We start from the raw sequence: 54,378 nt of genomic DNA, 5'->3' as shown, positions 1-54,378 counted from the left end.
CTCCGGGCGCAGTAGGGTGGTCCCGCGGCGCGGCCGCGCCGCGGCAGCCGCGACCGGGCGGCCGTGACGCCCGGCAGCCCCGCCGGAACCACCAGCCCCACCAGCCAACCAGCCGACCAGTCGACGCAAATGGAGCAGGACGTTGTCCCGTCAGGTGTTCCTCTATGACCCGCCGGACCGATTCGTCGCCGGTACGGTCGGGCTGCCGGGCCGCCGTACCTTCTTCCTCCAGGCGTCCGCGGGTGGCCGGACCACCAGCGTGGCACTGGAGAAGACCCAGGTCGCGGCGCTCGCCGAGCGGATAGACGAGCTGCTCGACGAGGTGGTGCGCCGCACCGGCGGCAACGCCCCGGTACCGGCCGTCGCACCCTCCGAACTCAGCGACACCGCGCCCCTCGACGCCCCCGTGGAAGAGGAATTCCGCGTCGGCACCATGGCCCTCGCCTGGGACGGTGAGGAACAGCGCATGATCGTGGAGGCGCAGGCGCTCGTCGAGCTGGAAGCCGAGTCCGAGGAAGACCTCGCCGAAGCCGAGGAACGGCTCCTCCAGGACGACGTGAACGGGCCGCCCATGCTGCGCGTCCGGCTCACCGGCACCCAGGCGCGGGCCTTCGCCAAGCGGGCGCTGGACGTCGTCAACGCCGGTAGGCCGCCCTGCCCGCTGTGCAGCCTGCCGCTCGACCCGGAAGGACACGTATGTCCGCGCCAGAACGGATACCGCCGCGAAGCCTGACGCCCCCGGAGCCGTCCGAGCTGCTGGCCCTGGGCGAGCTGACGGTGCGCGGCCAGGTCCGGGAGGCGTCCAACGCGGTGCTCTACTGCACGGTCGAGTACGAGGGCCACAGCGCCCCGTGCGTCTACAAGCCGGTGGCCGGGGAACGGCCGCTGTGGGACTTCCCCGACGGCACCCTCGCCCAGCGCGAGGTCGCGGCGTACGAGATCTCCGAGGCCACCGGGTGGGGCCTGGTCCCGCCCACCGTGCTGCGCGACGGGCCGTACGGGCAGGGCATGTGCCAGCTCTGGGTCGAGGTGGCCACCGGCGACGGTGAGGCCGCGGACGACGACTCCGACGGGACCGACGACTCCGACGAGACGGACGGGGCCGAGCTGCTCGCGCTCGTCGAGGGCGACGAGCCGGGCCCGGGCTGGAAGGCGGTCGGCTTCGCGGAGGTGGGGGAGGGCCGCACCGCGCTGCTGGTGCACGCCGACGACGTACGGCTGCGGCGGCTGGCCGTACTCGACGCGGTGATCAACAACGGCGACCGCAAGGGCGGCCATCTGCTGCCCGCCGCGGGTGGCCGGCTCTATGCGATTGATCACGGTGTGACCTTCAACGCCGAGGACAAGCTGCGCACCCTGCTGTGGGGATGGGCCGGGGAGCCGCTGCCGGACGACGTGCTGGAGGTGCTGCGCCGACTGGCGGAGCAGCTCGCCGACGACGGCCCGCTCTGCGCCCGGCTGGCGAAGCTGATCACCGGCGCCGAGATCGAGGCGCTGCGGGACCGGGTGGCGGCGCTGGTGCGGACCGGGGTGCACCCCGCGCCCAGCGGCCAGTGGCCCGCCATTCCGTGGCCGCCGGTCTGAGCCGACGAGGACGGAGCAGGTCACGGGCGGATCCGCAAGAGCGCCTATCCGGCCAACAAACGCGCGGCAGGGGCCATCCGGTTCGTATCCGGAACTGGCATCCGGTTACGCTCATTGCATGTATGCCTGGCCCGCTTCCGAGGTTCCCGCCCTGCCTGGCAGTGGCCGCGACCTGAGGATTCACGACACCGCGACCGGGGGACCGATCACCCTCACCCCCGGCCCCGTCGCCCGCATCTACGTCTGCGGCATCACGCCGTACGACGCGACCCACATGGGTCACGCGGCGACCTACAACGCGTTCGACCTCGTTCAGCGCGTGTGGCTCGACACCAAGCGCCAGGTCCACTACGTGCAGAACGTCACCGACATCGACGATCCGCTCCTGGAGCGGGCCGTGGCGAACGGCGACGACTGGACGGCCCTCGCCGAGCGTGAGACCGCCCTCTTCCGCGAGGACATGACGGCCCTGCGGATGCTGCCCCCGCGCCACTACATCGGTGCCGTGGAGTCGATACCGGGGATCGTGCCGCTCGTGGAGCGGCTGCGGGACGCGGGCGCGGCGTACGAGGTCGAGGGCGACATCTACTTCTCCGTGGAGTCGGACCCCGCCTTCGGCTCGGTCAGCCGCCTCGACGCCGAGGCCATGCGGCTGCTGTCCGCCGAGCGCGGCGGCGACCCGGAGCGCCCGGGCAAGAAGAACCCGCTGGACCCGATGCTGTGGGTGGCCGCCCGTGAGGGCGAGCCGAGTTGGGACGGCGGCTCGCTCGGCCCCGGCCGCCCCGGCTGGCACATCGAGTGCGTGGCCATCGCCCTCGACCACCTCGGCATGGGCTTCGACGTCCAGGGCGGCGGCTCCGACCTCGCCTTCCCCCACCACGAGATGGGCGCCTCGCACGCCCAGGTCCTCACCGGCGAGCGGCCGTTCGCGCAGTCGTACGTGCACGCCGGGATGGTCGGGCTGGACGGCGAGAAGATGTCCAAGTCCAAGGGCAACCTGGTCTTCGTCTCCGCGCTGCGGCGCGACGGCGTCGACCCGGCCGCCATCCGGCTCGCCCTGCTGGCCCACCACTACCGCTCCGACTGGGAGTGGACCGACGGCGTCCTGCGGGACGCCGAGGCCCGGCTCGCCCGCTGGCGCGCCGCCGTCTCCCGGCCGGACGGCCCGTCGGCGGACGCGCTGGTGGAGGAGATGCGCGAGGCGCTGGCGAACGACCTCGACTCCCCGGCGGCCCTCGCAGCCGTCGACCGCTGGGCCGCCGCCCAGTCCGCGACCGGCGGCGAGGACGAGGGCGCCCCGGGCCTGGTCTCGCGAGCGGTAGACGCCCTCCTGGGCGTAGCCCTGTAGGAAGTCCCCACCCCGCCCCTCCCCGAACCCGGGGGCGGCCCCGGCCGGGTGTTGGCCATGTTGTGGGCAATCGTTCCGCAGAGGGGGCACCTCCCAGCGGTAGCTGGGGGAGGAACGGGTGGGCACAACGCGGCCACCGGCCCGCACCCGGCAATGAAACCCCAGGGGCACCGCCCGCTCCGCACACCGCCGGGCGGACCGAAGGAATCGGTCCGCCCGGCGGTGCGGGTCACCGGGGCTCAGCCCTGGTCGTCCGGGCGCTCCTCCGCGTCGCTGCTCCCGGTCTCCTCCGCGGCCCCACCGGACTCGCCGCTCCCGGAACCGGATCCGGAGCCCTCGCCGCCGCCCTCGTCATCCTTCGCGGACGGCTTCCGCGGCCGTGCGTGCCCGCTTCCGGGGTCCCGCAGATACGGCGCGTCGGCGATCCCCCCGGTGCCCGTCTCCGTCGCATGGCTGCCCGGCGCGCCCGGCGCCCCCGGTGAGCCGTCCCGCCGCCGCAGATAGCGCTCGAATTCCCGCGCGATCGCCTCGCCGGACGCCTCCGGCAGCTCCGCCGTGTCCCGGGCCTCCTCCAGCGACTGGACGTACTCGGCGACCTCGCTGTCCTCCGAGGCGAGTTGGTCCACGCCCAGCTGCCAGGCGCGCGCGTCCTCGGTCAGCTCGCCGAGCGGGATGCGGACGCCGATCAGGTCCTCGAGGCGGTTCAGCAGGGCCAATGTCGCCTTCGGGTTCGGCGGCTGGGAGACGTAATGCGGGACGGCCGCCCACAGGCTCACCGCGGGGACACCGGCGTGGGTGCAGGCCTCCTGGAGGATGCCGACGATGCCGGTCGGTCCCTCGTAGCGGGTCTCCTCGAGGTCGAGGCTGCGGGCCAGGTCCGGGTCGGAGGTGACTCCGCTCACCGGCACGGGCCGGGTGTGCGGGGTATCGCCGAGCAGTGCCCCGAGGACGACGACCATCTCGACGCCCAACTCATGGGCGTAGCCGAGGATCTCGTTGCAGAACGACCGCCACCGCATGCTCGGCTCGATCCCGCGCACCAGCACCAGGTCGCGGGTCTTCTCGCCGCCCTCCGCGCGGACCACGGAGAGGCGGGTGGTCGGCCAGGTGATCTTGCGGACCCCGTTGTCCAGCGCGACGGTGGGCCGGTTCACCTGGAAGTCGTAGTAGTCCTCGGCGTCGAGAGAGGCGAAGACCTCGCCCTTCCACTCCCGGTCCAGGTGCCCGACCGCGGTGGAGGCGGCGTCTCCGGCGTCGTTCCAGCCCTCGAAGGCACAGATCATGACCGGGTCGATCAGCTCGGGAACCCCCTCAAGCTCGATCACCCAGCGCCTCCTTCCGACCGGGGCGGACGGGTTGGTACCGCCTCCGGCGACAGTTCTTTTGCGTGCGCCCCAAGCCTACGGCTTCAAGGGGCCCCCGCCGCAGCCCCCGTAGGGAAACCCATACTCATTCATCCGACCTGTTTCCCGAAAGTTGCGGCACACCTCTGGACGAGACCCCCATGTCAGCGCTATACATCGGATCACCGCTAAAGGTCCGATGTTCTATCGCGCGTCGTTCAGGGAGCTCCCATTGAGTTTGCGCCCGACCGTCACCGAGCTCGAGGTCCATGACATCCGGTTTCCCACCTCGGAGCAGCTCGACGGCTCGGACGCGATGAATCCGGACCCCGACTACTCCGCTGCCTATGTGGTGCTCCGTACGGACGCCGATCACACCCCCCATCACATCAGCGGGTCCGAAGGGCACGGCTTCGTCTTCACCATCGGCCGCGGCAACGACGTGACCGCCGCGGCCATCCGCTCCCTGCGCCCCCAGGTCGTCGGCCGTCCCGCCCCGCTCACCGCGGCCGGACTGGCCGAGCTCTACCGCGACCTCACCCACGATTCCCAGCTGCGCTGGCTCGGCCCGGAGAAGGGCGTCATGCATATGGCGGCAGGTGCGGTGGTGAACGCCGCCTGGGACCTCGCCGCCCGGCAGGCCGGAAAGCCGCTGTGGCAGTTCCTGGCCGACATGTCGCCCGAGGAGCTGGCCGATCTCGTCGACTACCGCTACCTCAGCGACGCCCTCACCCGCGACGAGGCCCTGGCCATCCTGCGCGCCGCCGAGCCCGGCCGCGCCGAGCGCGCCGCGCTGCTGCGCGAGCGCGGCTACCCCGCCTACACCACCTCGGCGGGCTGGCTCGGCTACTCCGACGAGAAAATGATCAAGCTGGCGCAGGAGGCGGTCGCCGAGGGCTTCGAGCAGATCAAACTCAAGGTCGGCGGTGACCTCGACGAGGACCTCAGACGGATGCGGCTGGCCCGCGAGGCGGTCGGCCCGGACATCCGGATAGCCGTCGACGCCAACCAGCGCTGGGACGTCGCGGAGGCGCTGCGCTGGATGCGCGCCCTGGCGCCGTACGACCCGCACTGGATCGAGGAGCCGACCAGCCCGGACGACGTCCTCGGCCACGCCGCCATCCGCGCCGGACAGCCGGTCAAGGTCGCCACCGGTGAACACGTCGCCAACCGCGTCGTCTTCAAACAGCTCCTTCAGGCCGAAGCCGTCGACTTCGTGCAGATCGACGCCGCACGCGTCGCCGGGGTCAACGAGAACCTGGCGATCCTGCTGCTCGCCGCCAAGCACGGGGTGCCGGTGTGCCCGCACGCGGGCGGCGTGGGCCTGTGCGAACTGGTGCAGCACCTGGCCATGTTCGACTTCGTGGCCGTCTCGGGCAGCTGGGACGACCGGGTCATCGAGTACGTCGACCACCTCCACGAACACTTCGCCGATCCGGCCGTCGTCGAGGCGGGCCGGTACCGCGCACCGGCCGCCCCGGGCTTCTCCGCCCAGATGCTCCCCGAGTCGATCGCCGCCTACCGCTATCCGGACGGGCCCGAATGGCAAGCCCGGAATTCGCAGAACGCGGCACCGCAGAACGCATCACCGCGCAACGCCGCACCACAGAACGCAGCACAGCAGTCCGCACGACAGGAGGAGACCTCTTGAGCCCCACCGGCGACTTCGAAGGGCTGGCCGCGCTCGTCACCGGCGGCGCCTCGGGCATCGGCGCCGCCATCGCCACCACGCTGCGCGACCGGGGCGCACGGGTCGCCGTGCTCGACCGGGACCCGACGGGCGCCCCGTCCGGGACCCTGCCGGTCAAGACCGACGTCACCTCCGACGAGGGCGTACGGACCGCGGTGGAGGCCGTGGTGGCCGAATTCGGCGCCCTGCACACCGTCGTCGGCAATGCGGGCATCGGCGCGATCGGCACCGTCGAGGACAACTCCGACGACGAGTGGCACCGGCTGCTGGACGTCAACGTGCTGGGCCTGGTGCGCACCGCGCGGGCCGCGCTGCCGCATCTGCGCGCCGCCGCGGCGAAGCGGCCCGGAGCGGTGTCCATCACCCACACCTGCTCGATCGCCGCCACCGCCGGACTGCCGCAGCGCGCCGCGTACAGCGCGAGCAAGGGCGCGGTGCTGTCGCTGACCCTCGCCATGGCCGCCGACCACGTACGCGAGGGCATCCGCGTCAACTGCGTCAACCCCGGCACCGTCGACACCCCGTGGGTGGGGCGGCTGCTCGGCCAGGCCGCCGATCCGGCGGCCGAGCGCGCCGCCCTGGAGGCCCGGCAACCGACCGGGCGGCTGGTGTCCGCCGAGGAGGTCGCCGCGGCCGTCGCGTATCTGGCGAGTCCCGCCGCCGCGGCCGTCACCGGCACCGCGCTGGCCGTGGACGGCGGGATGCAGGGGCTGCGCCTGCGCCCGGCGACCTGAGCACGGCCGCGTACCGCCACACCTTCACGCTCACCCGCACCCCATACCGACATACCGCGCGCCCCGCACCATCGCACCCCGCACCACGCACGTCGCACAACTCGACCTAGGACGGGACTCGATGACGAGACTCCGCACCACCGGAGCCGCGGCCTGCGCCGTGCTGCTCGCCGTCGCCGGGCTGGCCGGCTGCAACCGTGAGAGCAACGGCGCCGGCGGCGGCAAGGTGGGCATCGACATGCCGCGCACCGACACCGACTTCTGGAACTCCTACCAGCAGTATCTGGAGAAGGGGATCGACAAGGGCACGGTTTCCGCGCTCCCGCTGTCCAACTCGCAGAACGACATCTCCAAGCTCGTCTCCAACGTCCAGGCGTTCACCGACCAGGGCGCCAAGGCGATCGTCATGGCCCCCCAGGACACCGGGGCCGTCTCCTCCACCCTGGAGCAGCTGGAGGAGAAGAAGATCCCCGTCGTCAGCGTGGACACCCGGCCCGACTCCGGCAAGATCTACATGGTGGTGCGCGCCGACAACCGGGCGTACGGCACCAAGGCGTGCGAGTACCTCGGCAAGCAGCTGGGCGGCAAGGGCCGGGTCGCCGAACTCCAGGGCGACCTCAGCTCCATCAACGGCCGCGACCGGTCGCAGGCGTTCGCCTCGTGCATGAAGAAGAAGTACCCCGGCATCAAGGTGCACGAGCTGCCCACCGACTGGAAGGGCGACGTCGCCTCCGCGAAGCTCCAGAGCCTGCTGGCCCAGCACCGCAAGCTCGACGGCATCTACATGCAGGCCGGTGGCGCCTTCCTCCAGTCCACCCTGGCGCTGCTGGAGCAGAAGAAGCTGCTCAAGCCCGCGGGCTCGGCGGGCCACATCACGATCATCTCCAACGACGGCATACCGGAGGAGCTGGACGCGATCCGCGCCGGGAAGATCGACGCCACCCTCTCCCAGCCCGCCGACCTCTACGCCAAGTGGGCCCTGAACTACGCCAAGGCGGCGCTGGACGGCAAGACGTTCAAGCCCGGTCCGACCGATCACGGCTCGGAGATCGTGAAGATCGAGAACGGCCTGGAGGACCAGCTTCCGGCGCCGCTGGTCACCAAGGAGAACGTCGACGACCCGAAGCTGTGGGCCAACCAGCTCGAAAAGAAGTAGCCATGGCAGAGGCAGCGGAAGAGGCAGCACAGCCCCCCGTGGTCCGGGCGGAGGGCATCGTCAAACGCTTCGGACCGACCGTCGCCCTGGACCACGCCCACCTGTCCGTGCGCCCCGGGGAGGCGCACGCCCTCGTCGGACGCAACGGGGCGGGCAAGTCCACGCTGGTGTCCGTCCTCACCGGCATGGAACGCCCGGACGAGGGCGAGGTGACCTTCTCCGGCGAACCCGCCCCCGGCTACGGCGACACCGCGGCCTGGCAGCGCCGCGTCGCCTGCGTCTACCAGAAGTCGATGGTGGTCCCGCACCTGACGGTCGCCGAGAACCTGTACCTGGGCCGCTTCCAGGGCACCGGGCGCATCCGGTGGCGGGCGCTGCGCGAGGACGCCCGGGCGCTGCTGGGGGAGTACGGGGTGGACGTGGACCCCCAGACCCGGGCCAAGGACCTCGGCGTCGAGCAGCGGCAGTTCGTGGAGATCGCCCGCGCCCTGTCCTTCGGCGCCCGGCTGATCATCCTCGACGAGCCCACCGCCCAGCTCGACGCGGGCGGCATCGACCGGCTCTTCACCAAGCTGCTCGAACTGCGCAGGCAGGGCGTCGCCTTCCTGTTCATCTCGCACCACCTCCAGGAGGTCTACGACCTCTGCGACACCGTCACCGTCTTCCGCGACGCCCGGCACGTGCTGACCGCGCCGGTCGCCGACCTGCCCAAGGAGGACCTGGTCGCGGCGATGACGGGCGACGGCGAGGGCGCCCCCGAGGGCGACTCCCGGGCCGCCGTCCGCGCCCCCGTCACCGTGCGCGAGGCCGACCCGGGCGGCGAGCCGGTGCTGCGCACCGAAGGGCTCACCCTGGAGGACGAGTTCGCGCCGCTGGACCTGGTGGTGCGGCCGGGCGAGGTGCTGGGCCTGGCCGGGGCGACCGCCAGCGGCAACACGGCGATCGGCGAGACCCTGGTCGGCCTGCGCAAGCCGGGCGGCGGCCGGGTCTCCGTACGGGGCAGGCCGGTACGCCCCGGCAGCGTGCCGCACGCCATCGACGCGGGCATCGGCTACGTCCCGGAGGACCGCCACGACCAGGGGCTCGTCCTGGGCCGCAGCGTCGCCGAGAACGCCACGCTGACCGTCACCGACCAGCTCGGGCCGTACGGCACGGTGCTGCCCTCCCGGACCCGCGCGTTCGCCCAGCGCATGATCACCTCGCTCGACATCAAGACCGCGGGACCGTCGCAGCCCGTCTCGGGCCTGTCCGGCGGCAATCAGCAGAAGGTCGTCATCGCCCGGGCGCTGGCGCGCGAACCGAGCGTGCTGGTCGCGATCCGGCCGACCGCCGGGGTGGACGTGAAGTCCAAGGACGCCCTGCTCGGCGTCGTACGGGACGTCGCGGCGGCCGGGAGCGGCGCGCTGATCGTCTCCGACGAGCTGGACGACCTCCGGGTCTGCGACCGGGTCCTGGCCTTCTTCCACGGGCGGGTCGTCGCCGAGTTCGGCAGCGGCTGGAGCGACCGCCAGCTGGTCGCCGCGATGGAAGGCATCACGGAACCGGGCACGACAGGCGCGACCAGTACGCCCGGCACGGACGGCACGGCCGGGGGAACCGCAGACCGCACGGGAGGACCACAGACATGATCGGTACCGCACGGCAGCAGCCCGCCGAGGCGGTGGCGGACGGGCCGGCGGGGGCCCGGAGCCGTCCGCGGATCGACATCGCCCGCTGGCGCGATCTGTCCCTGGTCCCGGTGATCTTCGTCCTGGGCGTGATCGGCTTCATCGTCTCGCCCGCCTTCCTCACCGAGGACAACCTGATCGGCGTCGTCCAGCAGTCCACCGAGCTGGGGCTGCTGGTGCTGGGCGAGGCGCTGATCCTGATCAGCGGCCGGATGGATCTCTCCCTGGAGTCCACCATCGCCGTGGCCCCCGTGATCGCCCTCTGGCTGGTCCTGCCCTCGCACGGCGCGCGCTTCGAAGGGCTCGGGCTGCTGCCCGTATGGACCGCCATTCCGCTGTGCCTGGCGGTCGGCGCCCTGATCGGCGCGGCCAACGGCTTCCTGATGCTCAAGCTGCGCGTCAACGGCTTCATCGCGACCCTGGGCATGCTCACCATGCTGCGCGGACTCCAGGTCGGCATCGCCGAGGGCCAGTCCATCGTCAACGTCCCCGAGTCGTTCCGCTACCTCGGCAAGGCCGACTGGCTGGGCGCGCCCGCCGCCGTGTGGCTGTGCCTGGGCCTGTACGCGCTCGGCGGCCTCGCGCTCGGCTATCTGCGGCACGGCCGCGCCCTGTACGCGATCGGCGGCAACCCCGAGGCGGCGCGCGCCGCCGGTATCCGCGTCGACCGCATCACCTGGATCGTGCTCAGCGCCGGTGGCCTGCTGGCCGCCTTCGCCGGAATCCTCTACACCGGCCACTACGGCTCGGTCGCCGCGACCCAGGGCAACGGCTGGATCTTCCAGGTGTTCGCCGCCGCGGTCATCGGCGGCATCAGCCTCAAGGGCGGCCGCGGCACGCTCTTCGGAGCGCTCACGGGTGTGCTTACGCTGCAATTGGTCGTCAATGTGATGACTCTCGGCGGCGTTCCGCCACTGTGGAACCAGTTCATCAACGGCTCCATCATCATCGTCGCGCTGATCATCTCCCGCTACGCGAGCGGCGAGAAGCAGGACTGAGGCGCGGGACCGAGACGTGGAAACCGAGACGCAGTACCGAGAGAAGCAGGAACAGAGGCGAGGAACCATGGCGCAGGTACCACAGGGGGCACGCGAACTGGGGCGCTCGGGCGTCCACGTACCGCCCCTCGGGCTCGGCTGCGCCCCGCTGGCCAATCTGTACGCCGCGGTGCCCGAGGAACGCGCCCTGGCGACCGTCCACACCGCCCTGGACCTCGGCTGCACCTACCTCGACACCGCCCCGCACTACGGTGTCGGGCTGTCCGAGGAACGGCTGGGCCGCGCCCTCGCCGGGCGCGATCGCGGCTCGTACACGCTCTCCACCAAGGTGGGGCGGCGGCTGCGGGACCGGGCGCCCGGCGAGCCCGCCCAGCCGGACGGGTTCGCGGACACCCCCGACCGCGTCCGCGAGTGGGACTTCACCCGGGACGGCATCCGCGCCTCCCTGGAGTCCTCCCTGGAACGCCTCGGGGTCGAGGCCCTCGACATCGTCTACGTCCACGATCCGGAAAACCACATCCGCGAGGTGTACGAGACGGCCTTCCCGGCGCTCGCCGAACTGCGCGACCAGAAGCTCGTCCGGGCCATCGGCTTCGGCATGAACTACAGCGACATCCTCGCCCGCTTCGTCGCCGACCTCGATGTCGACGTCGTCCTGTGCGCCGGGCGCTGGACCCTGCTGGAGCGCACCGCCTACGACGACCTGCTGCCGGTGTGCGAGCGGCGCGGCACCTCCGTGGTGGTCGGCGGCGTCTACAACTCCGGGCTGCTCGCCGACCCCCGCCCCGGCGCGCGCTACAACTACGAGGAGGCGCCGCCCGAGATCGCCGAGCGGGCCCGGCGGCTCGCCGCCGTCTGCGCCGAGTTCGGGGTGCCGCTGCGGGCCGCCGCCCTGCGCTTCCCGTTCGGCCACCCGGCCGTGGCCACGGCGGTCATCGGCGCCGCCGGGCCGGACGAAGTGCGGGACAACGCCGAGATGTTCGGCTACGACATCCCCGACGAGCTGTGGCACGCGCTGGTCGAGCGCGGCCTGCTCGACGACGACATCCCGCTGCCGGTCTGAGGAGAGTCCGTGTCCCGCCGAATCGACGCCCACCACCACCTGTGGGACCTGTCCCGCAGGCCGCAGCCGTGGATGGACGGCCCCTGGGCCGACCCCATCGCCCGCACCGTCACCACCGCGGACCTGCTGCCGCACCTGGACGCCCACGGGATCGGCGCCACCGTCGTCGTCCAGTCCAGCTCCTCGTACGACGAGACCCGCGAACTCCTCGCCCTGGCGGGCGCCTCGGACCGCATCGCGGGCGTCGTCGGCTGGGCCGACCTCACCGACCCCGAGCTGCCCGCGGTGCTCGCCGCCCTGGCCGCGGGCCCCGGCGGCGACCGGCTGGTGGGGCTGCGGCACCAGGTGCAGGACGAGCCGGACCCCGACTGGCTGGGGCGCGCCGACGTACGGCGCGGCCTCGCCGACACGGCCGACGCGGGGCTCGTCTACGACCTGCTGGTCACCCCGCGCGAGCTGCCCGCCGCGATCGCCGCGGTGCGGGAGCTGCCAGGCGTGCGCTTCGTCCTCGACCACGCGGCCAAGCCGCCGATCGCGAGCGGCGAGCGCGCCCCGTGGACCGGCCTCCTGACGGAACTGGCCGCCCTGCCGAACGTCGACTGCAAGCTCTCGGGACTGGTCACCGAGGCCGACTGGGAGACCTGGAAGCCGGAACAGGTGCTTCCGTACGCGCGTCACGTACTGGAGGCGTTCGGCCCGGAGCGCGTGCTGTTCGGCTCGGACTGGCCGGTGTGCGAACTGGCCGCGACGTACGCGGACGTGGTGACCCTGGCGGACCGTGCGACGGCCGGACTGACCGCCGACGAACGCACATCGATCTTCGGCACCAACGCGGCGCGCGCATACGCCCTGGGAACGTAACGCGCCCCCTGACGCGGGGCCCGCACCCCTCCGCGGCTGCCCTCCGGCGCCCGCGCCCTCGGACTGGGGCCCAGCGCCCCTGCCCCGTTACGCGGCTGCGCCCCCTCGAAGGCTCCGCCTCCTCCAGCCCAGCCTGGCCCAGAGCCTGCCGACCGGGTCGACCTGAGCGGGGGCGCCCCCGGCCGCGGATGCTCTCGGCCCCCCGCGGCCCGCGGGCTGGGGCCCAGCGCGGCCCCGCGCCTCTGCGCGGCTCCGCCCCCGTTGAAGGTCCCGCACTCTCCGGCCCAGCTTGGCCTGGCAGAGCCCGCCGACCCGGACCGGACTGTGCGGGCGCCCGGCCCCTGCGCCCCTCTGCGACGGCTCCGCCCCCCCGCGGCCCTCGGGTTGGGGTCCAGCGTGGCGCTTGGCTTGGGCGAGCCCGCCGACTTGGGCTGCCTTGCGCTGGGCGCCCCGGCTCCGCACCCTTCCGCGGCTGTCCTCCCCCCCCCCGCGGCCCACGGGCTGGGGCCCAAGCCGCTCCGCGGCTCCGCTCCGAGCGCGGCCTTCGGGCCGGGGGCCTGGGGCAGACGTGCCCCACCACCCAGCCCCTCCGGCGTTTGAGGAGCGGGGGCCGGGGCGGAGCCCCTCACGCGGCGGAGCCGCATATCGAATGCGACGGGAAGGGGCGGGCTGGGGAAAGAGACGCCCCCGCCCATCACAGCGTCGACCGCAACCACTGCTCCACACTCGCCACGTGCACCGTCGCCCACGACCGCGCAGCCTCCGCATCCCGATCCCGCAGCGCCCCCAGGATCGCCCGGTGCTCATGGAGCGTGCGGCTGACCGCGTCCTCCTGCGTGAGACCGCGCCAGACGCGGGCGCGGGTCGTGGGGCCGGAGAGTCCGTCCAGGAGGGAGCAGAGCACGGAGTTGCCCGACGCGTGGACAATGCCCCGGTGGAATTCGAGGTCGCAGGCGACCAGCTCCTCCACCGAGGGCGCCTCGCCGAGCGCGTCCAGCTGGGCGCCGAGCGCGTCCAGTTCGGCGTCGCTGATCCGGCTACAGGCCTGCGCCGTGGCCGCGGGCTCCAGGATGCGGCGCACCGCCAGGAACTCCAGCACGGTGTCGTCTCGGTGGAAGTCCACGACGAAGCTCAGCGCCTCCAGCAGCAGCTGGGGGTCGAGGCTGGTGACGTATGTACCGTCGCCCTGCCGCACGTCGAGGATGCGGATCAGGGACAGCGCGCGGACGGCCTCGCGCAGCGAATTGCGGGACAGGCCCAGATCCGCGGCCAGCTCGCTCTCCTTGGGAAGCCGGTCACCCGGGCGCAGCGCACCCGAGACGATCATGCCCTTGATTTTTTCGATCGCCTCGTCGGTGACCGCCATGATGGACCTCCGGGTCAAACATCCGATGTATGGGTCCATTATGACGCGCGCGGACCGGCGGCGTCTTCCGGGGACGCCGCCGGTCCGTTTCGGTCCGCTGTCGGCTACTGCCGAGGTGGCTCAGAAGGTGAAGGGGCCCGGGGACTGGGCCGTGGTGGCGGTGCAGTTGACCGTGATCAGGCCGAAGACCACCAGCTTGAGCGACTTGGCCTCCAGCACGTCGCCCGCGGCCACGGTGCCCTTGAGCGGGCCGGTGGTCACGTCGGCGCCGGTCTTGATGGCCGGGTTGGCGTTGCCGGTGAACGTCGTGGTGCCGGAGCCGTTCTTCGACAGCGTCAGGGTCGAGCTGACCGCGCCCGCCGGAATGTCGATCGGCGCCTTGACGGCCGCCGAGGACAGGGTGATGGTCGCGGCGGTGCCGCTCTGTGTGGCGGTCAGCGTCGCCAGGCCGGAACCGTACGTTCCACAGTCGGCCGTCAGGGTCGCGGTGGTCGGGGTGACCGCGACCGCGCTCGGCGCCAGCGCGAGCGCGCCGGCGGCCAGTGCTGCTGTTCCCATTGCCGTGCCGATCCCGAGCTTGATGCGTCTCATGGGACTGCCTTCCGGAGTGGGGGAAGTGAGCGGTGGGCTTGTGGGGGGTGCGTCCGCGCTTCCTGACTGCCCGTCATGCGTGGACGGAGCTATTGATACCCGTGGCGTCGAAGAAGGCAAGAGTGAGTCCGCAACTTTTTAACTCACGAGTAAGGTCGCGCCCCGCGCACGGCCCCACGGCCCCGCGCACGGCCCCGCCCACAGCCCCCGCACACACCGACGGCCGGGCGAGAAGAAGCGTCTTCTCACCCGGCCGTCAACCGAGCCGTCGACAGAGCCGTCGACAGAAGCGTCAGCCGCGCTTGGCCAGCAGCTCCTCGACCCGACCGCGGATGGCGTCGTCGTCCAGGCCGCGGATCGTCAGCGTGGTGCGGCGGCGCAGCACGTCGTCCGCGGTCTGCGCCCACTCGTGGTCACGGGCGTAGACGACCTGGGCCCAGATCTCCGGGGCGTCCGGGTGGATCCGCTCGGCGAGCGCCGCGTCGCCGCTCGCCAGCCGCGCGATGTCGAAGGAGAGCGAACCGTAGTGGGTCGCCAGGTGGCGCGCGGTGTCCGCGGCCATGCGCGGGCCGGGCGTACCGCCGTCCACCAGCAGCCGGTGGGCGACCGCGTGCGGATTGGCGAGCCCGGGCAGCGGCATGTGCTTGGGCAGCTGCTTGACCGGCTCCATGTCGTCCGCGAGCGGACGGCCCGGCAGCTGGGCGAGCTTGCTCATCACGGTGCGGCCGATGTGGCGGAAGGTGGTCCACTTGCCGCCCGCTATGGAGAGCATGCCGCCCTTGCCCTCGGTGACGACCGTCTCCCGCTTGGCCTTGGCGGTGTCGCCGGGGCCGCCGGGCAGCACCCGCAGCCCCGCGAACGCGTAGGTGATCAGGTCGCGGGAGAGCTGCTGGTCGCGGATGGAGAACGCGGCCTCGTCCAGGATCTGGGTGATGTCCGCGTCGTTGACCGCGACATCGGCCGGGTCGCCCTCGTACGGCTCGTCGGTGGTGCCGAGCAGCAGCATGTCCTCCCAGGGGAGGGCGAAGGTGATGCGGTACTTGTCGATGGGCGTCGCGAGCGCCGCCCGCCAGGGGGAGGTGCGCTTGAGGACCAGGTGGGCGCCCTTGGAGAGCCGGATGGACGGCGCCGCGTTCGGGTCCTCCATCCGCCGCAGGTGGTCCACCCAGGGGCCGGTGGCGTTGAGCACCAGCCGGGCGTTGACGCCGAACTCGGTGCCGTCGGTGCGGTCCCTCAGCTCCGCGCCGGTGACCCGGCCGTCCGTCTTGCGCAGCCCGGTGACCTCGGCGTGGTTGAGCACGGTGGCGCCCGCGTCGACCGCCGCCCGGACCGTCATCAGGGCCATGCGGCTGTCGTTCATCTGCCCGTCGCCGTACACGGCGACCGCCCGCAGCCCCTCGGTGCGCAGCTCCGGCACGTCCCGCGCGGCCTTCTCGGCGTTGATCACATGGCCGACGCCGTCGCGGAACGCGGAGAGCGCCGAGTACGCGAAGACGCCCGCGCCCAGCTTGGCCGCGCCGTGCGGGCCGCCCTTGTAGACCGGCAGGTAGAAGGTGAGCGGGTTGGACAGGTGCGGCGCGACGCTGCGCGAGACGGCGCGCCGCTCGAAGTGGTTCTCGGCGACGAGCTTGACCGCACCGGTCTGGAGGTAGCGCAGGCCGCCGTGGAGCAGCTTGGAGGAGGCGGAGGAGGTGGCGCCGGCGAAGTCGCCGGCGTCCACCATGGCCACCCGCAGTCCGGACTGCGCGGCGTGCCAGGCAGTGGTGATGCCCAGGATGCCGCCGCCGATCACCAGGAGGTCGTACGAAGCCTTGGACAGCTGTTCCCGGGTTTCGGCGCGGGTCGGGTGCGAACCGGCAGCCGGGTGCGTCCCGAGGGAAGGAACGCTCTGCAGGGGGGTCATTGAGATTACTCCTCGTCCTCGATCCAGCCCATGGTCCGCTGCACGGCCTTGAGCCAGTTCTTGTACTCGCGGTCCCGTACGTCCGCGTCCATACGGGGGGTCCACTCGGCGGCCCGGCGCCAGTTGGCGCGCAGCGCGTCGGTGTCCGGCCAGAAGCCGACGGCCAGGCCGGCGGCGTAGGCGGCGCCGAGGCAGGTGGTCTCGGCCACCATCGGGCGCACCACGGGTGCGTCGAGGGCGTCCGAGAGGGTCTGCATCAGCAGGTTGTTGGAGGTCATTCCGCCGTCGACCTTGAGCGCGGTCAGCTCGACGCCGGAGTCCTTGGTCATCGCGTCGACGATCTCGCGGGTCTGCCAGGCGGTGGCCTCCAGCACGGCCCGCGCGATGTGCGCCTTGGTGACGTAGCGGGTCAGGCCCGCGATCACGCCGCGCGCGTCGTCGCGCCAGTACGGGGCGAACAGCCCGGAGAACGCGGGCACGAAGTACGCGCCGCCGTTGTCGTCCACCGAGCTGGCCAGGGTCTCGATCTCGGCGGCGCTGTTGATCAGCCCCATCTGGTCGCGCATCCACTGCACCAGCGAACCGGTGACCGCGATGGAGCCCTCCAGGGCGTACACCGGCTTCTGGTCGCCGATCCGGTAACCGACGGTGGTCAGCAGGCCGTTGTAGGAGTTGACCGGCTTGTCGGCGGTGTTCATCAGCAGGAAGGTGCCGGTGCCGTACGTGGACTTGGCCTCGCCCTCGGCGAAACAGGTCTGGCCGAACAGGGCCGCCTGCTGGTCGCCGAGCGCGGAGGCGACGGGCACGCCCTGGAGGACGCCCTCGGCGGTGCGCCCGTACACCTCGGCGGAGGAGCGGATCTTCGGCAGCACGGCGGCCGGGATCTCCATCGACGTCAGGATCTTCTGGTCCCAGTCGAGGGTGTGCAGGTTCATCAGCATGGTGCGGGAGGCGTTGGTGACGTCGGTGACGTGCACGCCGCCGTTGACCCCGCCGGTCAGGTTCCAGATGACCCAGGAGTCCATGGTGCCGAAGAGGATGTCGCCCGACTCGGCGCGCTCGCGCAGCCCGTCGACGTTGTCGAGCAGCCAGCGGATCTTGGGTCCGGCGAAGTAGGACGCCAGGGGGAGGCCCGTCTCGCGGCGGAAGCGGTCCTGGCCGACGTTGCGGCCCAGCTCCCGGCAGAGCGCGTCGGTGCGGGTGTCCTGCCAGACCAGCGCGTTGTGCACCGGCTCGCCGGTGTTCTTGTCCCACAGCAGGGTGGTCTCGCGCTGGTTGGTGATGCCGATCGCCTTGACGTCGGCGGAGGTGATCCCGGCCTTGGTGATCGCGCCGGTCACGACCTCCTGCACGTTCTGCCAGATCTCGGTCGCATTGTGTTCGACCCAGCCCGGCTTGGGGAAAATCTGTTCGTGCTCCTTCTGGTCGACCGAGACGATGCGCCCGTCCCGGTCGAAGACGATGCAGCGGCTGGACGTGGTGCCCTGGTCGATGGCGGCGATGAACGGACCGTGTCCGTGGGAGGAGGCGCTCGTGGTGTGGGTGTCGGTCATGGTGGGTTGCTCTCCTGCGAGTCCGATGGGGTGGGGGCTAGGCGAAGGCGATCTCGTAGATGCCGCCGGCGATGGCTCCACCGAGGAGCGGGCCGACGACGGGGATCCAGGCGTAGCCCCAGTCCGACCCGCCCTTGTTGGGCAGCGGCAGGAGGGCGTGCACGATGCGCGGGCCCAGGTCACGTACCGGGTTGATGGCGTAGCCGGTCGGGCCGCCGAGCGAGAGGCCGATGCCGACCACGACCAGGGCGGTGATCAGGACGCCGATCACGCCCAGGCCCTTGCCCTCGCCGTTCAGGCCCTGGGTGAGGATGGCGAGGACCAGCACGACGGTGGCGATGATCTCGGTGACCAGGTTCTGGGCGGTGTTCCGGATCTCCGGGCCGGTGGAGAAGATCCCCAGCACCGGGCCCGCGGCGCCCGCCTGGGCGGCGTCGGCCTTCTTCGTGTCCTGGGCGCCCGGACCGCCGACCACCGCGCGGTCGGTGAGGTGCGCCTGGAAGTGGCCCACGTAGGCGAACCACACCAGGACCGCGCCGATCATGGCGCCGAGGATCTGCCCGAGGAAGTAGATCGGTACGTCGCCCCACTCGGTGCCGCCCGAGATCGCGAGACCGAGCGTCACCGCCGGGTTGAGGTGCGCCCCGGAGAGCGGCGCCGAGATGTACGCGCCCGTGAGGACGGCGAAGCCCCACCCGAAGGTGATCGCCAGCCATCCCGCGTCGAACGCCTTGGATCGCTTCAAGAGAACGCCTGCGACGACACCACAGCCGAGCAGGGTGAGCACGGCGGTACCGATGGTCTCGCCGATGAAGATGTCGGAGCTGGACACCCGCGACTCCTTTGTCCTTCGTCCAGGGGAAGGCGAACCCCCGGTCCCGCCGGAGATCCGCGCCCTCATGGGAGGGCGTTGGTCGGCCCGCGGCGAGTCCACCATAGCGAATATTGTCGTCAGGTGTTCGACAATGCCGACCGATGAACGGCAGTTTTCTTCACGGCGAAGACCCCGTCAAGGGTCGTGTGGAGGAAAACTCGGGAGGATGTGAAACCGTGATGAGGGACCATAGACCTGGCCAAAGGTCCTGGTCAGGACGGGCGATCAGGCTCCCGGTCCAGGTGGGACGCGCTCCGGTCCGGGGTCGGGGCGGGGTCTTCCGGGAGGGGTCGGGGTCAGAACCGTCCCGCGCCCAGATCGCGGGAGACCGCCCGCGCGCAGTCCCGTACGGCGGCGATCAGCTCCGAGCGCAGCTCCCCGTCCTCGCACACCCGCTCCACCGCGCCCGTGATCCCCACCGCCCCCACCGGCAGCCGCCGCCGGTCGTGCACCGGGGCCGCGACCGACGCGACGCCCTCCCAGGTCTCCTCCACGTCCGAGCCCCAGCCGCGCGCCCGCGTGAGCGCGAGGACGCCCTCGAACGCGTCCGTCTCGGTCACCGTGCGCTTGGTGAACGGCTTCCGGTCGCCCTCGGCCGCCTCGCTGTGCGCCACCGGGTCGTACGCGGACAGCACCTTGCCCAGCGCGGTGGAGTGCAGCGGCTGCATGGCGCCGACCTCCAGCACCTGACGGCTGTCGTCCGGCCGGAAGACATGGTGGACGATGAGGACGCCCTGCTGGTGCAGCACGCCGAGGTAGACGCTCTCGCCGCTGGAGCGCGCCAGGTCGTCCGTCCACACCAGGGCGCGGGCGCGCAGCTCGTGGACGTCCAGATAACTGTTGCCCAGCCGCAGGAGCTCGGCGCCCAGCTGGTAGCGGCCCGAGTTCTCGTCCTGCTCGACGAACCCCTCCTGCTGGAGGGTGCGCAGGATGCCGTGGGCGGTCCCCTTGGCGAGCCCGAGGGTGGAGGCGATGTCGGACAGTCCCAGCCGGCGCTCGCCGCCGGCGAGCAGGCGTAGCATCGCGGCAGCGCGCTCCAACGACTGGATGTTCCGTGCCATCGCCAACCTCCTGACTGCGGTTCGACAATGCTGAACACTATCGGTCCATGCCGACTCCGCGGTACACACAGCCAAACGTAAACGATCACCAGTCCGCGGCGGCCGACCGGAGGATGTGAGTCCGGGTGCTGGGACGGCCCCCTGCGCTCTTGCCCCCGGCAGCTAGGCTGGCCTGGTGCGCCCTTGCCAAGTGAGGGCGCAAAGCCGACAGCCGTCGCACTCCAGGGAGCACATCCATGGCCTCGCACACGTCATCGTCCGCATCCGCCGCCCGAATCGACGCCCTCCGCGAGGCACTCGCCTCCCGCGTGGTGGTCGCCGACGGTGCGATGGGCACGATGCTCCAGGCGCAGGACCCCAGTCTCGACGACTTCCAGCAGCTCGAGGGCTGCAACGAGATCCTCAACATCACCCGCCCCGACATCGTCCGCTCGGTCCACGAGGCGTACTTCGCGGTGGGCGTGGACTGTGTCGAGACGAACACCTTCGGCGCCAACCACGCGGCGCTGGGCGAGTACGACATCCCCGAGCGGGTCTACGAGCTGTCCGAGGCGGGCGTCCGGATCGCCCGCGAGGTGGCCGACGAGTTCGCCGCCGACGGGCGCCACCGCTGGGTGCTCGGCTCGATGGGCCCCGGAACCAAGCTCCCCACCCTCGGCCACGCCCCGTACACCACGCTGCGCGACGCCTACCAGCAGAACGCCGAAGGCATGATCGCCGGTGGTGCGGACGCCCTCCTGGTCGAGACCACCCAGGACCTGCTCCAGACCAAGGCCGCGATCCTCGGCGCCCGCCGCGCCCTGGACGCCACCGGCGCGGGCCTCCCCATCATCTGCTCGGTCACCGTCGAGACCACCGGCACCATGCTGCTGGGCTCCGAGATCGGCGCGGCGCTGACCGCCCTGGAACCGCTCGGCATCGACATGATCGGCCTCAACTGCGCCACCGGCCCGGCCGAGATGAGCGAGCACCTCCGCTACCTCGCCCGCCACTCGCGCGTGCCGCTGTCCTGCATGCCGAACGCGGGCCTGCCGGTGCTCGGCAAGGACGGCGCCCACTACCCGCTCACCCCGTCCGAGCTGGCCGATGCCCAGGAGACCTTCGTCCGCGAGTACGGCATGTCGCTGGTCGGCGGCTGCTGCGGCACCACGCCCGAGCACCTGCGCCAGGTCGTCGAGCGGGTCCGCGACCTGACCCCGGCCACGCGCGAGCCGCGCCCCGAGCCGGGCGCGGCCTCGCTGTACCAGACGGTCCCGTTCCGTCAGGACACCTCGTACCTGGCCATCGGCGAGCGGACGAACGCCAACGGGTCGAAGAAGTTCCGCGAGGCCATGCTGGACGGCCGCTGGGACGACTGCGTGGAGATGGCCCGCGAGCAGATCCGCGAGGGCGCCCACCTGCTCGACCTGTGCGTCGACTACGTCGGCCGCGACGGCGTCGCCGACATGCAGGAGCTGGCCGGCCGCTTCGCCACCGCCTCCACCCTGCCGATCGTGCTGGACTCCACCGAGGTGGACGTCATCGAGGCGGGCCTCGAGAAGCTGGGCGGCCGCGCGGTCATCAACTCGGTCAACTACGAGGACGGCGACGGCCCCGAGTCCCGCTTCGCCAAGGTCACCCGGCTCGCCCGCGAGCACGGCGCCGCGCTGATCGCGCTGACCATCGACGAGGAGGGCCAGGCGCGCACGCCGGAGAAGAAGGTCGAGATCGCCCAGCGGATCATCGCCGACCTCACCGGCAACTGGGGCATCCACGAGTCCGACATCCTCATCGACACCCTGACCTTCACCATCTGCACCGGGCAGGAGGAGTCCCGCAAGGACGGCATCGCCACCATCGAGGCGATCCGCGAGCTCAAGCGCCGCCACCCGGACGTGCAGACCACGCTGGGCCTGTCGAACATCTCCTTCGGCCTCAACCCGGCCGCCCGCATCCTGCTCAACTCCGTCTTCCTGGACGAGTGCGTCAAGGCCGGGCTGGACTCGGCGATCGTCCACGCGAGCAAGATCCTGCCGATCGCGCGGTTCGACGACGAGCAGGTCACCACGGCCCTCGACCTGATCTACGACCGCCGCGCCGAGGGCTACGACCCGCTCCAGAAGCTGATGGCGCTCTTCGAGGGCGCCACCGCCAAGTCCCTCAAGGCGGGCAAGGCCGAGGAACTGGCCGCCCTGCCGCTGGACGAGCGCCTCCAGCGGCGCATCATCGACGGCGAGCGCAACGGCCTGGAGGCCGACCTCGACGAGGCGCTCCAGGAGCGCCCGGCGCTGGAGATCGTCAACGAGACGCTGCTGGCGGGCATGAAGGTCGTCGGCGACCTGTTCGGCTCCGGCCAGATGCAGCTGCCGTTCGTCCTCCAGTCCGCCGAGGTGATGAAGACCGCGGTGGCCCACCTGGAGCCGCACATGGAGAAGTCCGACGACGAGGGCAAGGGCACCATCGTGCTCGCCACCGTCCGCGGCGACGTCCATGACATCGGCAAGAACCTCGTGGACATCATCCTGTCCAACAACGGCTACAACGTGGTCAACCTCGGCATCAAGCAGCCGGTCTCCGCGATCCTGGACGCCGCCCAGGAGCACCGCGCCGACGTCATCGGCATGTCCGGCCTGCTGGTGAAGTCCACGGTGATCATGAAGGAGAACCTGGAGGAGCTGAACCAGCGCAGCCTGGCCGCCGACTACCCCGTCATCCTCGGCGGCGCCGCCCTCACCCGCGCCTACGTCGAACAGGACCTCCACGAGATCTACGAGGGCGAGGTCCGCTACGCCCGCGACGCCTTCGAGGGCCTGCGCCTCATGGACGCCCTCATCGCCGTCAAGCGCGGCGTCCCCGGCGCGGAGCTGCCCGCCCTCAAGCAGCGCCGGGTGCCCAAGCGGGACGCGGCCCTGAGCGACCCGGAGCCGGAGGGCCCGTCGCGCTCGGACGTCGCCACCGACAACCCGGTGCCCACCCCGCCCTTCTGGGGCACCCGCGTCGTCAAGGGCATCCAGCAGGTCGACTACGCCTCCTGGCTGGACGAGGGCGCGCTGTTCAAGGGCCAGTGGGGGCTCAAGGAGGCCCGCACCGGCGACGGGCCGAGCTACGCGGAGCTGGTGGAGTCCGAGGGCCGCCCGCGGCTGCGCGGCTGGCTGGACAAGCTGCGTACGGAGAACCTGCTGGAAGCCGCCGTGGTCTACGGCTACTTCCCCTGCGTCTCCAAGGGCGACGACCTCGTCCTGCTCAACGAGGACGGCAGCGAGCGCACCCGCTTCACCTTCCCGCGCCAGCGCCGGGGCCGCCGGCTGTGCCTGGCGGACTTCTTCCGGCCCGAGGAGTCCGGCGAGACCGATGTGGTCGGCCTCCAGGTCGTCACCGTCGGCTCGAAGATCGGCGAGGCGACCGCGGACCTGTTCGCCGCCGACTCCTACCGCGACTACCTGGAGCTGCACGGGCTGTCCGTACAGCTCGCCGAGGCGCTCGCCGAGTACTGGCACGCCCGGGTCCGGTCCGAGCTGGGCTTCGCGGGGGAGGATCCCGGCGACATCGAGGACATGTTCGCGCTGAAGTACCGCGGCGCGCGCTTCTCGCTCGGCTACGGCGCCTGCCCGGACCTGGAGGACCGGGCGAAGATCGCCGAACTGCTGGAGCCGGAGCGGATCGGGGTGAAGCTCTCCGAGGAGTTCCAGCTGCACCCCGAGCAGTCGACCGACGCGATCGTCATCCATCACCCGGAGGCGAAGTACTTCAACGCCCGGTAACCGGCGGGCGCCCGACAGGAGGCGCCGCGACGCGCCGCGTCGTAGACTGGTCGATCCGGTAGAGGCCGGTCGTCTTCCACATTGTGGAAGGGGGCCGGCCTTCGTGCCCCGTATCCGGAGGTGTTTGGATGACCAGCAGCATCCCCGCCGTCGCCACCCGTACGGCCGAAGGCTCCGCCCTCCAGGCGGTCCTGCTCGACATGGACGGCACCCTGGTGGACACCGAGGACATCTGGTGGGACGCGGAAGTGTCGATCTTCGCCGAGCTGGGCCACGCCCTCGCCGAGGAGTACCGCCAGGTGGTGGTCGGCGGCCCGATGGCCCGCAGCGCCTCGTTCCTCATCGAGGCCACCGGCGCCGACATCGCGCTCGCCGAGCTGACCGGCCTGCTGAACAGCCGCTTCACCGAGCTGCTCGACGGCACCGTGCCCATGCTGCCCGGCGCGCGCCGGCTGCTCACCGAGCTGGGCGCGCACGGGGTGCCGACCGCCCTGGTCTCCGCCTCGCACCGCCGGGTGATGGACCGGCTGCTGCGGTCGATCGGCCCGGAGAACTTCGCGCTGACGGTCGCGGGCGACGAGATCGGCCGTACCAAACCGCACCCCGACCCGTATCTGTTCGCCGCCGCGGGGCTGGCCGCCGACCCGGCGCGGTGCGTGGTCATCGAGGACACGGCGACCGGGGTACGGGCCGCCGAGGCGGCCGGGTGCCGGGTACTGGCGGTGCCCTCCCTCGTGCCGATCGAGCCCGCGGCGGGCCGCACGGTCGTCGGATCGCTGGAAGAAGTCGATCTTCCATTTCTGCGCGGCCTGGTCACAGGAATGCACTGATCGGGCACTGAGCGTATGTCTGTAAATTGCAGACTGAATAAGGCGCTCCCCGTTTTTGTGCGGCGGCAGCGGCATTCCGGGCGTGATGTTTGTCACTGCATATGCCGTCGACAGATGGGGTGGGTATCTGCTGCGCGTCCTGTTTGATGCGATGTGGGCGCGCCCTTGTGTCCGGATTGATGACATGCCGTACGAAACGCGACCGCGTTCGAATATCGGGCGGACCTTTCGCGTTATCGGTGCGTGATATCGCCTCAACTTCGTTGTGTCTGAGCATGGCTGGCGCCTCGGACTAATCTCGTCGCGAGTGGTTGATCGATCGCAGGGAGACTCCCGACAATGAAGCGCAAGTCGCTCGCGCTGCCGGCCGTGGCGGGCCTACTGACGTCAGCGCTCACCGCATGCGGTGGACCCGACGGCTCGGGCGCTGACGACGGCGCCATCGTCCTGGGGAGTACGGACCGGATCGAGGCATCCAAGGCGGCGCCCGCCCCGCTGGACCCCGCCCAGGCATACGACTTCGCCTCGTGGAGCGTGCTCCACAACACCTTCCAGACGCTGATGCGGCTGCCCCGCTCGGGAACCGAGCCGATACCCGACGCCGCGCAGAAGTGCGGCTTCCAGGACCGGCAGAGCGAGCAGTACCGCTGCACCCTGCGCAGCGGGCTGAAGTTCTCAGGCGGCCACGCGCTCACCTCCGAGGACGTCAAGTTCTCCCTCGACCGGATGCTGCGCATCAAGGACCGCAACGGCCCGGTCTCCCTGCTCTCCAACGTCGACAAGGTGGAGACCCCGACCTCCCGCGAGGTCGTCATCCACCTCCGCGCGCCCGACGCGACCTTCCCGTCCAAGCTCACCACCCCGGCCGCGGCCATCCTGGACGCCGAGGCCTACCGGGGGAACGCGCTGCGCAAGGGCTTCAGCCTCGTCGGCTCGGGCCCGTACCAGGCGAAGACCGAGGTACGCGACGACCGGCTGGTGAAGGTGCTCTTCACCAAGAACCCGAACTACCGGGGCGATGTGGAGCCGGACAGCAACAAGGTCGAGATGCGGTTCTTCGACTCCGCACCGGCCATGGAGAAGGCGCTGGCCAAGGGCGACATCGACGTGGTGCACCGCGGCTTCTCGCCCGGCCAGATCGACGAGCTCAACAAGGGCGAGGTCGAGGGCGTCCGGCTCTTCGAGTCCTCCGGCCAGGGCATCCGCTACCTCGTCTTCGACACCGAAGCCCCGGTGGTCGGCACCAAGGCCGTACGGCAGGCCATCGCCCATCTGGTGGACCGGCAGGCGCTGGTGCGCGACGTCTACAAGCGGACCGCCGAGCCCCTCTACTCGCTGATCCCGAACAACGTCACCTCGCACACCAACTCGTTCTACAACGAGTACGGCGACCCCGACCCCGGCGCGGCCCGCACCGCCCTGCGCAACGCCGGGGTCAGCACCCCGGTGAAGCTGACCCTGACGTACACGACCGACCACTACGGTCCGGAGACGGCCCAGGAGTTCAAGGAGCTCCGGAGCCAGCTCAACCGCAGCGGTCTCTTCAAGGTCAAGATCAAGGGCGTCCGCTGGACCGAGTTCCGCCCCAACCTCCCCAAGCGCGCGTACGCCGCCTACGGCATGGGGTGGCTGCCGGACTTCCCGGACCCGGACAACTACATCGCGCCCTTCCTGACCAAGGACAACTTCCTCAACTCGCCCTACCGCGACAGCGCCGTGCAGGGCGAGCTGATCCCGCGGACCCGGCAGGAGAGCCAGCGCACCCGCGCGGCCGGAGACTTCCAGACCATCCAGAACACCGTCGCCGACGATGTGCCCTATCTGCCGCTGTGGCAGGGGAACACCTATGTGGCGGCCCGAGAGAACATCACCGGGGCCGAATACGCATTCGACTCCTCGACCATGCTTCAGCTCTGGGAGCTGGGTCGGGGAGCCAACAGCTGACGCAACGCCAGACGGGGGCCGGATAACGAGACGACGAAACTGTGAGGAAACCACCCGTGAGGAAACGTGACCAGTGGCTGGCAGCTCCCCTTGGAGCGGGACTTGCCGCCGCCCTGCTCACCGGCTGTGGGAGCGAGGACGGGGACACCGCGGGCAGCGGTGAGCACGTCGTCATGGGAATGTCGGACGAGGTGCTGGCAACCGACCCGGCATCCGGCTACGACCCGGGCTCCTGGCTGTTGTTCAACAACGTGTTCCAGTCGCTGCTGAGCTTCCCCAAGGGCGGCACCACCCCGCAGCCCGAGGCGGCGGAGAAGTGCGGCTTCAAGGACAACTCCAGCCAGGTCTTCACCTGCACCCTGCGGAACGACCTGAAGTTCTCCAACGGACATCCGCTGACCTCCGAGGACGTCAAGTTCTCGTTCGAGCGCACCATGCGGATCAACGACGAGAACGGCCCGGCGGTGATGCTCGCCAGCATCGGGAACATCAAGACCCCGGACGAGCGGACCGTCGTCTTCAACCTGAAGACCCCGGACGCCACCTTCCCGCAGAAGATCGCCTCCGGCGCCGGGTCCATCGTGGACCACAGCGCATACCCGGCCGACAAGCTGCGCACCGACAACAAGGCGGTCGGCTCCGGCGTCTACAAGCTGGACTCCTTCAGCAAGAAGGAGGCGGACTTCTCCGTCAACGGCCAGTACAAGGGCCCCGCCGAGGCCCAGAACACCGGCATGACCCTGAAGTTCTTCCAGGGCCGTCAGCAGCAGCTGAAGGACGCCGTCCAGAACGGCGACGTGGACCTGGCCTACCGCGGGCTGGCCATGAAGGACCTGGCCGACCTCCAGGCCGAGTCCCTCAGCGGCGGCAAGAACCTCAACGTCGTCGAGGGCACCGGCGCCGAGGTCCAGCACCTGGTCTTCAACATGAAGGACCCGGTCGCCGGAAAGCTCGGCGTGCGCAAGGCCATGGCGTACCTCCTCGACCGCTCCACCCTGGTCCGGGACGTCTACAAGCGCACCGCCGAGCCGCTGTACTCGGTCGTCCCCGCCGGCATCACCGGCCACAACACGGCCTTCTTCGACAAGTACGGCGACCGGCCGCAGCCGGAGAAGGCCGAGCAGGCGCTGCGCGACGAGGGCATCACCGACAAGGTCAAGCTCACCCTGTGGGGCACCCCGATCCGCTACGGCCCCGGCACCGTCCCGGGCCTGCACGAGATCGCCAAGCAGCTCAACGCCAGCGGACTGTTCGACGTCGACGTGAAGAGCACCGACGTCGCCACCTACGAGAAGGGCGTGGCCCAGGGGGACTACCCCGTCTACGTCAAGGGCTGGGTGCCCGACTACCCCGACCCGGACAACTTCGTCGCCCCGTTCTTCGGCACCGACAACGTCCTGGCCAACCACTACACCCAGGCGCAGCTCACCGGGCAGCTCATCCCGGCCACCGCGGGCCAGCCCAGCCGCGCGGCCACGGTCGGCGACTTCCAGAAGATACAGAACCTGGTCGCCGACGACGTGCCGATGCTGCCGCTGTGGCAGGGCAAGCAGTACGCGGTGGCCCAGGAGTCCATCTCCGGGCTCCAGTGGACCCTGGACGCCTCGACGGTCTTCCGCTTCTGGGAGATCAAGAAGTCGCCCACGGACTGACGCCCGGTCCCTCCCCGGCGCGCGCCTGATGCCTACTGCGCGCCGGGGCGGACCAGCCCGCTCTCGTACGCGTACACCGCGGCCTGCACCCGGTCCCGCAGCCCCAGCTTGGTCAGCACATGGCCCACATGCGTCTTGACCGTCGTCTCGCTCACGAACAGATCCGCCGCGATCTCCGCGTTCGACAGCCCCCGGGCCACCAGCTTCAGCACCTCGACCTCGCGCTCGGTGAGCGTGTGCAGGGTGTCCGGAACCGGCTCCTCACCCGACGGCAGATGCCCCGCGTACTTGTCGAGCAGTCGGCGCGTGATGCTCGGCGCCAGCATCGCCTCGCCCGCCGCCACCACCCGGATGGCCTGCACCAGCTCGGTGGCCGGCGCGTCCTTCAACAGAAAGCCGCTGGCCCCGGCGCGCAGCGCCTCCACCACGTACTCGTCGAGGTCGAAGGTGGTCAGCACCAGCACCTTCGCCGGACCGTCCCGCCCGGGACCGGTGATCTGCCGGGTCGCCTCCACCCCGTCCATCCGCGGCATCCGGATGTCCATCAGCACCACGTCGGGCTGGAGCGCCCGCACCTGGTCGAGGGCCTGAAGCCCGTCCCCCGCCTCGCCGACGACCGCCAGATCCTGCTCCGCCTCCAGGATCATCCGGAATCCGGTGCGCAGCAGCGGTTGATCATCGACCAGTAGGACGCGGATCGCCACGGGATCTCCTTCGCTAGACCGCGTCCATTCTGCCGGAGCCGTCACCCCCGGAGGGAGCGGGGGACAGAGGCGGGGACTGGGCCGGGACCACGGGCAGTGGATACACCGGGGGAGTGCCACCGAATTCCGGACAGTGCGCCTGGTGGTCGCACCAGCCGCACAGCTTGGTCCGGCGCGGCAGGAAGTCCCCCGACTCCGTGGCCAGCCGGATCGCCTCCCACAGGGCCAGCACCTTGCGCTCCACCCCGAGCAGATCCCGCTCCTCCGGGTCGTACGTCAGCACATCGCCGCTGCCCAGGTAGACCAGCTGGAGCCGGCGCGGCACCGTGCCGCGCAGGCGCCACAGCACCAGCGCGTAGAACTTCATCTGGAACAGCGCCTCGCCCGCGTAACTCGGCGCGGGCGCCTTCCCCGTCTTGTAGTCGACGATCCGTACGTCCCCGGTGGGCGCGATGTCCACCCGGTCGATGATCCCGCGCAGCGTCAGCCCCGACTCCAGCGCGGTCTCCACGAACAGCTCCCGCTCGGCGGGCTCCAGCCGGGTCGGGTCCTCCAGCGAGAACCACCCCTCCACCAGCTTCTCCGCCCCCGCCAGCCACTCGGCCAGCCGCTCCGGGGACTCCGCGCCGTCCTCCTCCTGGAACAGCTCCGCCAGCTCCGGCTTGGCCGCCACCAGCCGCTCCCACTCGCCCGGCACCATCGCCCGAGCGCGCGGCGCGGTGCGCTCCGCCGCGGGCGCGTCGAACAGCCGCTCCAGCACCGCGTGCACCACCGTGCCCCGCGTCGCGGCGGCGCTCGGCTTCTCCGGCAGTTTGTCGATCACCCGGAAGCGGTACAGCAAGGGGCACCGCATGAAGTCGGCCGCACGGGACGGCGAGAGCGACGCGGCGCGGCCGGACTGCGGTGCCCCGTCCGCCTGTTCGGGCTGCCCTGAGGTGATTCCCATGGCGAAGACCCTACGACCCGCCACCGACAGCCGGACGCATACCATCGACGTCCGAGCCCCTCGCACTGCATGATCGTGGGGACCGTATCAAAACAGGGTGCGACGGACGCATCCGACGAGGGGACACCGTGGACAACAGCGGGCAGCGGCAGTCCGGCGACGGGGGAGCGGACCGCACGACCGAGCCCGAGGCGGACAAGCCGCGCCGCCCACGCGAGACGGGCGGCGGCATCCTGATGGGGCGCCCCTTCGGCGTACCCGTCTACGTCTCGCCCAGCTGGTTCCTCGTGGCCGCCCTCATCACCTGGGTCTTCGGCGGCCAGCTGGAGCGGGTGCTGCCGGAGCTGGGCGCCGCCCGCTATCTGGTGTCGCTCTTCTTCGCGGTCGCCTTCTACGCCTCCGTCCTGGTCCACGAGCTGGCCCACACCGTGGCCGCCCTGCGCTTCAAGCTGCCGGTCCGCCGGATCCAGCTCCAGTTCTTCGGCGGCGTCTCGGAGATCGAGAAGGAGTCCGAGACCCCCGGCCGGGAGTTCGTCCTCGCCTTCGTCGGCCCGCTGCTCTCCCTGGTCCTCTCCGGGGTCTTCTACCTCGGCATGCTGGTCGTGGAGCCCGACTCGGTCCCCGGGGTGCTGCTCGCCGGGCTGATGATCTCCAACCTCATCGTGGCCGCCTTCAACCTGCTGCCCGGCCTTCCGCTGGACGGCGGGCGGATGCTGCGGGCCGTCGTCTGGAAGATCAGCGGCAAGCCCATGGCCGGCACCGTCGCCGCCGCCTGGACCGGCCGGGCGCTCGCCGTCGCCGTCCTGGTGGGCCTGCCGCTGCTCACCCAGGCGGGCGGCCTCGGCGGGGAGCCGAAGGACTTCGGCAGCGTCGACTCGCTCACCGACGCGCTGCTCGCCGCCATACTGGCCGCGATCATCTGGACCGGCGCGGGCAACAGCCTGCGCATGGCCCGGCTGCGCGAGCGCCTGCCGGACCTGCGCGCCCGCAACCTCACCCGGCGCGCCGTGCCCGTCGCGGCCGACACCCCGCTGTCCGAGGCGCTGCGGCGGGCCAACGAGGCGGGGGCGCGCGCCCTGGTCGTGGTGGACGGCCACGGCGCCCCGACCGCCGTGGTGCGGGAGGCGGCCATCGTCGGGGTCCCGGAGCACCGGCGCCCCTGGGTCGCGGTCAGCGGCCTCGCCCAGGACATCAAGGACGGCATGCGGGTCTCCGCCGAGCTGACCGGCGAGGAGCTGCTGGACACCCTGCGCGCCACCCCCGCGACCGAGTACCTGGTGGTGGAGGAGACGGGCGAGATCTACGGCGTGCTCTCCACGGCCGACGTCGAGCGCGCCTTCGTCAACGCCATGGCGCGCACCCCGACTGCCTGATGTGAGGCTCGCTCGCCTCCGGGCGCTCGGGTCCCCTGCCGACGCTCCTCGACACTGCGCTCTGTCGCTCGTACCTCGCTCCGACGCTTGGTCTCGTCACTTTCGGCAGGAGCGCGCCCTTTGGCGCTCGCCTGAGGGCCTCGGGCGGCTGCCCTCGGGTGCCCGTGAGGCCCGCCGTCCCGGGCAGGCTCCCGCTGCCGGTAGGCTGTTCACATGTCCGAACCGACCGGTGCCGCCCGCCGTCGCGGGCCCTTCCAGGTCGGGGACCAGGTCCAGCTCACCGACCCCAAGGGACGCCACTACACGTTCACGCTCGAAGCCGGGAAGAACTTCCACACCCACAAGGGATCCTTCCCCCATGACGAGCTGATCGGCGCCCCCGAGGGAACTGTCGTGCGCACCACGGGAAACGTCGCGTACCTCGCGCTGCGTCCCCTGCTCCCCGACTATGTCCTGTCCATGCCACGCGGTGCCGCCGTGGTCTACCCCAAGGACGCGGGGCAGATCCTGGCGATGGCCGACATCTTCCCCGGCGCACGCGTCGTCGAGGCGGGCGTCGGCTCCGGCTCGCTCTCCACCTTCCTGCTGCGGGCCATCGGCGACCAGGGCATGCTGCACTCCTACGAGCGCCGGGCCGACTTCGCCGAGATCGCCTCCCAGAACGTCGAGCGCTACTTCGGCGCCCCGCACCCCGCCTGGCGGCTGACCGTCGGCGACCTCCAGGACAACCTGTCCGACACCGACGTCGACCGCGTCATCCTGGACATGCTCGCCCCCTGGGAATGCCTGGAAGCGGTGTCCAAGGCGCTCGTGCCCGGCGGCATCCTGTGCGCCTACGTCGCCACCACCACCCAGCTGGCCCGCACCGTGGAGTCCATCCGCGAACACGGCACGTTCAACGAACCGTCCGCCTGGGAGACCATGGTCCGCACCTGGCACGTCGAGGGCCTCGCCGTACGCCCCGACCACCGGATGATCGGCCACACCGGCTTCCTCCTCACCGCCCGCCGCCTCGCCGACGGCGTGGAGCCGCCGCTGCGCCGCCGCCGGCCCGCCAAGGGCGCGTACGGCGACGACTACCCCGGCTACGGCAGCGGGAAGGACACCGGCACCCCGGACGGCAAGCGCGGCGCCTCCGGCGGTCAGGACGCGGCCGACCGCGGCTGAACCCCGCCAACCACTCGGCGCGGCCACCGACTTCCCCCGTGCGGGGCGGTGGCCGCGCCGGTGTGAGATGTGGCACGATGCGGAGCACCCCCTCCGCCGCAGCCATCTCATGGAGTCGTCCCGCGTGCAGTCTCTGGGCCCGGATCTCGCGCACACCCGCCCCCGCCTCGGGCACTGGATCGCGACCGCGGCCGCCGTGGCCGCCGTCGTCGCCGGAGCGTCGGCCTTCCAGCCCTCCGACGCCAAGGCCACCTCGGCCCCCACCACCCTCTCCGCGCCCAGCACCGGCGGCCTGCCGGCCGCACAGGCCCCCGACCCGCGCGCCGCGCACTACCCGATGGACTGCGGCCGGGCCCGCCCCGGAGTGGTGGACCGGGCCTCGGGAGACCTCGACGGCGACGGGCGGCCGGAAACGGTCGCCGTGGTGCGCTGCGAGACTGCGGCCGGCAACCCGCCCAGCGGCCTCTACGTGCTCGCGCAGCCGACCCGCAAGGGCGCGGCCCCCCGGATCGTGGCGACCTTCGTCGATCCGAAGGAGGGGATGAGTGTCCAGGATTTCGCGGTGCGCGGAACGAAGGTTTCGGCCACTTTGCTGGGCTACTCGACCACGAAGGTGCCGCGCTGCTGTCCCGACCTCCAGCGCAAGGTCAACTGGCAGTGGAAGGACGGCGAGTTCGTCCTGAAGGCGCTGCCCGTTCCGGGGAGTGTCTGACCGGTCACGCGGCGTTCCCCTCCGCGCCCCGGCCGCGCGGCGCTTGGCGCTACTCGGCGTCCGGGCCGTACACCTCGACCTTGTCCGCGGCACGCCGCACATGGATGCAGTCGCCCGGGCACTCCTTGGCCGAATCCACGACCTCGGTGAGCAGCGGCAGCGGCACCTTGGTGGTCGCGCCCTTGTCCTGGAGAAGCTCGTCGTCGGCGCTCTTGACGTAGGCTAGACCGTCGATGTCGAGTTCGAAGACCTCGGGCGCGTACTGGGCACAGATCCCATCCCCCGTGCACAGGTCCTGGTCAATCCAGACTTCAAGATCGCCGAGCTCCTCGTTCCGCACGGTGCGTCGCCTGCCGTTCCCTCGATACGCGATTCAACATTGACTAAATATCGCCAGCCCTGGCGGGTGTTGACCGGGTCGACGATACAACCGCTCGCTTTCCGATGTTGTTGGGTGGGTATTCACCTGGCGTGAGGGAGTGCGCAAGGGTGAAGATCGGACACACGCCGACCGGGTTTGTGATCTAGGGGTTTCAACCCGCACCGGCCCAGGTAGGGTCAGGAAGCGTCCAGCTCCCCTTGGAGGAGGTGAGGACCGTGGCAGCCCACGACGACGACATCAACCGCGGCATCCGGCCGGGGCGGGGGTCTGACGACCCCGCCGGTCAGGTTGCCTATCTCGAGCAGGAAATCGCCGTCCTGCGCCGCAAGCTCGCCGACTCTCCGCGTCACACGAGGATTCTCGAAGAGCGGATCGTCGAGCTGCAGACCAATCTGGCGGGAGTCTCCGCCCAGAACGAGCGGCTCGCGAACACCCTCCGTGAGGCCCGCGACCAGATCGTGGCCCTCAAGGAGGAGGTCGACCGGCTCGCCCAGCCGCCGGCCGGTTTCGGTGCCTTTCTGCAGGCGAACGAGGACGGCACAGCCGACATCTTCACCGGAGGCCGTAAACTCCGCGTGAATGTCAGCCCAAGCGTCGAGCTCGATGACCTCCGGCGAGGCCAGGAGGTCATGCTCAACGAGGCGCTCAACGTGGTCGAGGCCATGGAGTTCGAGCGCGCCGGGGACATCGTCACCCTCAAGGAGGTCCTTGAGGACGGCGAGCGGGCCCTGGTGATCGGGCACACCGACGAGGAGCGCGTGGTGCGGCTCGCCGAGCCGCTGCTGGAAACCACCATCCGCCCCGGTGACGCCCTGCTGCTGGAGCCCCGGTCCGGCTACGTCTACGAGGTCGTGCCGAAGAGCGAGGTCGAGGAACTCGTCCTCGAAGAGGTTCCGGACATCGACTACACCAAGATCGGCGGCCTGGGAAACCAGATCGAGCTGATCCGGGACGCGGTCGAGCTCCCCTACCTCTACCCCGACCTCTTCAAGGAGCACGAACTGCGGCCGCCCAAGGGCGTGCTGCTGTACGGCCCGCCCGGCTGCGGCAAGACGCTGATCGCGAAGGCCGTCGCCAACTCCCTTGCCAAGAAGGTCGCCGAAGTCACCGGCAAGCCCGCGGGGAAGAGCTTCTTCCTCAACATCAAGGGCCCCGAGCTGCTGAACAAGTACGTCGGTGAGACGGAGCGGCACATCCGGCTGGTCTTCCAGCGCGCCCGGGAGAAGGCCAGCGAGGGCACGCCGGTCATCGTCTTCTTCGACGAGATGGACTCCCTGTTCCGCACCCGCGGCTCCGGAGTCAGCTCGGACGTGGAGAACACCATCGTCCCGCAGCTGCTCTCCGAGATCGACGGTGTCGAGGGCCTGGAGAACGTCATCGTCATCGGCGCCTCGAACCGCGAGGACATGATCGACCCGGCCATCCTGCGCCCCGGCCGTCTCGACGTGAAGATCAAGATCGAGCGTCCGGACGCGGAGGCCGCCAAGGACATCTTCTCGAAGTACCTGACCGCCACCCTGCCGGTCCACACGGACGACCTCGCCGAGCACGGCGGGTCCCCCAAGGCCGCCATCGCCGGCATGATTCAGTCGGTCGTCGAGCAGATGTACGCGGAATCCGAGGAGAATCGCTTCCTGGAGGTCACTTACGCCAATGGTGACAAGGAAGTCCTCTACTTCAAGGACTTCAACTCCGGCGCCATGATCCAGAACATTGTGGACCGGGCGAAGAAGATGGCCATCAAGGCATTCCTCGACCACAACCAGAAGGGCCTTCGGGTCTCCCATCTGCTCGCCGCCTGCGTGGACGAGTTCAAGGAGAACGAGGACCTGCCGAACACCACGAACCCGGACGACTGGGCCCGCATCTCCGGTAAGAAGGGTGAGCGGATCGTCTTCATCCGCACCCTGGTCACCGGAAAGCAGGGCGCGGACACGGGACGCTCCATCGACACGGTGGCCAACACCGGTCAGTACCTGTAACACCGCTGTCCGGCTGCGGATGTCCTGGACGGGGCATCCGCAGCCGGATGCGCTTTTCGGACGGCATTCATCGTATGAGTCCTACGAGCCCCACCGGAGCAATGACTGTCATGATCTCCGCAGCACCGCACAGCCGTATCCGGCTCGCCGGTACCGCCGCGGCCCCGCGGCGCGGCGGCTCGGAGGCCGGTTGCGGACCGGAAGCGCAGCGGTACTTGAGCGCCGGCCCCGGCCTGGGGCCGCGCCGGGCAAGGAGGGCCGCATGACCGTACGGCGCGTGATGGGAATCGAGACGGAGTACGGGATCTCCGTCCCGGGGCACCCGAACGCCAATGCCATGCTCACCTCATCCCAGGTCGTCAACGCCTACGCGGCGGCGATGCACCGGGCGCGCCGCGCCCGCTGGGACTTCGAGGAGGAGAACCCGCTGCGGGACGCCCGCGGCTTCGACCTCGCACGTGAGTCCGCGGACGCCAGCCAGCTCACGGACGAGGACATCGGCCTGGCCAACGTCATCCTCACCAACGGTGCGCGGCTCTACGTCGACCACGCGCACCCCGAGTACTCCGCGCCCGAGGTCACCAACCCGCGGGACGCGGTGCTCTGGGACAAGGCGGGCGAGCGCATCATGGCCGAGGCCGCCATGCGCGCCGCCGAGCTGCCCGGCGCCCAGCCGATCCACCTGTACAAGAACAACACCGACAACAAGGGCGCGTCCTACGGCACGCACGAGAACTACCTGATGAAGCGGGAGACCCCCTTCTCGGACATCGTGCGCCACCTGACGCCGTTCTTCGTCTCCCGCCAGGTCGTCACGGGCGCCGGACGCGTCGGCATCGGCCAGGACGGGCACGAGCACGGCTTCCAGATCAGTCAGCGGGCCGACTACTTCGAGGTCGAGGTGGGTCTGGAGACCACCCTCAAGCGGCCCATCATCAACACCCGCGACGAGCCGCACGCCGACGCCGAGAAGTACCGCCGGCTCCATGTGATCATCGGCGACGCCAACCTCTCCGAGCTGTCGACCTACCTCAAGCTCGGCACCACCGCGCTGGTGCTGTCGATGATCGAGGACGGCTTCATCGCCGTGGATCTCGCGGTGGACCAGCCGGTCCGCACGCTGCACCAGGTCTCGCACGACCCGACGCTCCAGCGTCTGATCACGCTGCGCAGCGGCCGTACGCTCACCGCCGTACAGCTCCAGATGGAGTACTTCGAGCTGGCCCGCAAGTACGTCGAGGACCGCTTCGGCGCGGACGCCGACGACCAGACCCGGGACGTGCTGACCCGCTGGGAGGACGTGCTCAACCGGCTGGAGCGCGATCCGATGTCCCTGTCCGGCGAGCTGGACTGGGTGGCCAAGCGCGAGCTGCTGGAGGGCTACCGCAGGCGCGACAACCTGGAGTGGGACGCCGCCCGGCTCCACCTGGTGGACCTCCAGTACGCGGACGTACGGCCCGAGAAGGGCCTGTACAACCGGCTGGCGGCGCGCGGCAAGATGAAGCGGCTGCTGGACGACTCCGACGTGGCACGGGCCCAGAACAAGCCCCCGGAGGACACCCGCGCCTACTTCCGCGGCCGCTGCCTGGAGCAGTACGCGGACGACGTGGCCGCGGCCTCCTGGGACTCGGTGATCTTCGACCTCCCGGGTCGTGACTCTCTGCAACGGGTCCCCACGCTGGAGCCCCTCCGGGGCACCCGCAACCACGTCAAGGAACTACTGGACCGCTGCCGCACGGCCGAGGATCTGGTGCGGGTGCTGTCCGGAGGCTGAAATGGCCTCCGACCGGGAATCATCGTGGTGGCCTCCGCGCGTTGTAGCGAGTGGGAGGCCGATGTCGGACCCTGCTTGTAGGGTCTGATCTTGAGACCGATCGAATCAGCGGGCGAACCGAGCGGGGTGAGGGACATGGCGACCAAGGACACCGGCGGCGGTCAGCAGAAGGCGTCGCGCCAGACCGAGGAGGTCGAGGAGCAGGCGCAGGACGCACAGGCCGCGGAGGATCTCAAGGAGCGGCAGGAAAAGCTCTCCGACGACGTCGATTCCGTGCTGGACGAGATCGACGACGTCCTCGAGGAGAACGCGGAGGACTTCGTGCGGTCCTTCGTGCAAAAGGGCGGAGAGTAAGGCGCGTCCCCCTCCGTCCTGTGTCCTCATCGAGAGGACGCAGGACGGATGACTTCCATGGCCAGGGGTAAGGTCCGATCAGCATTTCAAGATCTGGTGGAAGGAATCGTGTGGAAGCCAACACTCGAAGCACAGGGCGTCTGCCGGCTGCCTTCCTGACGCCCGGCTCCTCGTCGTTCATGGACTTCCTCGGGACGCATCAGCCCGAGCTGCTTCCGGGGAACCGCCCGCTTCCCCCGGTGCAGGGTGCCATCGAGGCACCGCATGGCACGACGATCGTGGCGGCGACGTTCGCAGGCGGGGTCGCGCTCGCCGGTGACCGCCGCGCGACCATGGGGAACGTCATCGCGCAGCGCGACATCGAGAAGGTCTTCCCGGCGGACGAGTACTCGGCCGTCGGCATCGCGGGCACGGCCGGGCTCGCCGTGGAGATGGTCAAGCTCTTCCAGCTGGAGTTGGAGCACTTCGAGAAGGTCGAGGGCACCGTCCTCTCGCTGGAGGGCAAGGCCAACCGGCTGTCGACCATGATCCGCGGCAATCTCGGCATGGCGATGCAGGGCCTGGCCGTCGTCCCGCTGTTCGCGGGCTATGACGTGGACCGGGAGAAGGGCCGCATCTTCTCCTACGACGTGACCGGCGGGCGCTCGGAGGAGCGCGGCTTCGCGGCCACCGGCTCCGGCTCGACGTTCGCTCGCGGTGCGCTCAAGAAGCTCTACCGCGAGGACCTGACGGAGGAGCAGGCCGCCACCGCCGTCATCCAGGCGCTGTACGACGCCGCGGACGACGACACGGCGACCGGTGGCCCCGATCTGGCCCGGCGCATTTATCCCATCGTCACGGTCATCACCGAGGACGGTTTCAGGAAGTTCACCGAGGACGAGGTGGCCGACATCGTCCGCGCCATCCACGAGCGGCGGCTCGAAGAGCCGGACGGCCCGCGCGCCGCCCTGCTCTGAGGGGACGGTTGACCCGGAATGCATTCGCCAATGACAGAGAGGGACGGATAGCCGGTGACCACCCCGTTCTATGTATCGCCCCAGCAGGCCATGGCCGACCGCGCGGAATACGCCCGCAAGGGCATCGCGCGCGGCCGCAGCGTGGTCGTGCTTCAGTTTACCGACGGCATCCTCTTCGTCGCCGAGAACCCGTCCCGTGCCCTGCACAAGGTCAGCGAGATCTATGACCGGATCGCCTTCGCGGCGGTCGGCAAGTACAACGAATTCGAGAATCTGCGCATCGGCGGCGTCCGCTACGCCGATCTGCGTGGCTATACCTATGACCGCGACGATGTCACGGCCCGGGGCCTCGCCAACGTCTACGCACAGACGCTGGGCACGATCTTCTCCAGCGCCGCCGAGAAGCCGTACGAGGTCGAGCTGATCGTCGCCGAGACCGGGGAGAGTCCCGCCGACGACCAGATCTACCGGCTGCCGCACGACGGCTCCATCGTGGACGAGCACGGCTCGGTCGCCGTCGGTGGCAACGCCGACCAGATCAGCAGCTATCTCGACCAGCGCCACCGGGACGGCATGACGCTGGCCGAGGCCCTCAAGCTGGCCGTCGACTCGCTGGCCCGGGACAACAACGGTGGCGAGCGCAGCCTCACCGCCGAGCAGCTGGAGGTCGCGGTCCTGGACCGCAAGCGGCCCCAGGCCCGGAAGTTCAAGCGCATCCTGGGCCGTCAGCTGGCCCGTCTCCTGGAGGATTCCGGCGCGGCGTCGGAGTCCGGCGAGGAGACGGAGGAGTCCGCGTCGGAGTCCGGCGAGTCCGGCGAGTCGTCGGAGAGCACCGAGTAGGCACCGTTCCGTCGTGATGAGCCCCGGCCGATCGGCGGCCGGGGCTCAGGCGTCAGTGCCTCATCCGTCCGAGGGCCGGGGGAGGGCGCTGGAGTCCCGTACGACCAGCTCCACGGGCAGCGTCGTGTCCCCGGTGGGCTTCCCGTCCAGGACCGCCATCAGCGCCCGCATGCCCTCCGCGCCGACCGCCTGCGCGGGCAGCCGCACGGTGGTCAGCTCCGGGTCGACCGCCGTGGCCAGCGCCAGGTCGTCGACGCCGGTGACCGACACGTCCTCCGGCACCCGCAGCCCCAGCCGCCGGGCGGCCTTGCACGCGCCCGCGGCGAGGATGTCGTCGTCGCACATCAGCGCCGTGGGCCGGGGACCGGGGCCGCCCAGCGCCCGTAGGGCCGCCCGCCGCCCCTCCTCGACGCTCAGCGCCGCGTGCTCGGTGCGCAGCACGGTGCCGGGCACCGCGTGCACCGCCCCGGCCAGGGCCCGGGCGCGTACCCGGAACGTCCAGGAGTCCACCGCCGCCGCCACATGGACGATCCGGCGGTGCCCCAGCCCCAGCAGATGCTCCGCCGCCTGCCGCATGCCGTCGCCGATGTCCAGGTTGACGGTGGAGGCGGCGGCCGGGTCGTCGGGGTCGCTGTCGAGCATCACCAGCGGCAGCCCGCCCCCGCGCACCGCGGCCAGCGCGTCGGCGGCCATCGAGGAGGCGATCACGCCGTCGAGCGAGGCCCGGGCCGAGTCGAAGGGGTCCCGGGCGGGGCCGACGCCCTCGGGGGAGGGGTAGAGCACCACGCCGAAGCCGTGGTCGGCGGCGACGCGGGCGGCGCCGGTGTAGACGTGGGCGAAGAACTCGTTGGTGAGGGCCGGGACGACGAGCAGCACGGTCCGGGTGCGGCCCAGCCGCAGGCTGCGCGCCGCCAGGTTCGGCCGGTAGCCCAGTTCGCGTGCCGCGGCCCGTACGGCGTCCGCGGTGCGCTCCGACACCCGTCCGCGCCACTTGTCGCCGAGCACGAGGGAGACGGTCGCCTGGGACACTCCGGCGCTCCGCGCCACGTCCCGGCTGGTGACCCGTGCCGCGGCCGCGGCCGGTCCGGTCCCGTGTGCCACTTCGCCTCCGCTGCGTCCGGCCCTGTACCTGTGCCTGTGTTCGCCCGCCACGGGTGGACCCGGGGCAGGCCGCCATGGTACGTATAACGGCGCGTCGTTATACGTAAAACTTGATCCATTGCCCATCAGCACATGACCCACGAGGAGGGGCAGCATGGCGGCCGGTTANCATGACCCACGAGGAGGGGCAGCATGGCGGCCGGTTACGGGGAACTGCTGCGCACCCGCCATGCGGCGCGGCTGCTCACCGGCACGCTGATCGGGCGGCTGCCGAACGCCACCGCCCCGCTCGCCGTGGTGCTCTTCGCCCGCGCCGAGGGCGGGAGCTACGCGCTCGCCGGGGCGCTCTCGGCCGTCTACGGGGTGGCCAACGCCGTCGGGCAGCCGCTGCTGGGCCGGGCGGTGGACCGCTGGGGACAGCCGCGGGTGATGCTCCCGGCCGCCGTGGTGTCCGCGCTCGGGATGGCACTGTTCGCCGTGGTGGGCCTCGATCCGCTGCCGGTGGCGTACGCCGCGATGCTCGTCGCGGGCCTGTTCACGCCCCCGCTGGAGGGCGGGCTGCGGGCCCTGTGGCCGGACGTCCTGCGCCGCTCCGACCAGGTGCACGCGGCGTACGCGCTGGACGCCGTGGCCCAGGAGGTGATGTTCGCCGTCGGCCCGCTGCTGGTCACCCTGCTGGTCGCCGGATGGTCCACGGCGGCCGCGCTGCTGGTCATCAACGCCGCCGGGGTCCTGGGCGCGCTGTCCGTCGTGGTGTCCCCGCCGTCCCGGCGGTGGCGCTCCGCGCCGCGCGAGGCGCACTGGCTGGGCGCGCTGCGTTCGTCCGGGATGCTGGTGCTGCTCGGCTCGTTCTTCTTCGTCGGGATCGCGCTCGGGGCGATCCAGGTGGCCGCCGTCGCGTACGCCGACGAGCACGGCGGCGGCCTGGTCTCCAGCTATCTGCTCTCCGCGCTCGGCGTGGGCGCGCTGGTCGGCGGTGTGGTCTACGGAGCCCGTCCGTGGGCCGGCCCGCCCGAGCGGCGGCTGCGGCTGCTGGTGGCCGCCCTGGCGGTCGGCTATGTGCCGCTGGTGCTGGTGCCGGGCGTTGCCGCGATGACGGCCCTGGCGGGCGTGGCGGGGGTGTTCCTGGCCCCGGCGCTCGCGTGTGCCTTCGTGGTCATCGACCGGCACGCCCCGGCCGGTACCGTCACCGAGGCGTTCTCGTGGCTCGTGACCACCTTCGTGGTGGGCAGCTCGGTCGGTGCGGCCGCGGCAGGACCGGCCGTGGAGCTGGGCGGCACGGGCCTCGGATTCGCCGTCCCGGGGGCCGCCGGAGTGGCCGCGCTGGTGGTCCTGCTGGCGGCCCGGAGGTACCTGGGGGAGGGGCCGCGGCGAACGCCGGATGGAGTCCGTCAGGAAAATGATCGCAGCCATGCCGCCGAACCCGGTTTCAGAGCAGGCCATCAGGCGTAATGTTCAGGCATGGACCGCCGCATTTTCGGGCTGGAGAACGAGTACGGCGTCACGTGCACATTCAGGGGACAGCGCCGGTTGTCTCCTGACGAAGTGGCGCGGTACCTCTTCCGCCGTGTCGTCTCGTGGGGCCGTAGCAGCAATGTCTTCCTGCGCAACGGCGCCCGCCTCTATCTCGACGTGGGCTCGCACCCGGAATATGCCACACCCGAGTGCGACAACGTGACCGAACTGGTCACCCACGACAAGTCCGGCGAGCGCATTCTCGAGGGTCTGCTCGTCGACGCCGAGCGCCGCCTGCACGAGGAGGGAATCGCGGGCGACGTCTATCTCTTCAAGAACAACACCGACTCGGCCGGCAACTCCTACGGCTGCCACGAGAACTATCTGGTGGCCCGGCACGGGGAGTTCTCCCGGCTCGCCGACATTCTCATCCCGTTCCTGGTGACGCGGCAGCTGCTGTGCGGAGCGGGCAAGGTGCTCCAGACCCCGCGTGGCGCGGTCTACTGCGTCAGCCAGCGCGCCGAGCACATCTGGGAGGGCGTCAGCTCGGCGACGACCCGCTCCCGGCCGATCATCAACACCCGCGACGAGCCGCACGCCGATGCCGAGCGCTACCGGCGGCTGCACGTCATCGTGGGCGACTCCAACATGTCCGAGACCACGATGCTGCTCAAGGTCGGCGCCACCGACCTGGTGCTCCGCATGATCGAGGCGGGCACGGTGATGCGCGACCTGACCCTGGAGAACCCGATCCGGGCGATCCGCGAGGTCAGCCACGACATCACCGGGCAGCGCAAGGTGCGGCTCGCCAGCGGGCGCGAGGCGTCCGCCCTGGAGGTGCAGCAGGAGTACTACGAGAAGGCCGTCGACTTCTGTGAGCGCCGGGGCATCCGCACCGGCACCGTCGAGCGGGTGCTGGAGCTGTGGGGCCGCACCCTGGAGGCGATCCGTACCGAGGAGCTGGACCGGATCGCCACCGAGATCGACTGGGTGATGAAGTACAAGCTCATCGAGCGGTACCGCGCGAAGAACAACATCACGATGTCCCATCCGCGGATCGCGCAGATGGACCTCGCCTACCACGACATCCACCGCCGCCGGGGCCTGTACTACCTGCTGGAGAAGCGCGGTCAGGCGGCCCGGGTGTGCAACGACCTGAAGATTTTCGAGGGCAAGTCGGTGCCCCCGCAGACGACCCGCGCCCGGCTGCGCGGGGACTTCATCCGCCGTGCCCAGGAGCAGCGCCGCGACTTCACCGTGGACTGGGTGCACCTCAAGCTCAATGACCAGGCGCAGCGCACCGTGCTGTGCAAGGACCCGTTCCGTTCGGTCGATGACCGGGTGGAGAAACTCATCGCCGGTATGTAGGCGGTCGCCTGAGTCGGCGTACGGCTTATGTATGACGCGGGCCCCGTGCGTTTCTCGGACGGGGCCCGCGTCACGCCGTAAAGTGGCGCGCATTGGCCATCGCAAGATCTACCTAAACGAGGACTCCGTGCGCCGACGCTCCGTACTCCTTGCCGTGCCCGCGGGCCTGCTCACGCTCGCGGGCTGCGGTGACGACCAGTCAGGATCCGACAAGGCCAAGCCCTCCCAGGAGCCGACCGGGCAGTCGCCCTCACCTGCTCCTACGGGGAAGATCGTGAGCGGGCCGGTGCCGGAGATCACCGGTGGCAAGAAGTTCGGTGAGAAGCCGAAGGTCGCCAAGGGCAGCGGGAAGCCGTCCTCCGACCTCGCGGTCAAGACGGTGATCAAGGGGGACGGGGCGAAGACGGCCAAGGGCGACTACGTCCAGGTGAACTACCTCGCCCAGATCTGGAACACCGGCAAGGTCGTGGACAACACCTACGACAAGAAGCAGACGGCCGCCTTCCCCGTGGGCAAGGGCCAGGTGCTGCCGGGCTGGGACCAGGGACTGGTGGGCCGCTCCGTCGGCAGCCGGCTGGAGCTGGCCGTTCCGCCGGCGTACGCGTACGGCAAGCAGGGCCAGCCGCAGGCGGGCATCAAGGGCACGGACACCCTGGTGTTCGTCATCGACATCGAGGGCGCCTTCAACGCCAAGAGCTCCGCCAAGGGCAAGAAGGTGGCGCAGAGCAACTTCGACCTGCCCAAGGTGTCGGACAACACCGATGGCAAGGCCCCCACCATCACCGTCCCCAAGAAGAAGGACGCGCCGAAGAAGCTCGCCTCCGAGTACGTCATCGAGGGCGACGGCCCCGAGGTCACGGCCAAGGACGCACTGCTGGTGCAGTACAAGGGCGTGCTGTGGGACGGCGGCAAGGAGTTCGACTCCACCTACAAGCGCGGCGAGCTGGCCCAGTTCTCCCTCCAGCAGGTCGTCAAGGGCTGGTCGCAGGGGCTGACGGGCAAGAAGGCCGGGAGCCGGGTGCTGATCGTCGTACCGCCGGACCTGGGCTACGGGAAGAAGGCCCAGAAGGGCATCCCCGCCAACTCCACCCTGGTCTTCACCGTCGACATCCTGGCCGTTCTGTAGCTCGGCCGTTCTGTAGGGTGTGCGGGTTGCCCACAACGTAACGAGGAGCAATTTCGTGAGCATCGACAAGCCCGAGGTCGACTTCCCGGGCGGCGAGCCGCCGGCGGACCTGGAGATCAAGGACATCTGGGAGGGCGACGGGCCCGCCGCCAAGGCCGGCGACAACATCGCCGTCCACTACGTCGGCGTGGCCTTCTCCACCGGCGAGGAGTTCGACGCGAGCTACAACCGCGGCACCCCGCTGCGCATCCAGCTCGGTGTCGGCCAGGTCATCTCCGGCTGGGACCAGGGCCTCCAGGGCATGAAGGTCGGCGGACGCCGCCAGCTGATCATCCCGCCGCACCTGGCCTACGGCGACCGTGGCGCCGGCGGCGGCCGGATCAAGCCGGGCGAGTCGCTGATCTTCGTGTGTGACCTGGTCTCCGTCTGAGACCTCCCGCGGAGCTGTGAAAGCCGGAGCCGAGGTCTTCCCGCCGGTGGGCGGGGGCCTCGGCTTTTGCGGTGCGTGCCCGGAGCGGTACGGTCACGGTCGTAAGGTCAAGAAGAAAGGGCGTCGATGGCGATTGCCAAGGCCGAGCGGCTGATGAATCTGGCGCTGTGCCTGCTGGGAACCCGGCGTCCGCTGACCAAACGGGAGTTGCGGGGCTCCATAGAGGCGTACCTGGAGGGGACGAGCGGGTCCACCACCGCGGGTGACGAGGCGTTCAACCGCATGTTCGAGCGCGACAAGGACGATCTGCGCGAACTCGGCCTGGTCATCGAGACGGTGGAGGGCCTCGACGGCGAAGTCGGCTACCTCGCCCGCCGGGACAGCAACCGCCTCCCCCCGATCACGCTGGACGCCGAGGAGGCCGCCGCCCTCGGCCTCGCCGCCAAGGTCTGGCAGCAGGCCCGGCTCGCGGGCGCTGCGAGCGGCGCGCTCCAGAAGCTGCGCGCCGCCGGGATGCCGGTCGCCGAGGACCCGTACGACACCCAGCCGCAGAGCGCTCTCCAGCCGCACATCCCGGTCCACGAGGCCGCGTTCGAGCCGCTGATGCTCGCCTGCCGCGACCGCCGCCCGGTCGTCTTCGACTACCGCAAGTCCAACGCCGCCCGCCCCGAGCAGCGCCAGGTCGAGCCCTGGACGCTGGAGTGCTGGCGCGGCCACTGGTACCTCGCCGGATGGGACCGCGGGCGGTCCGCCGAGCGCGTCTTCCGGCTCTCGCGGATCACCGGCCGGGTGCGGCTGCGCTCCGGCGCGTACACCGCCGAGGTGCCCGACCACTCGACCGTGCGGGAGACCGTGGAGTCCTGGGCGGGGGAGACCGCGACCGGCACCGCCCGGATCAGGGTGCGCGCCGGGCACGGCTATCCGCTGCGGGCGAGGGCGCTCACCACCCGCACCGGGGACGACGGCTGGGACGAGCTGGAGATCCCGTACGGGCACGGACTGGACGCCTGGCTCGTGGAATTCGGCCCGGAGGTGGTCGTGCTGGCGCCCGACGAGCTGCGGGCGGACGTCGTCGATCGGCTGCGCGCCGTGGCCAAGGGCTGAGGGGACGGAACGACTTCATCATGGCCGGAAATGCCATTGACCAGACCCGCCGGATGCTGTCCCTGGTGACGTATCTGCGGGAGCGCCCCGGTGCCCGCGTCGCCGAGGTCGCCCGCGCCTTCGGCATCAGCGAGGACGAGCTGATCGCCGACCTCGACGTGCTGCCGCTGTGCGGCACCAGCTTCCGCGGCGGCGACCTGCTGGACATCGACACCGACGGCGAGCGCATCTGGTGGCACAACCCCGACGATGTCGCCGAGCCGCTGCGGCTGGCCGCCGACGAGGCCACCGCGCTGCTGGTCGCCGCTCGCGCCGTCGCCACCCTGCCCGGGCTGCGCGAGAGCGACCGGGAGGCGCTGCTGCGGGCCACCGCCAAGCTGGAGGCCGCGGCGGGCGAGGTGGCGGGTGCCAGCTCCCGGCTCTCGGTCACCTTCGAGTCCGAGGGCGGCGTCTTCGCCGACGTCGACCGGGCCATCTCCGAGCGCCGCAGGCTGTGGCTGCGCTACTACTCGCCCGCGCGCGACGAGGTCACCGAGCGCGAGGTCGATCCGATCCGGCTGTTCGCCGTGGGCCATACCTATGTGGAGGCCTGGTGCCGGCTGTCGGAGGCGCGCCGCACCTTCCGGCTGGACCGGGTCGTGGAGATCAAGCTGCTGGACGAGGCGTCCGACCCGCCGCCCATCGAGCTGCGCGACCTCTCCGATCCGTCGACCGGGCTGGTGCAGACCGGCGCCGAGGACCCCGAGGTGGTCGTCGAGACCGGTCCGGGCGGGCGCTGGGTCGCCGAGTACTACCCGCACGACAGCGCGGAGGAGCTGCCCGACGGGGGCTTGCGGATCACCCTGCGCGCCCCCGACCCCGGATCGCTGCGGCGGCTGGCGCTGCGGCTCGGCAGGGACGGCCGGATCGTCGCGCCGCAGGGGCTCGCGGACAGCGCTCGGGACGCGGCGCGGCATGCGCTCGCGGCGTACGGTGAGTGACGGCTTGCGGTGAGTGAAGGGACGCACACAGTGACCGCTGGGGGGAATCCCACCTCGGTGATCTTCAAGGCAGCCTGTCCGGAGTGCCGGGGCCGGTTCGAGCTGGCCGCCGGTGCGCTGCGGCTGGCGATCGGGGCCAGTGACCGCACCACCTTCTACTCCTTCACCTGCCCCGACTGCGGCAGCGCGGTGCGCAAGCCCGCGGGTGAGCGGATCGTGGAACTGCTCACCGGCGGCGGGGTGCGCACCCTGCGGCTGCACTCGACGGTCTGACGGCCACTCCACGGTCCGACGGCCACTCCACGGTCCGACGGCCACTCGACGGTCCGACGGCCACTTCACGGTCTGACCGCCGCGGGGGCGCCGCGGCGGCCCCGATAGGCTCGCCCCATGCTCTGGCCGATGCTCGCCCTCACCCTCGCCTTCTGCGGAATCGCCGTCCTCGCCGTGCTCTCCGTACGGGTCTACACCCAGGTGCGCAGACTGGCCCGGCAGGTGTCGGACAGCTCCGCGCGGATCACCCGCGCCGCCGAGGACCTGGAGCGGGCCACCGGGCCGCTGAGTGCGCAGGTGGGGGCGGTGCGCCGGGACGAGGGCGCCGCCCAAGGCCACTGATCGGCGGCGCTCTGCTGCATCACAGGGAAGCGGGGTACGCTGGCTGGTCGTGGCCCTGGAAACGAGGCGGAGGGCCGCAACCAGGCGTCTGCATGGGGATTGCCCTGCATTTACCCCTGCGCGCTACGATCGCTGACAGCACGGCTGCCGGACTCCTGTCCGAACGGTCGGCAGCCCCACCCCCAGCCGCCCCGGTGAGAAGGTAGACGAATATGTTCGGAAAGCTCGGCGCTACCGAGATCATCCTCATCCTGATCGTCGTTCTGCTGCTGTTCGGTGCGAAGAAGCTCCCCGACATGGCGCGCTCGCTGGGTAAGTCGGCCCGCATCCTCAAGAGCGAGGCCAAGGCGATGAAGTCGGAGGGCAAGCAGGACGAGAACGCCCCGGCCGACCCGCCGAACCCCGGCCAGGACCAGGGCGCGCACCGCACCATCCAGGCCGCCCCGGGCGATGTCTCCAGCTCCCGTCCGGTGGCCGAACCGAGCGACACCACCAAGCGCTGACCCGGGGCCACTTGAAGGCGGCATCGATGGCCGCCGTCTGACGCACGAGATGAGGACGTGGGTTGCTCAAGTCTGCCCGCAAGAAGGAGAAGGACCCCGAGGGGCGGATGCCCCTCGCGGACCACCTGCGCGAGTTGCGCAACCGGCTGGTGAAATCGGTCCTGGCGATCTGTGTGATCACGATCGTCGCGATGTTCTTCTACAAGAACATCGTCGATTTCCTGATGAAGCCGGTCCTGGATTCAGTCGGCTGCCCCGGGGTCCGGCTGTCCCAGCTCAACGCCGACCACGCCAGCAAGAACAACTGCGCGTACTTCACCGTGAACGGTCTGCTGTCGCCGTTCACGATCATGCTGAAGGTCTCCTTCACCACCGGCGTGGTCCTCGCCACCCCGGTGTGGCTGTACCAGCTGTGGGCGTTCCTCGCGCCCGGTCTGCACCGCAACGAGAAGAAGTACTCGCTCTTCTTCGTCGGCCTCGGCGTGCCGCTGTTCGTCGGCGGCGCCTTCTTCGCGTACAAGATCCTGCCGACCAGCGCCAAGGTCCTCCTCGACTTCACGCCCGGCGGGGCCAGCAACCTCCTCCCGCTGGACGACTTCCTCGATCTGCTCACCCGCATGATCGTCGTCTTCGGGCTGGCGTTCGAGCTGCCGCTGCTGCTGATCCTGCTGAACTTCACCGGCATCCTCAGCGGGCGCCGGATGTTCGGCTGGTGGCGGGCCATGATCATGGGCATCACGGTCTTCGGCGCGGTGGCCACCCCCAGCACCGACCCGATCGGCATGTTCGCCCTGGCCGGGCCGGTCACCGTGCTCTACTTCGGCGCGGTCGCCGTCGCCATGGTCAACGACCGGCGCAGGGCGCGGCGCCGGGAGGCCGACCCCGACTTCGGCCTGAGCGACGACGAGGCGTCGAGCCTGGATCTGACGCCGGAGGCCATCGAGGAGACCGAGCGCGTCTCCGCGGGCGAGCTGCCCGCCGGTGACGATCCGGCCCGGCGCAACGGCTACGACGACGTCACGTAAGCGGCCCGCCGACGGATGACCGGGCCCGCCCAGGCGGGCCCCGATCCCCATCCCGCCGTAAAGATCGCGTGCGTTGTCGGAGGTGGCCGGTAGTCTCGTACATACGATGACCGACGAGCTATCTCCCGCCGAGCGCTATGCTGCGTCCCGCATCCGGGCCGCCGAGCAGGCCACCGCGCTGGCCCCCTTCCGCGAGATGTACGCCTTCGCGCTGGACCCGTTCCAGATCGAGGCGTGTCAGGCCCTCGAGGCCGGGAAGGGCGTGCTGGTCGCCGCCCCCACCGGCTCGGGCAAGACCATCGTGGGCGAGTTCGCCGTCCACCTGGCGCTCACCCAGGGCCGCAAGTGCTTCTACACCACGCCCATCAAGGCGCTGTCGAACCAGAAGTACGCCGACCTCGTCAAGCGCTACGGCGCCGACAAGGTCGGCCTGCTCACCGGGGACAACAGCGTCAATTCCGAGGCCCCGGTGGTCGTCATGACCACCGAGGTGCTGCGCAACATGCTGTATGCGGGTTCGCAGTCGCTGCTCGGCCTCGGCTATGTGGTGATGGACGAGGTGCACTACCTCTCCGACCGCTTCCGCGGCGCCGTCTGGGAAGAGGTCATCATCCACCTCCCCGAGTCGGTGACCCTCGTATCGCTGTCCGCGACGGTCTCCAACGCCGAGGAGTTCGGCGACTGGCTGGACACCGTGCGCGGTGACACCGAGGTGATCGTCTCCGAGCACCGCCCGGTGCCGCTGTGGCAGCACGTGCTGGCGGGGCGCCGGATGTACGACCTCTTCGAGGAGAAGAGCGGCCGGGACGGCGACCAGTCCGGCCGCCGCGAGGTCAATCCCGACCTCGTCCGGCTGGCCCGGATGGAGAACAGCCGCCCCGCCTTCGGCCGCGACAAGCGCCGGGGGCGGAACAACATGCGGGAGGCCGACCGGGAGCGCGAGCGGCGCCAGCGCAGCCGGATCTGGACCCCGGGCAGAGCGGAGGTCATCGATCGGCTCGACGCCGAGGGGCTGTTGCCCGCCATCACGTTCATCTTCAGCCGGGCCGGGTGCGAATCGGCCGTCCAGCAGTGCCTGTACGCGGGGCTGCGGCTCAACGACGACGCGGCGCGCGCCCAGGTGCGGGCGATAGTCGAGGAGCGCACCGCCGGCATCCCCGACGAAGACCTCCATGTGCTGGGGTATTTCGAGTGGCTGGAGGGCCTGGAGCGGGGCATCGCGGCCCACCACGCCGGGATGCTGCCCACCTTCAAGGAGGTCGTGGAGGAGCTGTTCGTCCGCGGCCTGGTCAAGGCGGTGTTCGCGACCGAGACCCTGGCGCTGGGCATCAACATGCCCGCCCGTTCGGTGGTGTTGGAGAAGCTCGTCAAGTGGAACGGGGAGCAGCACGCCGACATCACCCCCGGTGAGTACACCCAGTTGACCGGGCGGGCCGGGCGGCGCGGCATCGACGTCGAGGGCCATGCGGTGGTGCTGTGGCAGCGCGCCATGGACCCGGCCGCCCTCGCGGGCCTGGCCGGCACGCGCACGTATCCGCTGCGCTCGTCCTTCAAGCCCTCGTACAACATGGCGGTCAACCTGGTCTCCCAGTTCGGCCGGCACCGCTCGCGGGAGCTGCTGGAGACCTCGTTCGCCCAGTTCCAGGCGGACAAGGCGGTCGTCGGGATCTCCCGTCAGGTGCAGCGCAACGAGGAGGGGTTGGAGGGCTACCGCGCCTCCATGACCTGCCACCTCGGCGACTTCGACGAGTACGCGCGGCTGCGCCGCGAGCTGAAGGACCGCGAGACCGAGATCGCCCGGCAGGGCGCCGCACAGCGCCGGGCGGCCGCCGCTGTGGCGCTGGAGAAGCTCCGCCCGGGCGATGTCATCCATGTGCCCACCGGCAAGTTCGCCGGGCTCGCCCTGGTGCTGGACCCGGGACTGGCCGCCGGGCGGTCCAACGGCCACCGCGGCTTCGAGCACCACGACGGGCCGCGCCCGCTGGTGCTCACCGCCGAGCGCCAGGTCAAGCGGCTGGCGTCGATCGACTTCCCGGTGCCGGTGGAGCCGCTGGACCGGATGCGGATCCCGAAGTCGTTCAATCCGCGCAGTCCGCAGTCCCGCCGTGACCTGGCGTCCGCGCTGCGCACCAAGGCCGGTCACCACGATGTGCGGCGGCACCGCAAGGAGCGCTCCCGCGCGGCCGACGACACCGAGATCGCCCGGCTGCGCGCCGCCATCCGCGCCCACCCCTGCCACGGCTGCTCCGACCGCGAGGACCACGCCCGCTGGGGCGAGCGCTACCACCGCCTGCTGCGCGACACCCGCCAGCTGGAGCGGCGCATCGAGGGGCGGACGAACACGATCGCCCGCACCTTCGACCGGATCTGCGCGCTGCTGTCCGAGCTGGACTATCTGCGCGGTGACGAGGTCACGGACGTCGGCAAGCGGCTGGCCCGGCTCTACGGCGAGCTGGACCTGCTGGCCAGCGAATGCCTGCGGGACGGCGTGTGGGAGGGGCTGAAGCCCGCCGAGCTGGCGGCGTGCGCCTCGGCGCTGGTGTACGAGTCCCGGGCGGCGGACGACGCGCTGCCGCCCAAGCTCCCCACCGGCCCCGCCAAGGAGGCGCTGGGGGAGATGGTCCGTATCTGGGGCCGGCTGGACGCTCTGGAGGAGGAGCACAAGATCAACCAGGCCGAGGGGGTCGGCCAGCGCGAACCGGATCTGGGCTTCGCCTGGGCCGCCTACCGCTGGGCGTCCGGCCATGGGCTGGACGAGCTGCTGCGGGAAGTGGACATGCCCGCCGGTGACTTCGTGCGCTGGTGCAAGCAGCTGATCGACGTGCTGGGCCAGATCGCGGCGGCCGCCCCGGACGGCAGCGTGGCGCGCAACGCCCGCAAGGCGGTCGACGGGCTGCTGCGCGGGGTCGTGGCGTACTCCTCCGTCGGCTGACGACCTGAGGCCCTGAGGCCCTGGGGCCCTGGGGCCCTGGCACCGGCCCCGCGGGGCCGGGATCACGACGGGTCGTAGGTGAACGGCAGGGCGTTGCTGTTCCCGGCCGGGGTGTGGGCCACGACGCTCACCACCCCGGGCGGCCCGCCGGGGGTGGTGGCGACGACCTGGGTGTCCGAGATCGCGGCGAACGAGGCCGGGACGCCGCCGAAGGTCACCGCGTCGGTGTAGGTGAGGTTGCTGCCGACGAGCACGACCGACTCGCCCCCGGTGTCCAGGCCGTTCGGCGGGTTGAGGCTGGTGAGGAGCGGGGCGCCGAGATACGTGTAGTGCGGGTTCCCGCTCCCCGTCGAGCTGGTGCCGCCGGGCGTGGTGACGGTGACCTGGACGGTGCCGGACCCGGCCGGGGCGGTGACGGTCAGCTGGCTGTCGGAGATCACGTTGATGGCGGTGGCCGGGTTTCCGCCGAAGGCGACGGCGGTGGTGAGGGTCAGATTGCTGCCGAAGACGGTGACGGTGTTGCCTCCGGTGGCCGGGCCGAGGTGGGTGGAGAGATCGTTGACGATCGGCGCGGTGAGGTAGAAGTACGGCAGCGCATTACTGGTGCCGCCCGGCGTGGTGACGGTGACGTTGACCGCGGACGGCGGCCCTGCGGGCGCGGTGACGGTGATCTGGGTGGCGGTGTTGGTGAGGATGGCCGCCGCGTTGATCCCGAACATGACCGAGGTCGCCCCGGAGAGGTTGGTGCCGTTGAGGGTGACCATGTTGCCGCCCGAGGTCGGCCCCGAGGCCGGGCTGAGGCTGGTGAGGGACGGCGCGGGGGCGGCGGCGTACGTGTAGCCGAGCGCGTTGCTGGTGCCGCCGGGGGTGGTGACGACGACGGCCACGCTGCCGGTGCCCGCCGGGGCGGTGACGGTGATCTGGGTGGGGGTGTTGGTGAGGATGGTGGCGGGGTTGGGGCCGAAGAGCACCTGCGTGGCCCCGCTGAGGCTCGTGCCGTTGATCGTGACCGTGTTGCCGCCGGACGGGGGACCCGAGGCCGGGCTGAGCGAGGTGAGAACGGGGGCCGCGACGGTGGTGTAGGTGAAGAACACGTTCTGGGTGCTGGTCCCCGACGGCCCGGTGACCGTGACCTTGACCGTGCCGGTCCCCGCGGGCGTCCTGGCCGTGATCTGCGTACCGCTCACGACGGCCACGTTCGTGGCCAGGCTCGAGCCGAACCTGACCGCGGTGGCGCCGGTGAAGCCGGAGCCGGTGATGGTGACGGGGGTGCCTCCCGCCGGGGTGCCCTGGGCGGGGCTGACGCTGGTCACGATGGGGGCCATGACGCGGTTCTCCTTCTCGTACCTCGAACGGCGGCGCCCTGGCCGGCGGCTGTCGGCCAGGGCGGGCGACGTGCGGTGACGCTGTCGGCGCTCGGTCGTCCCCGGCCGTCAGGTGATGGTGAAGGCCACGGCGTTGGAGGTCCCGCCGCAGGTGTGGACCGTGATGGTCCCGGCGCCGGTGGCGAGCCCGCCGGGCACGGTGGCGACGACCTGGGTGCCGCTGATGGGTGTGAAGACCGCGGTGGCGGTGGCGGCGGCGCTGTCGGTGAAGGTGACGGTGTCGACGCCGACGAAGGAGGTTCCGGTGATGGTGACGTCGTCTCCGGCCGTGCCCGTCGCGGGAGCCACCGTGGTGATGGCGGGCGTGAGGTAGTAGTCGACCAGGGTGGTGCCCGACGCGCTGGTGCCGCCCGCCGTGGTGATGGTCACGGCCTGGGTGGACACGTCGGCGACCTGACCCGGGTTGGCCGGGGCGGTGAAGGTGACCTGGTTGGTCTGCGTCGGGTTGACCGCGACGTTGCCGACGGTGCCCACCCCGACCTGTGTGCCGGTCAGGAAGTTGGTGCCGAACAGGGTCGCCGCGCCACCGGTGGCGGCCGGTAGGCAGCTGACGCTCAGGGCCGTGGTCGTCGGCGCGGCGATGACGAAGAACGGCAGCGCGTTGCTGGTGGCGCCGGTGTTGCTGGACACGCTGACGGCGACCTGGCCGGAGCACGGCGCCGTGCTGGGCACGACGAAGGTGACCTGGGTGGCGGTGACGCCCGTCGGGGTGACCGTTGCCGCACCGAAGTTCACCCTGGTGGTGGTGCCCATCGCGGTGCCGTTGATCTGGACGGTGTCCCCGGGTTTGCCTTGGTTGGTGTTGGTCGTGGTGTCCACCAACGAGGTGATGGTTGCCATGATCCTTCTCCTTCGATGGAGCCGCTGCGCCGGGAAGCGCGGAGAGCAGGCCGATGGTTGACGCGCTACGCGACCGCGGATGACGTCCCGGTGCGCGGGAAGGGCGGGTGAAAGACCCGTGGCCTCGGGGCCGGTGCCTGGGGGCGGGTCTTCGGAATGAAGCGACTCGGCGCCGAGTGCGAGGGGCGCCGTCCATCTCGCTGCTTCCGATTTAAGCCATCGGGTGAAGGGGGCGGAAGGTGGAACTGGAGCAACCGGGAATTCATGTGTAAGTAGGGTTAAAACCTGTTAACGGATTTTCTCCGCCGTCGTACGCCCCCACCGAAGAGAAGGCGGGCGGGCGGACGGTCACATGCCGTCCGCCCG

General features: G+C 70.8%; 46 protein-coding genes. 33 read left to right on the top strand and 13 right to left on the bottom strand.

Annotated elements, in window-relative coordinates; translation table 11 throughout:
- Nucleotides 1-142: 142 nt before the first annotated feature.
- From EEJ42_RS18975 to mshC, 3 genes are all read left to right on the top strand, one after another.
- On the top strand, nucleotides 143-733 hold the full coding sequence (locus tag EEJ42_RS18975) for a DUF3090 domain-containing protein (RefSeq protein ID WP_055553352.1): 591 nt from the start codon (nucleotides 143-145) through the stop codon (nucleotides 731-733).
- On the top strand, nucleotides 697-1,584 hold the full coding sequence (locus tag EEJ42_RS18970; protein WP_123101103.1) for an SCO1664 family protein: 888 nt from the start codon (nucleotides 697-699) through the stop codon (nucleotides 1,582-1,584). The genes EEJ42_RS18975 and EEJ42_RS18970 overlap by 37 nt, the downstream gene beginning before the upstream one ends.
- A 118-nt stretch (nucleotides 1,585-1,702) precedes the next feature.
- The gene (gene mshC / locus EEJ42_RS18965; protein ID WP_123101102.1) at nucleotides 1,703-2,932 is read left to right on the top strand and encodes a cysteine--1-D-myo-inosityl 2-amino-2-deoxy-alpha-D-glucopyranoside ligase; all 1,230 of its coding nucleotides are present in this window, start codon (nucleotides 1,703-1,705) and stop codon (nucleotides 2,930-2,932) included.
- A 239-nt stretch (nucleotides 2,933-3,171) separates the two neighbouring features.
- Here mshC and EEJ42_RS18960 read toward each other — a convergent pair whose 3' ends face one another.
- Entirely contained in the window at nucleotides 3,172-4,257 is a 1,086-nt protein-coding gene (locus EEJ42_RS18960) for a PAC2 family protein (RefSeq protein WP_123101101.1), read from the bottom strand.
- A 256-nt stretch (nucleotides 4,258-4,513) separates the two neighbouring features.
- On the opposite strand from EEJ42_RS18960, the gene EEJ42_RS18955 reads away from it, so the two are divergent.
- From EEJ42_RS18955 to EEJ42_RS18925, 7 genes are all read left to right on the top strand, one after another.
- The gene (locus EEJ42_RS18955; protein ID WP_123101100.1) at nucleotides 4,514-5,926 is read left to right on the top strand and encodes an enolase C-terminal domain-like protein; all 1,413 of its coding nucleotides are present in this window, start codon (nucleotides 4,514-4,516) and stop codon (nucleotides 5,924-5,926) included.
- Entirely contained in the window at nucleotides 5,923-6,699 is a 777-nt protein-coding gene (locus tag EEJ42_RS18950; RefSeq protein WP_123101099.1) for an SDR family NAD(P)-dependent oxidoreductase, read from the top strand. Before EEJ42_RS18955 ends, EEJ42_RS18950 begins: the two co-directional genes overlap by 4 nt.
- A gap of 121 nt (nucleotides 6,700-6,820) precedes the next feature.
- The gene (locus tag EEJ42_RS18945; protein ID WP_123101098.1) at nucleotides 6,821-7,855 is read left to right on the top strand and encodes a sugar ABC transporter substrate-binding protein; all 1,035 of its coding nucleotides are present in this window, start codon (nucleotides 6,821-6,823) and stop codon (nucleotides 7,853-7,855) included.
- 2 nt (nucleotides 7,856-7,857) lie between these two features.
- On the top strand, nucleotides 7,858-9,483 hold the full coding sequence (locus tag EEJ42_RS18940; protein ID WP_123101097.1) for a sugar ABC transporter ATP-binding protein: 1,626 nt from the start codon (nucleotides 7,858-7,860) through the stop codon (nucleotides 9,481-9,483).
- Nucleotides 9,480-10,520, top strand: a complete 1,041-nt coding sequence (locus tag EEJ42_RS18935) for an ABC transporter permease (RefSeq protein WP_009719166.1) — start codon at nucleotides 9,480-9,482, stop codon at nucleotides 10,518-10,520. The genes EEJ42_RS18940 and EEJ42_RS18935 overlap by 4 nt, the downstream gene beginning before the upstream one ends.
- A gap of 67 nt (nucleotides 10,521-10,587) precedes the next feature.
- Nucleotides 10,588-11,583 carry an aldo/keto reductase gene (locus tag EEJ42_RS18930; RefSeq protein ID WP_123101096.1) on the top strand — a complete coding sequence of 332 codons (996 nt, stop codon included), beginning with the start codon at nucleotides 10,588-10,590 and terminating at the stop codon, nucleotides 11,581-11,583.
- A 9-nt stretch (nucleotides 11,584-11,592) separates the two neighbouring features.
- Complete coding sequence (locus EEJ42_RS18925) at nucleotides 11,593-12,444, top strand: amidohydrolase family protein (RefSeq protein WP_123101095.1); 852 nt, start codon at nucleotides 11,593-11,595, stop codon at nucleotides 12,442-12,444.
- A gap of 694 nt (nucleotides 12,445-13,138) precedes the next feature.
- Here the strand turns inward: EEJ42_RS18925 and EEJ42_RS18920 are convergent.
- From EEJ42_RS18920 to EEJ42_RS18895, 6 genes are all read right to left on the bottom strand, one after another.
- Complete coding sequence (locus EEJ42_RS18920; RefSeq protein ID WP_123101094.1) at nucleotides 13,139-13,810, bottom strand: FadR/GntR family transcriptional regulator; 672 nt, start codon at nucleotides 13,808-13,810, stop codon at nucleotides 13,139-13,141.
- A 120-nt stretch (nucleotides 13,811-13,930) separates the two neighbouring features.
- Nucleotides 13,931-14,401 (bottom strand): hypothetical protein, encoded by a 471-nt coding sequence (locus EEJ42_RS18915; protein WP_123101093.1) that lies wholly within the window; start codon nucleotides 14,399-14,401, stop codon nucleotides 13,931-13,933.
- A gap of 292 nt (nucleotides 14,402-14,693) precedes the next feature.
- Nucleotides 14,694-16,304, bottom strand: a complete 1,611-nt coding sequence (locus EEJ42_RS18910) for a glycerol-3-phosphate dehydrogenase/oxidase (protein WP_123101092.1) — start codon at nucleotides 16,302-16,304, stop codon at nucleotides 14,694-14,696.
- Between the two features lie 5 nt (nucleotides 16,305-16,309).
- Nucleotides 16,310-17,857 (bottom strand): glycerol kinase GlpK, encoded by a 1,548-nt coding sequence (gene glpK, locus EEJ42_RS18905; RefSeq protein ID WP_123101091.1) that lies wholly within the window; start codon nucleotides 17,855-17,857, stop codon nucleotides 16,310-16,312.
- Nucleotides 17,858-17,894: 37 nt separating this feature from the next.
- Nucleotides 17,895-18,689, bottom strand: a complete 795-nt coding sequence (locus EEJ42_RS18900; protein WP_123101090.1) for an MIP/aquaporin family protein — start codon at nucleotides 18,687-18,689, stop codon at nucleotides 17,895-17,897.
- Between the two features lie 338 nt (nucleotides 18,690-19,027).
- Entirely contained in the window at nucleotides 19,028-19,792 is a 765-nt protein-coding gene (locus tag EEJ42_RS18895; protein ID WP_123101089.1) for an IclR family transcriptional regulator, read from the bottom strand.
- A 236-nt stretch (nucleotides 19,793-20,028) separates the two neighbouring features.
- Between EEJ42_RS18895 and metH the strand changes: the two genes are divergently transcribed.
- From metH to EEJ42_RS18875, 4 genes are all read left to right on the top strand, one after another.
- A complete protein-coding gene (gene metH, locus EEJ42_RS18890) occupies nucleotides 20,029-23,532 on the top strand; it encodes a methionine synthase (protein ID WP_123101088.1) in 3,504 nt (1,167 codons plus the stop codon).
- Between the two features lie 128 nt (nucleotides 23,533-23,660).
- Nucleotides 23,661-24,362: an HAD family hydrolase gene (locus EEJ42_RS18885; protein WP_123101087.1), complete on the top strand. Its 702-nt coding sequence runs from the start codon at nucleotides 23,661-23,663 to the stop codon at nucleotides 24,360-24,362.
- A 339-nt stretch (nucleotides 24,363-24,701) separates the two neighbouring features.
- Nucleotides 24,702-26,306, top strand: a complete 1,605-nt coding sequence (locus EEJ42_RS18880; protein WP_123101086.1) for an ABC transporter substrate-binding protein — start codon at nucleotides 24,702-24,704, stop codon at nucleotides 26,304-26,306.
- A 56-nt stretch (nucleotides 26,307-26,362) separates the two neighbouring features.
- A complete protein-coding gene (locus tag EEJ42_RS18875) occupies nucleotides 26,363-27,958 on the top strand; it encodes an ABC transporter substrate-binding protein (RefSeq protein ID WP_123101085.1) in 1,596 nt (531 codons plus the stop codon).
- A 32-nt stretch (nucleotides 27,959-27,990) separates the two neighbouring features.
- On the opposite strand, the gene EEJ42_RS18870 is transcribed toward EEJ42_RS18875, so the two are convergent.
- Together EEJ42_RS18870 and EEJ42_RS18865 are read right to left on the bottom strand one after the other, a co-directional pair.
- Entirely contained in the window at nucleotides 27,991-28,662 is a 672-nt protein-coding gene (locus tag EEJ42_RS18870; RefSeq protein WP_009719179.1) for a response regulator, read from the bottom strand.
- 13 nt (nucleotides 28,663-28,675) lie between these two features.
- Complete coding sequence (locus EEJ42_RS18865) at nucleotides 28,676-29,608, bottom strand: RecB family exonuclease (RefSeq protein ID WP_246096919.1); 933 nt, start codon at nucleotides 29,606-29,608, stop codon at nucleotides 28,676-28,678.
- Nucleotides 29,609-29,736: 128 nt separating this feature from the next.
- On the opposite strand from EEJ42_RS18865, the gene EEJ42_RS18860 reads away from it, so the two are divergent.
- From EEJ42_RS18860 to EEJ42_RS18850, 3 genes are all read left to right on the top strand, one after another.
- Nucleotides 29,737-30,981, top strand: coding sequence for a site-2 protease family protein (locus EEJ42_RS18860; protein ID WP_123101083.1), 1,245 nt, complete (start codon nucleotides 29,737-29,739; stop codon nucleotides 30,979-30,981).
- A gap of 213 nt (nucleotides 30,982-31,194) precedes the next feature.
- Nucleotides 31,195-32,148, top strand: a complete 954-nt coding sequence (locus tag EEJ42_RS18855; RefSeq protein WP_123101082.1) for a tRNA (adenine-N1)-methyltransferase — start codon at nucleotides 31,195-31,197, stop codon at nucleotides 32,146-32,148.
- A 109-nt stretch (nucleotides 32,149-32,257) separates the two neighbouring features.
- Entirely contained in the window at nucleotides 32,258-32,860 is a 603-nt protein-coding gene (locus EEJ42_RS18850; RefSeq protein ID WP_123101104.1) for a hypothetical protein, read from the top strand.
- A 49-nt stretch (nucleotides 32,861-32,909) separates the two neighbouring features.
- On the opposite strand, the gene EEJ42_RS18845 is transcribed toward EEJ42_RS18850, so the two are convergent.
- Nucleotides 32,910-33,200, bottom strand: a complete 291-nt coding sequence (locus tag EEJ42_RS18845) for a ferredoxin (protein ID WP_055553393.1) — start codon at nucleotides 33,198-33,200, stop codon at nucleotides 32,910-32,912.
- 257 nt (nucleotides 33,201-33,457) lie between these two features.
- Between EEJ42_RS18845 and arc the strand changes: the two genes are divergently transcribed.
- The 5 genes from arc (at nucleotide 33,458) to prcA (ending at nucleotide 39,148) form a co-directional block, all read left to right on the top strand.
- The gene (gene arc, locus EEJ42_RS18840) at nucleotides 33,458-35,224 is read left to right on the top strand and encodes a proteasome ATPase (RefSeq protein ID WP_123101081.1); all 1,767 of its coding nucleotides are present in this window, start codon (nucleotides 33,458-33,460) and stop codon (nucleotides 35,222-35,224) included.
- A 262-nt stretch (nucleotides 35,225-35,486) separates the two neighbouring features.
- On the top strand, nucleotides 35,487-36,998 hold the full coding sequence (gene dop / locus EEJ42_RS18835) for a depupylase/deamidase Dop (RefSeq protein WP_123101080.1): 1,512 nt from the start codon (nucleotides 35,487-35,489) through the stop codon (nucleotides 36,996-36,998).
- 135 nt (nucleotides 36,999-37,133) lie between these two features.
- Entirely contained in the window at nucleotides 37,134-37,352 is a 219-nt protein-coding gene (locus EEJ42_RS18830) for a ubiquitin-like protein Pup (protein WP_123101079.1), read from the top strand.
- Nucleotides 37,353-37,462: 110 nt separating this feature from the next.
- Nucleotides 37,463-38,308, top strand: a complete 846-nt coding sequence (gene prcB / locus EEJ42_RS18825; protein ID WP_123101078.1) for a proteasome subunit beta — start codon at nucleotides 37,463-37,465, stop codon at nucleotides 38,306-38,308.
- Nucleotides 38,309-38,362: 54 nt separating this feature from the next.
- A complete protein-coding gene (prcA, locus tag EEJ42_RS18820) occupies nucleotides 38,363-39,148 on the top strand; it encodes a proteasome subunit alpha (protein WP_123101077.1) in 786 nt (261 codons plus the stop codon).
- A 60-nt stretch (nucleotides 39,149-39,208) separates the two neighbouring features.
- Here the strand turns inward: prcA and EEJ42_RS18815 are convergent, their stop codons facing one another.
- Complete coding sequence (locus EEJ42_RS18815; protein ID WP_123101076.1) at nucleotides 39,209-40,249, bottom strand: LacI family DNA-binding transcriptional regulator; 1,041 nt, start codon at nucleotides 40,247-40,249, stop codon at nucleotides 39,209-39,211.
- A gap of 192 nt (nucleotides 40,250-40,441) precedes the next feature.
- Here EEJ42_RS18815 and EEJ42_RS18810 point away from each other — a divergent pair, with 192 nt between their 5' ends.
- The 11 genes from EEJ42_RS18810 to EEJ42_RS18760 all read left to right on the top strand — a co-directional run bounded on the left by EEJ42_RS18810 (nucleotide 40,442) and on the right by EEJ42_RS18760 (nucleotide 51,787).
- Entirely contained in the window at nucleotides 40,442-41,701 is a 1,260-nt protein-coding gene (locus EEJ42_RS18810; protein ID WP_123101075.1) for an MFS transporter, read from the top strand.
- A gap of 9 nt (nucleotides 41,702-41,710) precedes the next feature.
- Nucleotides 41,711-43,072 (top strand): Pup--protein ligase, encoded by a 1,362-nt coding sequence (gene pafA / locus EEJ42_RS18805; RefSeq protein WP_123101074.1) that lies wholly within the window; start codon nucleotides 41,711-41,713, stop codon nucleotides 43,070-43,072.
- A 127-nt stretch (nucleotides 43,073-43,199) separates the two neighbouring features.
- Complete coding sequence (locus EEJ42_RS18800) at nucleotides 43,200-44,198, top strand: FKBP-type peptidyl-prolyl cis-trans isomerase (protein ID WP_123101073.1); 999 nt, start codon at nucleotides 43,200-43,202, stop codon at nucleotides 44,196-44,198.
- A gap of 55 nt (nucleotides 44,199-44,253) precedes the next feature.
- Nucleotides 44,254-44,628 carry an FKBP-type peptidyl-prolyl cis-trans isomerase gene (locus EEJ42_RS18795; protein WP_055553411.1) on the top strand — a complete coding sequence of 125 codons (375 nt, stop codon included), beginning with the start codon at nucleotides 44,254-44,256 and terminating at the stop codon, nucleotides 44,626-44,628.
- 126 nt (nucleotides 44,629-44,754) lie between these two features.
- The gene (locus tag EEJ42_RS18790) at nucleotides 44,755-45,732 is read left to right on the top strand and encodes a helix-turn-helix transcriptional regulator (protein WP_123101072.1); all 978 of its coding nucleotides are present in this window, start codon (nucleotides 44,755-44,757) and stop codon (nucleotides 45,730-45,732) included.
- A gap of 20 nt (nucleotides 45,733-45,752) precedes the next feature.
- A complete protein-coding gene (locus EEJ42_RS18785) occupies nucleotides 45,753-46,712 on the top strand; it encodes a helix-turn-helix transcriptional regulator (protein WP_009719198.1) in 960 nt (319 codons plus the stop codon).
- 9 nt (nucleotides 46,713-46,721) lie between these two features.
- The gene (locus EEJ42_RS18780; protein ID WP_055553417.1) at nucleotides 46,722-46,985 is read left to right on the top strand and encodes a hypothetical protein; all 264 of its coding nucleotides are present in this window, start codon (nucleotides 46,722-46,724) and stop codon (nucleotides 46,983-46,985) included.
- A gap of 117 nt (nucleotides 46,986-47,102) precedes the next feature.
- The gene (locus EEJ42_RS18775) at nucleotides 47,103-47,327 is read left to right on the top strand and encodes a hypothetical protein (protein ID WP_123101071.1); all 225 of its coding nucleotides are present in this window, start codon (nucleotides 47,103-47,105) and stop codon (nucleotides 47,325-47,327) included.
- Nucleotides 47,328-47,539: 212 nt separating this feature from the next.
- Nucleotides 47,540-47,830 carry a Sec-independent protein translocase subunit TatA gene (tatA, locus tag EEJ42_RS18770; protein WP_123101070.1) on the top strand — a complete coding sequence of 97 codons (291 nt, stop codon included), beginning with the start codon at nucleotides 47,540-47,542 and terminating at the stop codon, nucleotides 47,828-47,830.
- Between the two features lie 62 nt (nucleotides 47,831-47,892).
- Nucleotides 47,893-48,855: a twin-arginine translocase subunit TatC gene (gene tatC / locus EEJ42_RS18765; protein ID WP_123101069.1), complete on the top strand. Its 963-nt coding sequence runs from the start codon at nucleotides 47,893-47,895 to the stop codon at nucleotides 48,853-48,855.
- Between the two features lie 106 nt (nucleotides 48,856-48,961).
- Entirely contained in the window at nucleotides 48,962-51,787 is a 2,826-nt protein-coding gene (locus EEJ42_RS18760) for a DEAD/DEAH box helicase (RefSeq protein WP_123101068.1), read from the top strand.
- A 62-nt stretch (nucleotides 51,788-51,849) separates the two neighbouring features.
- On the opposite strand, the gene EEJ42_RS18755 is transcribed toward EEJ42_RS18760, so the two are convergent.
- Nucleotides 51,850-53,112, bottom strand: coding sequence for an IPT/TIG domain-containing protein (locus EEJ42_RS18755; RefSeq protein ID WP_123101067.1), 1,263 nt, complete (start codon nucleotides 53,110-53,112; stop codon nucleotides 51,850-51,852).
- Nucleotides 53,113-53,220: 108 nt separating this feature from the next.
- Nucleotides 53,221-54,012: an IPT/TIG domain-containing protein gene (locus EEJ42_RS18750; RefSeq protein WP_123101066.1), complete on the bottom strand. Its 792-nt coding sequence runs from the start codon at nucleotides 54,010-54,012 to the stop codon at nucleotides 53,221-53,223.
- Between the last annotated feature and the right edge of the window lie 366 nt (nucleotides 54,013-54,378).

Origin of the sequence: Streptomyces botrytidirepellens (assembly GCF_003721215.1) — a bacterium.
GTDB lineage: Bacteria > Actinomycetota > Actinomycetes > Streptomycetales > Streptomycetaceae > Streptomyces > Streptomyces himastatinicus.
Note: the sequence above shows the minus strand (reverse complement) of the source record. Positions and strands in the feature narration are given on the sequence as shown.

Excerpts from the sequence above, each read along its gene's own strand:
- EEJ42_RS18940 (WP_123101097.1), top strand. The coding sequence starts at position 7,858 with ATGGCAGAGGCAGCGGAAGAGGCAGCACAGCCCCCCGTGGTCCGGGCG.
- EEJ42_RS18750 (WP_123101066.1), bottom strand. The coding sequence starts at position 54,012 with ATGGCAACCATCACCTCGTTGGTGGACACCACGACCAACACCAACCAA.
- pafA (WP_123101074.1), top strand. The coding sequence starts at position 41,711 with ATGGACCGCCGCATTTTCGGGCTGGAGAACGAGTACGGCGTCACGTGC.
- EEJ42_RS18755 (WP_123101067.1), bottom strand. The coding sequence starts at position 53,112 with ATGGCCCCCATCGTGACCAGCGTCAGCCCCGCCCAGGGCACCCCGGCG.
- glpK (WP_123101091.1), bottom strand. The coding sequence starts at position 17,857 with ATGACCGACACCCACACCACGAGCGCCTCCTCCCACGGACACGGTCCG.
- EEJ42_RS18775 (WP_123101071.1), top strand. The coding sequence starts at position 47,103 with ATGCTCTGGCCGATGCTCGCCCTCACCCTCGCCTTCTGCGGAATCGCC.
- EEJ42_RS18895 (WP_123101089.1), bottom strand. The coding sequence starts at position 19,792 with ATGGCACGGAACATCCAGTCGTTGGAGCGCGCTGCCGCGATGCTACGC.
- EEJ42_RS18850 (WP_123101104.1), top strand. The coding sequence starts at position 32,258 with ATGGAGTCGTCCCGCGTGCAGTCTCTGGGCCCGGATCTCGCGCACACC.
- mshC (WP_123101102.1), top strand. The coding sequence starts at position 1,703 with ATGTATGCCTGGCCCGCTTCCGAGGTTCCCGCCCTGCCTGGCAGTGGC.
- EEJ42_RS18910 (WP_123101092.1), bottom strand. The coding sequence starts at position 16,304 with ATGACCCCCCTGCAGAGCGTTCCTTCCCTCGGGACGCACCCGGCTGCC.
- EEJ42_RS18935 (WP_009719166.1), top strand. The coding sequence starts at position 9,480 with ATGATCGGTACCGCACGGCAGCAGCCCGCCGAGGCGGTGGCGGACGGG.
- dop (WP_123101080.1), top strand. The coding sequence starts at position 35,487 with ATGACCGTACGGCGCGTGATGGGAATCGAGACGGAGTACGGGATCTCC.
- EEJ42_RS18865 (WP_246096919.1), bottom strand. The coding sequence starts at position 29,608 with ATGGGAATCACCTCAGGGCAGCCCGAACAGGCGGACGGGGCACCGCAG.
- EEJ42_RS18810 (WP_123101075.1), top strand. The coding sequence starts at position 40,442 with ATGGCGGCCGGTTACGGGGAACTGCTGCGCACCCGCCATGCGGCGCGG.
- EEJ42_RS18880 (WP_123101086.1), top strand. The coding sequence starts at position 24,702 with ATGAAGCGCAAGTCGCTCGCGCTGCCGGCCGTGGCGGGCCTACTGACG.
- EEJ42_RS18790 (WP_123101072.1), top strand. The coding sequence starts at position 44,755 with ATGGCGATTGCCAAGGCCGAGCGGCTGATGAATCTGGCGCTGTGCCTG.
- EEJ42_RS18930 (WP_123101096.1), top strand. The coding sequence starts at position 10,588 with ATGGCGCAGGTACCACAGGGGGCACGCGAACTGGGGCGCTCGGGCGTC.
- EEJ42_RS18970 (WP_123101103.1), top strand. The coding sequence starts at position 697 with ATGTCCGCGCCAGAACGGATACCGCCGCGAAGCCTGACGCCCCCGGAG.
- EEJ42_RS18945 (WP_123101098.1), top strand. The coding sequence starts at position 6,821 with ATGACGAGACTCCGCACCACCGGAGCCGCGGCCTGCGCCGTGCTGCTC.
- EEJ42_RS18830 (WP_123101079.1), top strand. The coding sequence starts at position 37,134 with ATGGCGACCAAGGACACCGGCGGCGGTCAGCAGAAGGCGTCGCGCCAG.
- EEJ42_RS18915 (WP_123101093.1), bottom strand. The coding sequence starts at position 14,401 with ATGAGACGCATCAAGCTCGGGATCGGCACGGCAATGGGAACAGCAGCA.
- EEJ42_RS18920 (WP_123101094.1), bottom strand. The coding sequence starts at position 13,810 with ATGGCGGTCACCGACGAGGCGATCGAAAAAATCAAGGGCATGATCGTC.
- EEJ42_RS18760 (WP_123101068.1), top strand. The coding sequence starts at position 48,962 with ATGACCGACGAGCTATCTCCCGCCGAGCGCTATGCTGCGTCCCGCATC.
- tatA (WP_123101070.1), top strand. The coding sequence starts at position 47,540 with ATGTTCGGAAAGCTCGGCGCTACCGAGATCATCCTCATCCTGATCGTC.
- EEJ42_RS18855 (WP_123101082.1), top strand. The coding sequence starts at position 31,195 with ATGTCCGAACCGACCGGTGCCGCCCGCCGTCGCGGGCCCTTCCAGGTC.
- EEJ42_RS18785 (WP_009719198.1), top strand. The coding sequence starts at position 45,753 with ATGGCCGGAAATGCCATTGACCAGACCCGCCGGATGCTGTCCCTGGTG.
- EEJ42_RS18885 (WP_123101087.1), top strand. The coding sequence starts at position 23,661 with ATGACCAGCAGCATCCCCGCCGTCGCCACCCGTACGGCCGAAGGCTCC.
- metH (WP_123101088.1), top strand. The coding sequence starts at position 20,029 with ATGGCCTCGCACACGTCATCGTCCGCATCCGCCGCCCGAATCGACGCC.